Here is a 57,671-nt window from a genome sequence, read left to right on the forward strand (position 1 = left end):
CAGCTCCACGAGCTCCTGCCCCATCACTGGCAGCACACTGCCTGATTACTCGCAAGCGGTGATGCCCGTTCGCTTACTCCAGTACGCTCAGCGCACTCATTCCATATGCGCCATTCGGCATCAGCCTTACCCAATCACACGCAATAGCATGCTTGAGGTCTTCACGTGCCTGGAACACTCCGCCACGGCTGAGCTGGCACTGATGCCACTCATATATCAGGCATAAGAAAGCCGGCCCTCAAGGGGCCGGCCTCGTTCATACTACGCTCGCTAGTGGCGAGGGACAGCGTCGCTTAGAAGAAGTAGCGAGCGCCGACCAGGTAGTAGACGTCGTCGTTCAGCTCTTTGATCTTGGAATCTTTCAGATCGGCATCTGCATCGTTCAGCTCCAGGAACGTCTGGAAGCTGTCGCTGACATTGTAGTACGCGCCGGCGGCCCAAGCATCACGCTTACTGTCGCGCTTATCCTCATCAACCTTGTAGTAGTCGAGGGCAAAGGCCCACTGGTTGACGGCGTAGCTCATACCGACACCCCAAGTGTCAAAGCCGTCTTTAGCGCCATTACCGCTGTCATCTTGGGTCTCGTAGCCCAGACGACCGGAGAAGCCCGGCATAAACTCATAGGAAGCAGTAGCACCGTAGAGCATCTCGTCGTTGCCGCCACCTTCGACGACGTCATCGACGGCACCCAGCGCCAGGCGCAGGTTATCGATTTCGTACTTCAGCGCACCCTGGAAGGCCACTTCGGTGCTCTTATCGACATCTGCTTGGGTAGCACCATCTTCACCAAGTTCTGCACCGCGGTTGCTGTAATGCTTACCCTGCAGTGCGACGCTGAAGCCGGCCAGATTCGGGGTCATATAGGCGACGGAGTCCCCACGTGACTGAATCGTGTGGCCAGCGAACTCCAGGCCGCGGTCGATGTAGACATCGAACGGCAGAGAGACATACTGGTTATAGATGGAGTCGAAGTTACCCGCCTGCACGGTACCCCAACTATCGCTGCGCAGACCGATGTAGGCCTGGCGGGTCTCACTGAAGGCATCAAAGTCGTTGCCGAACTTGTTACCTGACTCGTCCGCGCGGAAACGCCACTCGACGCGACCGAAGGCGGTCAAGTCGGAGGTGACTTCATGACTCATGCGCAGGCCGAGACGCGAGTAGACATCAACGAAATCTGCATCGTTGTTGATTTCAGCGCCAGTATCTTCGTTACGGTCAACACCACCGCCGGCGACGCCCATGGCGATACGGCCATAGACGTCCAGTTTGGTGCCGTCCTGGTCATAAACGGTAGCAGCCTGAGCGCCGGTGGCGATCATGGCGCCAGCAATAGCAGTCGCTAACAGTGTCTTCTTCATCATGATGATGTTCCTTTGACTAGCAGTCTGTTTCGATCGTTTGTTGCCGACCACTCTTGGGCGGTTCGGCAGGCCTGGCCGGTCTGCGCCGGCTCGTCTCGGCTAACCTTCTCGCGAAGGGTGAGTGCCGGTGCGAGCCACACTTCGGCAAAGCCTTAGTTATATTCCAATGCTCGCAGGAGCAACCTTATACCGGGTCATGAGGGAACGCAAGAAGAAAAAACACTGTTTTCCTATGTGCCGCCCTCACCACGCGGAACTTTCCACCAAAAATGCAAACACGCGCCTCACGGCGGTTGCTGCATAATGCCCTGCCGATATGACGAACACAAGTCAACGCCTGCCAACGCGCCATATCGTTAGCACCAAAAAATTAATAATCAGTTAAATCAATCGATTAAGAGATAGTCAGCGACCATTATGCTTGGCCATCAGGGCCGAGAGTTTCTCTTCCATGGTGCTCGGTGATGACGCGACATCGGCCTGGTGGGGGGCCGAATCGGCAATAGCGCCCTGCCCTTTCGAGGCGACTTGCCTGGCATCGCCCTTCACCTTGGCATTCGGCTGACTCTTGCCCTTGGCCGACTCCTTGGTCGCCTTGCCACGGCGCTGTTGCTGTCGGGCCTGGCTGTTGCGCCCCTTCCCGGCACGCTTCTCACCCTGCAGGCGGTCGAGCTTGCGGTGAGCGTAGTCGGCGGCCTGGGCATCCACCTTGCCGGTGGGCTGGCCGTCGAGATCGATGCGCTCAGCGTTCTCGCGCATCGCCTTGAGGTAGCGCGGCAGATTGACGTAGCAGGCCAGGGCGCGCCGCACCAGCTTCTCGGGCCAGGGCTCGCGGCTGGCCAGCAGCTCGTGGATACCGACCATCAAGGGGCGGGTATGGCCCTTGAAGAAGGCATTGGGGTAGCGCGTATACCACTCGCCGAGCAGCGCCTGGGGTGAGGGTGGCCCCTCCTCTCGCCCGATAAATCGGGCTCCTACAGGGTGGGAAGCATCGGACACCTCCGCCTGGTAGGAGCCGGATTTATCCGTGGTCCGACATATCGGCGATTGCGGTGTTTCCGATACGCCCGCCTGGTAGGAGCCGGATGTATCCGGCGATTGCGGCGACTCTTCAGGCGATTGCGGGGCATCCATCGCGCGATAAATCGCGCTCCTACGAGGCGGGTGGCCTAAATCATCGCTGTGGGGAACGGATTGATCCGCCGGTGCCGATGCTGCGGTATTTGTCTGAGCCGCCGGACGGTGGCCGATCAGCGCGGAGAGCCCCTGGGAGCGTCGACCGGGGCGGAAGCCGCCCTCGGCAGGTTGGCCGCTGGTCAAACGTTCGTGAAGATGGCGGTTATGGGCCTCCAGCTCGCTGTTCTGCTCGTCGAGCTCGCGGCACTCCTCCTCCAGCTCACGACACTGCTCCTCCAGCCTGCGCCGCTCACCCTCCAGGATGCGGTATGTCTCTTCCAGCCCGCGGTGCGCTTCGGCGAGCTCCCGGTGGGCGGCTTGCGCCTCGGCCAGGCGGCGTTCCAGCTCACCGAGCCGCTGGGCGAGCTCACCCTGCACGCTCTCGGCGTGGCGGCGAGCCCCTCGCTCATTTGCCAGGCGCTCCAGCAGCGATCGGGTGCGCCCATCCAGGGCGTCCAGCAGCGAGTGTACGCGTTGCTCGGCCAAACCGTTCTCCTTCCACAGACTCTGAGATACAGGCGGTGTCATCAAGTCTGTGCCAGATGCGCGCCCATGACAAATGTCGTTAGGCGCCGACGCTCTCCCGGTGCTGATCTTCGCGACGACGGTACTCGACGAAGTCGTAGGCGGGCTGCCCTTCGGCGGGGCTACCGGCCACCCGCTGGACCTCCACCCATTCGTCAGAATCGATCTCGGGGAAGCGGGCATCGCCCTCCACCTCGATATCCACTTCGGTCAGGTAGAGGCGGCTGGCGTGGGGCAACGCCTGGGCATAGATCTCGGCGCCCCCCATCACCATGATCTCCTCCGCCCCATCGATGGTCGCCTGCTGGTCGGCCAGGGTCAGCGCCGAGGCGATATCGTGGCAGACGCGGATGCCGTCATGCTGAAAGCTCTCGTCACGAGTCACCACGATATTCAGCCGCCCGGGCAGCGGCCGGCCGATGGACTGAAAGGTCTTGCGCCCCATCACCAGCGGTTTGGCCTGGGTCATGCGCTTGAAGAACTTGAGGTCCTCGGGCAGGTACCACGGCAGCGCGTTGTCGACGCCGATCACTCGATGGCGATCCATGGCGGCGATCATGGCGATGGGCACCAGGGTGTCATCCATGAACGCCTCGTTGCTCACTGGCTCGGCCTGGCTCATACGGCAACCTCCGCCTTGATGTGTGGATGAGGGTCATAGCCCTCGATGGCGATATGCTCGATGCGAAAGTCGAACAGATCGGACACATCAGGGTCGAGCACCAGCCGGGGCGCCGGGCGCGGGGCACGTGACAGCTGCTCCTCGGCCTGCTCGAGATGATTCAGATAGAGATGGGCATCGCCCAGGGTGTGGATAAATTCGCCGGGCGCCAACCCCGCCACCTGGGCGATCATCTGGGTCAGCAGCGCATAGCTGGCGATATTGAAGGGCACGCCCAGGAAGATATCGGCGCTGCGCTGGTAGAGCTGGCAGGAGAGTCGCCCCTCGGCCACGTAGAACTGGAACAGGCAGTGACAAGGGGGCAGCTGCATCTCGTCGACCTGGGCGGGGTTCCAGGCGGAGACGATCAGGCGCCGTGAGCGCGGATTGACCCGCAGCTGCTCGAGCAGGCCCGCGATCTGGTCGACATGGCCACCGCGGGGGTCGGGCCAGCTGCGCCATTGGTAGCCATAGATCGGCCCCAGGTCGCCGTTGGTATCGGCCCACTCGTCCCAGATGCGAACGCCATGCTCCTTGAGGTAGCCAATATTGGTGTCGCCGGCCAGGAACCACAGCAGCTCGTGGAAGATCGAGCGGGTGTGGAGCTTCTTGGTGGTCAGCAGCGGAAAGCCGCGGGCCAGGTCGAAGCGCATCTGGTGGCCGAAGATCGAACGGGTCCCTACCCCGGTGCGATCGTCACGCTCCACACCATGGTCTAGCACCTGGCGCATCAGGTCGAGGTAGGGCTGCTCGAGAGCGGGCTGTTCGAGGGCGGGCTGAGTATCGTCGGTCACGGTATCGTCAGGGGCGGATGGCTGGAAGGCGGATTCTACACGTCCAACGGTGGCGATGGGAGGCCGGGCATCGCGCGATAAATCGCGCTCCTACGAGATCGGTGGCTTGCAACCATTCTGTAGGAGCCCGACTCACCGGGCGATAAATCGCGCCTCTACGCTACCTTGGCATCCACCGGTTGGCGGCGCGACCAGGCGATCAGTGCCACTCCACCGGCGATCATCGGTAGCGTCAGCAGCATGCCCATGGTGAACCAGCCGAAGGCCAGGTAACCGATATGGGCATCCGGCAGGCGGTAGAACTCCACCAGGAAGCGGAAGGCGCCATAGAGCGTGAGGAACAGCCCCGAGGTCAGGCCACGGCGGCGCGGCGTGGCGGTAACACACCACAGCACGATGAACAGTACCGCCCCTTCGAGGGCCGCTTCATAGAGCGACGAGGGGTGGCGCGGCTCGGGGCCGAGCCCGGGGAATGGCATGCCCCAGGGCATCTCGGTGATCGCCCCAGGCAGTTCGTGGTTGATGAAGTTGCCGATGCGCCCCGCCCCCAGGCCGATGGGCACCAGCGGGGCCACGAAGTCGGTCAGAGTGAAGAACGCCAGCCGCTTCTTTCTGGCAAACCACCACATGGCCACCAGCACACCGAGCAGGCCGCCATGGAAGCTCATGCCGCCATCCCACACCCGCACGATCCACAGCGGATCGGCCAGCCACTGGTCGAGACCATAGAAGAGCGCATAGCCCAGCCGACCACCCAGCACGACCCCCAGGGCGGCGTAGAAGATCAGGTCGCCAATATCGTCCTGGCTCAGGTCAATTCGCGCGGCGCGCCGGCGCCCCAGGAACCAGGCGGCGACGAAGCCCACCAAATACATCAGGCCATACCAGTGCACCTGGAAGGGGCCGAGGGAGATCGCCACGGGGTTGATATCAGGGTAGGAGAGCATGGAAATCCTTAAACACTGGAAGACGTAAGCTGTGAGTCGTGAGTCGTGAGTCGTGAGTCGTGAGTCGTGAGTCGTGAGTCGTGAGTCGTGAGCCAGTCTATGGCCATCAAGCCTACGCTAAAGGCCTTCTTGCAGCGTAAAGCGTATGGCTTATAGCTCTCGGCGAAGCCGAGTCGCTATAGCACGAAGGTAAGACCGACCGAGGCCAACAGGGCAGCGAAGGCCAGGCGCAGCACTCGGGCAGGCAGGCGATGGGCCAGCCTGACACCGAGGCGTGCGCAGGGCACGCTGGCGAGCACGATGCCCAGCAGTGCCGGCCACATCACGAAGCCGGTGGCACCGGCGGGAAGCAGGGCATTGCCCCAGCCGAGTACCGCAAAGGTGGCCGCGCCAAACAGGGCAATGGGAATTCCGCAGGCGGCCGAGGTGCCTACGGCCTGGGTCAGCGTTGCACCACAGCGCGTCAGCCAGGGCACGCAGAGGGTGCCACCACCGATGCCGAACAGCGCGGAGATACCACCGATCACCCCACCGGCGGCGGCCATGGTGGCCCGCCCCGGTGCCACACTGCCAGGGCGTGGCCCGCGCGACAGCGCCATGCGCGCCGCCATCACCAGCACGAATATCCCGAACAGGGTACCCAGGCTGCCGGCGGAGAGGCCATCGGCGACGAACACGCCGGCGATGGCGCCTAGCAGCAGCCCGGGCAGCAGGGCCACAAACCACGGCTGATGGATGCTGCCGCGCCGGTAGTGACCCCAGGCCGACGAGGCGCCGGTCACCACGATGGTGGCGAGCGATGTGCCCACCGCCAGGTGCATGGTGATCTCGGGAGACACTCCCTGAACGCCAAACGCCACGACCAGGGCGGGCACGATGATCAACCCTCCTCCGACCCCGAACAGGCCGGCCAGGGTCCCGGCAACGGCGCCCAGCGCCAGGTAGCCGACGAAGACCAGCAGTAGCGTCATGCGTCGGGCTCCACGAGGCGCTCGGGCAGCCAGCGGATGACCCGCTCGACCAGCTCCTGGGGGCGATAGGGCTTGGCGAGGAAGTCATCCAGCCCCGCTTCGCTGAAACGCCGCCGATCATCGTCGCCCACGTTGGCGGTCAGCGCGACCAGCACACTGCCATTCCCCCCGTGCCCGGCTCGCTCCTGTTCACGCCAGCGGCGGCTGGTTTCCATGCCGTCCATGCCTTCCATAAAGATATCCATCAGCACCAGATCGAAGTGTTCCTGTTTCTGAAGCGCCAGGGCCTCGCTCCCCGAGGTGACCGCGGTGACATCGAGCCCTTCACGCTCCAGTACCTGACGGGCCAGCATCAGATTGACCGGGCCGTCGTCGACGATCAGCACGCGCCCCTGGCGAGTGGATGGCCGCGTCGACGCCTCTTCACCTCCGGTCAGCCCCTTGAGCAGTTCACCCAGGTCGACGAGGCGCTCGCGCAGCTCGTTGACGAGAGTCGTCTCGGCGCGGGGGGCTGATGCCGGATCGCCGGCGAGTTCGTCGAGCCGCTGGCGCAGGCGCTGCAGCTCGCGGCCCATCAGGCTCAGATAATCGGATTTAAGCCGCGATGCCTCGCGGGCCCGCTCGCGGCCCGCCATCAATCGGGAAAGCTTCTGCTTGCCTTGGGCGAGATCATCCTGAAGGTCGCGCACCTGACGGCGCAGCCGCGCTTCGGCCAACGACGCCCCGGCATCAACCACCGGCTTGTTGCGAGGCGTAGCCGGCTCCTCGACCGGCGCTGGGTCCCGTTGACCCCGCGGCCAGCGGCAGGGCTGCAGCACCAGCAGCATCAGGTTAAGGCTCGAACCCAACAGCAGGGCCATCAGCCAGGCCGAGGCTTCGCCACCGGCATACAGCAGAAGGCCGGCACCGCCCACCAGCAGGGCCAGCTGGATCAGCAGCGCCACCATGATAAGGGGAGAAGGGCGCCGTGCGCCGCGCAACTCGTTTCGCATCCGTCATGTTAGCCGTTAACGAGGTGTGGGCCGAGTGTACGCCGCCACGCGGCGGCTGTCATCGCGGGCTTCCCCGCTTGATCTCGAGCCGCTAAGCTGGCCGTATGTGTCTGATTGCCTTCGACCATCGTCCAGGCGACACCTGGCCCTTGCGCCTGGTCGCCAATCGCGACGAATTTCACGCCCGCCCCGCCGCTGCGCTGGCCGCCTGGTGCGACGCCCCCGAGATTGTCGGCGGTCGCGACCTGGAAGCCGGCGGCACCTGGCTGGCGATCCACCGCGGTGGCCGCTTCGCGGCGGTCACCAATGTGCGCGACCCACGCCTGCGGGTACCCGATGGCGCGCCGAGCCGTGGTGGCCTGGTCCATGATGCCTTGACTCACCCCGAGCTGGAGGGCTGGCTGGCGCATCTGGAGCGGGGCGAGGCGCTGCGTTATGCCGGCTTCAATCTGCTGGCCGGTGATGGCGAACGGCTGTGGCACCTGCATCGCGGCCTCGACGGGGTCTGGCTGCGCCAAGTGCCACCCGGCCTCCACGGACTCTCCAATGCCGCCCTCAATACTCCCTGGCCGAAGCTGATCGAGGCCCGCCGGGGGCTCGGCCACGCCATTCAGCATGGCCGCTGGCCGGAGGACGCCCTGGCGGCGATGGCCGACTCACGCCCCGCCGACGATCACGCCCTGCCGGATACCGGCGTGGGTTTCGATCTGGAGCGCACCCTCTCCTCGCCCTTTATCGTCGGCGACACCTATGGCACTCGCGCGATGACCTGGTTGAACTGGCACGCCAGCGGGCGCATGGAGATCGGGGAGAAACGCTTCGGGCCGGGGGGAGTAGCGGAGGGGGAGACCTTTTTGATCGCCGAAATGTCGGACCACCGATAAATCGCGCTCCTACGTCCTACGGCTTAGCGCTCAATCCCGCGGCGGCATCAGGTGGGCGAGCTCCCATTCGCCAATGCGCTGATTGAGATGGCGGCGCACCTCGTCGGGGCTATCGAGGCGCAGGGTCTGGTCGACCAGTTCCTGGGCATCTTTCAGCGGCACCCGACGAATGGCGGCGCGTACTCGCGGCAGGCTGGGGGCGTTCATGGAGAGCGCGCCGAAGCCCATGCCCATCAGCAGCAGCGCACCTGCCGGGTCACCGGCCAGTTCGCCGCACACCGAGATGGGCATCTCGAGACGGCGCGATTCGCTGGCCAGCAGGGCCAGGGCGGAGAGCACCGCGGGGTGGCAGGCGTCGTAGAGGTCGGCGACCCGCGGATTGTTGCGATCCACTGCCAGCAGATACTGGGTCAGGTCGTTGCTGCCGACCGAGAAGAAGTCGACCCGCGCGGCCAGGGCGTCGAGCTGATAGAGGGTCGCCGGCACCTCGATCATCACTCCCACTCGGGGCTTGGGCACCACCACGCCCTCCTCGCCCAGCTCGACGATGGCACGCTCGAGCAGGCGCTGGGCGGTGTCGACCTCGTCGACATTGGTGATCATGGGCAGCAGCACCTGCAGATTGTCCAACCCCTGGGAGGCGCGCAACATCGCACGCAGCTGGACCATCAAGACCTCGGGATGGTCGAGGGTGACACGGATCCCGCGCCAGCCGAGGAAGGGGTTGGCCTCCTCGATGGGAAAGTAGGGCAGGTCCTTGTCGCCACCGATATCCAGGGTGCGCATGACCACCGGCAGGGGGGCAAAGCTCTCGAGCTGGTCGCGATAGAGGCGTGTCTGCTCCTGTTCGCCGGGGAAGCGCTCGGTGACCATGAAGGGCACCTCGGTGCGGTAGAGCCCTACTCCGCTGATGCGCGGCTTGAGCGACGCCACCGCGTCCACCGCCAGGCCGGTGTTGACCATCAGCGGCATGGTGTGGCCGTCGGGGGTGCAGCTGGGCAGGTGCTGCTCGTGCTCGAGCACCTCGGCCAGCGCCGCCTCCTCACTGATCATGCCCTCATAGTGGGTCAGAAGATCGGCACCGGGGCGCATGTAGAGTCGTCCTCGATGGCCATCGAGGATCAGCCGCTCGCCGGAAAGTCGCGGCAGTGGCAGATCGACCATGCCCAGCACCGTGGGAATCCCCATCGCGCGCGCCAGGATCGCCACATGGGAGGTGCTCGAGCCACGCACCGAGACCAGGCCGACGAGCTTGTCACGCGGCACCTCGCCGAGCAGCGCCACGCTCAGTTCATCTCCCACCAGGATGGTGCGCTCGGGATAGACACTGGGGGTCTGGGGACTCTCCTCCTGCAGATGGGCCAGCACCCGACGCCCCAGGTCACGCACATCCGCTGCGCGCTCGCGCAGATAGTCGTCATCGACCCGCTCCAGATACTGGACGTGTCGCTTGACCACATCGGCCAGGGCACCCGGGGCCCACTGCCCCTCGCGGATGCGCTTCTCTACCTCCTGGGAGAGCGCGGCCTCGCTGAGCATCTGCTGATAGACCTCGAACAGTGCCAGCTCCTGGGCCGAGATGCGGCTGGCCAGGCGCGCCCCCGCGGCGCGAATCTCCTCACGCACGCCTCCGATCGCCTCCTTGAGGCGGGTAATCTCGTACTCGACATCGGTCGGTATCAGGTCGGGCACGCTGTCGAGGTCGGCGGGTGCCGCGATCACCACCGCCTCGCCGATCGCCATGCCCGGCGAGGCGGCCACGCCCTTGAATTGCACCTGCCCCTGCCGGCCGGGCCGGGTCAGATTGCCGGTGACCAGCGCGTGGGCCAGCACGCCACCCAGCTGGGCGGCCATGGTGACCAGGAACGCCTCGTCCTCCTCACCGTAGCGCCGCTTCTCGGCCTGCTGCACCACCAGCACGCCGAGCATGCGCCGCTGGTGAATGATGGGCACACCGAGAAAGCTCGAGTAACGCTCCTCGCCGGTGGATTCGAAGTAGCGAAACTGTGGATGCGCCTGGGCATCCTCGAGGTTGAGCGGCTCTTCCCGCATGGCGACCAGGCCCACCAGGCCCTCGCCGACGGGCAGACTCACCCGCCCGACCGCCTGGCTGCGCAGCCCGATGGTCTCCATGAGCACCAGGCTATCCACCTCCTCATCGAAGAGATAGAAGGAGCAAACATCGGTCTGCATCGCCTTGCGAATGCGCCGCACCATGGTAGAGAGCGCCGCATCCAGGCTGCGGGCCCCGTTGACTTCCTGGATGATGCGGCGCAAGACCTCGAGCATGTCGAGTGGGTACCCCTGTTGTCGGTTAGCGCTGTCGTATCGCGCTGTTATCGTGTGTTGCGGTCGGGGCTCAGCCCTCCAGGTGGCTAACCATGGCCCAACGCCAGGCGCTGGGCCCGTGGCGAGAGCTCCTTCAAGGCGCGGCGGTACACCTCACGCTTGAAGGGCACCACCTGGGCCAGCGGGTGCCAGTAGCTGACCCAGCGCCAACCGTCGAACTCCGGCTTCTCGGAGAGATCCATGCAGATCTGGCTCTCCTGACAGCGAATCCGGAGCAGGAACCACTTCTGTTTCTGGCCGATACAGACCGGCCGGGAATGCGTGCGAATCATGCGTCGCGGCAGGCGATAGCGCAGCCAACCCCGGGTGCAGGCAAGGATCTCGACGTCTTCGGCCGTCAGGCCGATCTCCTCATGGAGCTCTCGAAATAGCGCCTGTTTGGGTGTCTCGTCAGCCTTGATGCCTCCCTGGGGAAACTGCCACGCATTCTGCCCTACACGACGCGCCCAAAGCAGCTGCCCCTGGTCGTTGGCGATGATGATGCCAACGTTGGGGCGAAAGCCGTCAGCGTCGATCACGGACTTCACCTTGTTGAAACCAGTATTGCAGCCATTCTTCCACAAGGCCGTGAAGCGCATCAATACGCCTTGTGCCGCAAGATGCAGCGGAACACGGCATCTGCCATAATCGCCGGCTTTGCTTCCATCCCGTCAGCAACCCTGGAGAGTCTCTGTGAGTCTGGCCATCTTCGACCTGGACAACACGCTGCTGTCGATCGACAGCGACCATGCCTGGGGCGAGTTCCTGCTCGAGCAGGGCGCCGTCGACCCTGTGGCCTACCGTGAGGCCAACGACCGCTTCCTGGCCGATTACGAGGCCGGCAATCTGGACATGCAGGCGTTTCTCGAGGTGGCGCTCAGGCCCCTGGCCGAGAACAGCCCGGAGCAGCTCGCCGCCTGGCACCAACAGTTCATGGTCAGCAAGATTGAGCCGAATATCCTGCCCAAGGGGGAGGAGTTGCTGGCCCGCCACCGCTCACGGGGCGATACCCTGCTGATCATCACCGCCACCAACCGCTTTATCACCGGCCCCATCGCCGAGCGTCTGGGGGTCGATGACCTGATCGCGGTGGAGCCCGAGATCATCGACGGCCACTACACCGGCAGGGTGAGCGGCACGCCCAGCTATCGCGAGGGCAAGGTGAAGCGCCTGGATGAGTGGCTGAGCGACAAGGACCTGACCCTCGACGAGGCCTGGTTCTACAGCGACTCTCACAATGATCTGCCGCTGCTGGAGGTGGTGGAGTACCCGGTGGCCGTCGACCCCGACGACACCCTGCGCGAGGCCGCCGAGGCCCGTGGCTGGCGGATCATGAGCCTGCGCGATTGATCCGGCTGCGCCGGATCAGACGTAGAGATCAGAAAAACACGAAGCCCCGCCAGGAAAAGAACCTGGCGGGGCTTTTCGCGCGATAAATTGCGCACCTGCGGCTTACCGCGTAAGGCGTATGGCTGGATTTAGCCCAGCAGGTGCTCCACGGCGGCACGCTCTTCACGCAGCTCCTGCTCGGTGGCGTTCATGCGCTCGCGGCTGAACTCACCGATCTCCAGGCCCTGCACGATCTCGTACTGACCGTTCTTGCACACCACCGGGTAGGAGTACATGATGCCCGGCTCGACACCGTAGCTGCCGTCGGCGGGGATACCCATGCTGACGATACCGTCGCTGCCCAGCGCCCAGTCACGCATGTGGTCGATGGCCGCCGAGGCTGCGGAGGCCGCGGAGGAGGCACCACGGGCCTTGATGATGGCGGCGCCGCGCTGCTGCACGGTGGGGATGAAGTCGTTCTCGTACCACGCCTGATCGACCAGCTCCAGGGCCGCCTTGCCGTCCACCTTGCAGTGGGCCAGGTCCGGGTACTGGGTGGCGCTGTGGTTGCCCCACACGATCATCGACTCCACGTCGGTGACATGCTTGCCGACCTTCTGGGCCAGCTGGGTCTTGGCGCGGTTGTGGTCCAGACGCATCATCGCGGTGAACTGACCCGGGTTCAGGTCCGGCGCGTTGCAGGAGGCGATCAGCGCGTTGGTGTTGGCCGGGTTGCCCACCACCAGCACCCGCACATCACGGCTGGCATTATCGTTCAGGGCCTTGCCCTGCACGGAGAAGATCGCGGCGTTGGCTTCCAGCAGGTCCTTGCGCTCCATGCCCGGACCACGCGGACGCGCTCCCACCAGCAGGGCGAAATCGGCGTCCTTGAAGGCAACATTGGGGTCGTCGGTGGCGACGATCTCCTGCACCAGCGGGAAGGCACAGTCGTTGAGCTCCATGACCACGCCGTTCAGGGCGTCCATGGCCGGGGTGATCTCGAGCAGCTGCAGGATGACCGGCTGGTCCTTGCCCAGCATGTCGCCGGAGGCGATGCGGAAGGCCAGGGAGTAGCTGATCTGGCCGGCGGCGCCGGTAATGGCAATGCGAACGGGTTCTTTCATGGTGGCTCCTTGGGTTGTCAACGCGCGGGTTGTCGCCGTGAGGACGAGCCGGGCGGGCAACGAGCCCGCTCTGGCCTGAAAACAAACCGCCAAGATGGTATGCCTGCAGTGCACAAAACTCAATGCACCAAAGGTGAGGAGTGAGCAAGCAGTGTGCGACAAACGAGTGTATGAGAATAGCTCCCGGGAATAGTATGCTGGCGGCTTCATGCTCGTTGATGGACCACCCGCATGCCCCGCGACCGCCTTCCGCCACTCCCCGCCCTGCTCGCCATCGGACTGGTCATCCTGCTGCTAGCCTGGTTGCTGCTGGGTGACATTCAGGGCTTTCGTGATGCGCCGCCGGAGCCCCCTTCGGCCGCCGAGGCAGACGCCGAGCCGCCCCGGGTGGAGGTGGCGCTCCGTGAGGCCGAGACCCATGCCCCCACCCTGGTGCTGCAGGGCGAGCTGGAGGCGCACCGCACGCTGGAGCTGCGCGCGCGCCACACCGGGCGCGTGGCCGCCTTGCCGGTGGCGGAGGTCAGTTCGGTCGAGGCAGGAGAGCTGCTGCTCGAACAGGCCCAGGAGGAACTGCCCGCGCGGCTGGCCCAGGCCGAGGATGCCCTGACGCTGGCGCGGGCCGAACTGGCCGGCGCCGACTCCCTGCGCCAGCGCGGGTTGATCTCGCGCACCGACTACCTGCGCCTGAAGGCCAATGTCAGCGCTGCCGCCGCGGAGCTGGCCGTCCTGCGACGCCAGCGCGACGACACCCGCCTCACCGCGCCCTTCTCCGGCACCCTGGACCGGCTCGATGTTGAGCCCGGCGAGTTGCTGCAAGCGGGCGAGCACTGGGGGCGACTGGTAGACGACTCGCGGCTCACCGCGGTGGCGTCGGCGCCGCAGCAGGACGCCCTGGCCCTCGAGGCGGGCCAGCCCGCCGAGCTGCGGCTGCTGGATGGCTCGCGGTTGAGTGGGGAGGTGAGCATGGTAGCCCGCCGCGCCGATGAGGCCACACGCAGCTTCCGGGTCGAGGTCAACGCCGACAATCCCGAGGGACGCCGCCTGGCCGGCGCCAGCGCCACCCTGGCGATCACCCTGCCCGAGCGTCGCGTGCATCGCCTCTCGCCGGCCCTGCTGGCGCTCAATCCCGACGGGGAGTTGGCCGTCAAGCACCTCGACGCCGATGATCGGGTGGTGCAGACCCCGGTCACGCTGGTGGACGCCGATCTCGAGAGCGCCCGGGTGGCCGGGCTGCCCGATACCGTTCGGCTGATCACCCTGGGGGCCGGCATGGTGGAGGTCGGCGAGCCCGTCACCCCGGTCACGCCCGATGCCTCTGAGGGTAACGGCGAAAAGCCCACCAGCGGCACAAGGAATCGCTAAGATGCGCCAGCTGATCGCGGCCGCTCAAGCACGTGCCCGCACGACCCTGATGCTGTTGAGCGTCCTGCTGCTGGCGGGCCTGGCCGCCTGGCAGGCGATCCCCAAGGAGGCCAACCCCGACGTCGCCATCCCGATCATCTATGTCGCCATGAGCCTGGAAGGGGTCAGCCCCGAGGATGGCGAGCGGCTGCTGGTGCGCCCCATGGAGCAGGAGCTGCGCAGCATCGAGGGACTACGCAAGATGACCTCCCAGTCCAGCGAGGGCCATGCCTCGGTGACCCTGGAGTTCGACGCCGGCTTCGATGCCGACCAGGCCCTCACCGATGTGCGCGAAAAGGTCGATATTGCCAAGGCGGAGCTGCCCTCAGAGGCGGACGAGCCCCGCGTCGTGGAGGTCAATGTCAGCCAGTTCCCGGTACTCTCCATCGGCATCTCGGGATCCGTAGCCGAGACTGAGCGCGTGGCCATCGCCCGACGCATCCAGGAGGAGATCGAGGGCATCGCCGAGGTGCTGGAGGTGGATATCGGCGGCGACCGCGAGGAGCTGCTCGAGATCGTGGTCGATCCCCTGGTGCTGGAGAGCTATGGCGTCGACTTTGCCACGCTGTTCAATCTGGTCAGCCGCAACAATCGCCTGGTGGCCGCCGGTAGCCTGGACACCGGCGCCGGCCGGCTGGGCATCAAGGTGCCCGGGGTGATCGAGACCCTGGAGGATGTGATGGCCATGCCGGTGAAGGTGGATGGCGACCGGGTGGTCACCTTCGGCGACGTGGCCATCATCCGCCCCACCTTCAAGGACCCCGAGGGCTATGCCCGCATCGATGGTCAACCGGCGCTGGTGCTCGAGATCTCCAAGCGCGCCGGCGCCAATATCATCGCCACCGTGGAGCAGGTACAGGCCCTGTTCGCCCAGGCCGAGGGGCTGATCCCCGAGGGCCTCGAGATCACCACCATCACCGACCAGTCCGAGTTCGTCGAGGACATGCTCTCGGAGCTGCTCAACAATGTGGTCACCGCCGTGGTGCTGGTGCTGATCGTGATCCTGGCCGCCATGGGGGCGCGCAGCGCCATGCTGGTGGGCCTGACGATTCCCGGCGCCTTCCTCAGCGGTATCCTGATGATCTGGGCGGTGGGCTACACCCTCAATATCGTGGTGCTGTTCGCGCTGATCCTGGTGGCCGGCATGCTGGTCGATGGTGCCATCGTCGTGAGCGAGCTGGCGGACCGGCATTTGCACCAGGGCATGGCGCCCCGCCAGGCCTGGCTGGAGGCGGCGAGTCGCATGAGCTGGCCGGTGATCGCCTCCACCGCCACCACCCTGGCGGTCTTCATGCCCCTCCTGTTCTGGCCGGGCCTCGTCGGCGAGTTCATGAAGTATCTGCCGGCCACGGTGATTCTGTGCCTGCTCGCCTCCCTGGCCATGGCCCTGGTGTTTCTGCCAACGCTGGGCGGCGTGTTCGGCGCCCGCCAGGCCTCGTCTCATGCCGCACCGCTTGGAGCCACCGCCGGCGGCCGCCTCTACCGCAGTGCCCTGTCGCGGCTGCTCGCCCACCCGGCACTGACCCTGCTGTTCACGCTGCTGTTGATGGCGCTGATCTATACCGCCTATGCACGCTTCAATCATGGCGTGGAGTTCTTTCCCAGCGTGGAACCCGACTCCGCCCAGGTGGTGGTGCGCACCCGCGGCGACTTTTCCATCGAGGAGAAGGACGCCATGGTGCGGCGGGTAGAGGCCCGGCTGGCCGGCATGAGCGAGGTCGAGGCGCTCTATGCGCGCTCCTTCGCCAACCCCGGCACGCAGCTCGGCGCCGACGTCATCGGCATGCTGCAGTTCCAGCTGATCGACTGGCACCGCCGCCGCCCGCTGACCGAGATCTTCGCCGAGATGCGTGAGCGCACCGCCGGCCTGCCCGGCCTGGCACTGGAGTTCCGCGAACAGCAGATGGGCCCCGGCGAGGGCAAGCCGATCGTGCTGGAAATCAGCGGCCAGACGCCGAAGCTGGCCGACCAGGCGGTGGAGCGGCTACGCCAGCTGATGAACGAGCTGGGGGGCTTTCGCGATATCGAGGATAATCGCAGCCTGCCCGGAGTGGAGTGGCGGGTCATGGTCGACCGCGAGGCGGCGGCACGCTTCGGTACCGACGTCAGCAGCGTGGGCAGCGCGGTGCAGCTGCTGACCACCGGCGTTCAGGTCGCCAGCTACCGCCCCGAGGGGGTCGACGACGAGGTCGATATCCGGATCCGGTTGCCGGAAGGCGACCGCACCCTCGACCAGCTGAGCCGGCTGAGCCTGAATACCTCCCGGGGCCAGGTGCCACTGTCGCACTTCGTTTCGGTGGAGCCGGCACCCAAGGTGGGCACCCTGCACCGCATCGATGGGCGTCGCGCCATTACTCTCGAGGCCGATGTGACGCCCGATGCCGGCGCCGACGAGCGCCTGGGCGCCCTGCTCGAGGCCGCGGGTGAGCCGCCCGAGGGGGTGCAGGTGAATGTTGCCGGAGAGAAGGAGGATCAGCAGGAGGCCAGCCGCTTCCTGGCGGGCGCCTTCATGGTCGCCATCGGGCTGATGGCGCTGATCCTGGTGACCCAGTTCAACAGTTTCTATCAGGCGGGACTGGTGCTTTCGGCGATCATCTTCTCCACCGCAGGCGTGCTGCTGGGGCTGCTGGCCAACGCCCAGCCCTTTGGCATCGTGATGGTGGGGATGGGCATCATTGCCCTGGCGGGGATCGTGGTGAACAACAATATCGTGCTGATCGACACCTACAACCAGCTGCGCGACGAGGGGCTGGCGCCCTTCGATGCCGCCCTGGAGGCGGGTAGCTTGCGCCTGCGACCGGTACTGCTGACCGCGGTCACCACGGTGCTGGGCCTTCTGCCCATGGTACTGGGGATCAACGTCGACCTGTTCGCCCCCAGCCTGGGGATCGGCGCCCCCTCCACCCAGTGGTGGACCCAGCTCTCCAGCGCCATCGCCGGCGGACTGACCTTCGCCACCGGGCTGACGCTGCTGCTGACGCCGTGCATGCTGGTGCTTGGCGGACGCTTCGAGCACCGAACGAAAACTATCGCGCGATAAATCGCGCTCCTAAGGGCGGGAGGCGGCCTCGGCCCGGGCCGCATCCGGCGCATGGCGGGCGTGAATCCGGCCGATCAGCTCATCCTCCAGGGCGAAGCGTTCGCTCAGGCCGTGGGCCAGGCGTTCCAGCCAGGCGGGCAGGCGCCCGAGATTCTGGCGGACACGGCCCGGGCTGGCATATTCTGCATCGAAGTCGAGCACCAGTCCGGTGGACATCTCGAGACGTTCCAGCAGGCGATCGGCCAGGTCCAGCGCCGAGTCATCCTCGAAGGCACGGGCTTCCTCGCGCAACTGAGGGTAGATCTCGAAGTGGCCGGCGCTGATATAGTCCATCAGCAGTTCGCTGAAGACATCGATGCGCTCCTTGGTGACCGCTTCCAGCTCGGCATCACTGATCTCCTTGAGCTCGACGAAGTCGACCAGCAGCTCACGACGCTGATCCAGCCAGCGATCGATCAACTTGTGTACACCACCCCAGCGCTCAAGAGCGCTCTTGCAGTCTTCCAGCATGGGGGCCTCCGTTCGTTGGGTCGAGCAAGGTACCGAGGGCGTCCAGCGCCCGGCCGGGTCAGCAACAGAGTCGCGCTACCGAGGTGGGCTGTCAATCCTGTCGGAATAAACGCGCAGGGCCCTCATCGTCAAGAGGACCATTGCGACCATATTCCATTGCCTTACGATCATGTTTCCTTGGTAGTCTATGTCGATGCCAACAACACCACGCTACTCCTGAGGTTCTTCATGAAACAGCTCGCTCGCCTGGGTCTCGGCCTGCTGCTCTCCACCGGCCTTGCCACCGCCCACGCCGAAGAGGTCAAGATCGGCATGATCACCACCCTTTCCGGGGGCGGCTCGCACCTGGGTGTCGATGTGCGCGATGCCTTCCTGCTGGCCATCGAGCAGTCGGGGCGCGACGATATCGAGGTGCTGGTAAAGGACGATGCCCGCAAGCCCGACCTGGCGCGCAACCTGGCCAACGAGTTCATGCAGCGCGACGAAGTGGACCTGATGACCGGTATCATCTGGTCCAATCTGGCCATGGCCGTGGTGCCCTCCGTGGTGCGCCAGGGAACGTTCTACCTGTCGCCCAATGCCGGCCCCTCGGCCCTCGCTGGCCGGATGTGCCACGAGAACTACTTCAACGTCGCCTATCAGAACGACAACCTGCATGGTGCCATGGGGGCCTGGATGAAGGAGCAGGGCTATGAGCGACCGCTGATCATGGCCCCCAACTATCCGGCAGGCACCGATGCCCTGGCCGGCTTCAAGCACCTCTACGAAGGGGAGGTCGCCGACGAGCTCTACACCCAGATGGGCCAGACCGACTACGCCGCCGAGATCGCCCAGATCCGCGCCAGCGATGCCGACAGCCTGTTCTTCTTCCTGCCCGGCGGCATGGGCATCTCCTTCATGAAGCAGTGGCAGAACGCCGGGGTAGACCTGCCGGTATTCGGCGCCGCCTTCTCCTTCGACGAGACCCTGATCAAGGCGGTGGGCGAGGCCGCCATCGGCGCCAGGAATACGTCGCTGTGGGCCTACGACCTGGATAACGACACCAGCCGCGCCTTCGTCGAGAGCTTCCAGCAAGCCTACGATCGCATGCCGACCCTGTATGCCGCCCAGGGCTTCGATACCGCCAACCTGATCCTCTCTGCCCTGGAGCAGGCCCACCCCGACGACCAGGACGCCTTCCGCGAGGCGCTGCGTGAGGCGGACTTCGACTCGGTGCGCGGTGAATTCCGCTTCGGCCCCAATCAGCACCCCATCCAGGATATCTATGTGCGTGAGGTGGTCGCCGGCGAGGATGGCGAGCCGACCAACCGCCTGCTCGGTATCGCCGTCGAGGATATCCAGGATATCTACCACGTCGACTGCAAGATGTGACGGGACCCTGACGTGTCGGCGACCCTGTTTCTCGAACAACTGATCAACGGCCTGCAGCTGGGCACCATGCTGTTTTTGATGGCCAGTGGCCTGACCCTGGTGTTCGGGGTCATGGGGCTGATCAACCTGGCCCACGGCTCCTTCTACATGGTGGGAGCCTACCTGACCGCCGCGGTCACCGCCGCCAGCGGCTCCTTTATGCTCGGCCTGGGGGCGGGGCTGCTCGGGGCCGCCGCGGCGGGGGCACTGGTGGAACTGATCGTGATCCGCCGCCTCTACCACCGCTCGCATCTCGATCAGGTACTCGCCACCTTCGCCCTGATCCTGATCTTCTCCGAGGGCACCCGCTGGCTGTTCGGTGCCTCGCCCCTGTGGCTGAGCACGCCGGAGTGGCTTTCGGGCTATGTCACCCTCCCCGGCGACGCCCGCTACCCGCTCTACCGGCTGGTGATCATCGGCGTGGGCATCACGGTGGCCGTGGGGCTCTATCTGCTGATCTCGCGGACCCGGCTGGGCATGCGCGTGCGCGCCGGGGAGAGCGACCGCGAGATGATCGGCGCTCTGGGCATCGATATCTCACGCCTCTACACCGCGGTCTTCGCCCTCGGGGCGGGACTCGCCGGCCTGGCCGGGGCCATGGTCGGAGCGCTGCAGTCGGTGCAGGTGGGCATGGGCGAGCCGGTGCTGATCCTCGCCTTCGTGGTGATCGTGATCGGCGGTATCGGCTCCATCAAGGGCGCGCTGCTGGGCGCCCTGTTGGTCGGGGTAGTGGATACCCTGGGCCGTGTATTCCTGCCGCTGTTCTTCCGCGGCTTCCTGCCCCCCTCCGAGGCCACCGATGTGGGTGCCGCTCTCGCCTCGATGCTGATCTATATCCTTATGGCCGTCATCCTGGCCTTCAAGCCCAAGGGACTCTTCACCGTCAATGACTGACCCGACACCTTCCGGCATCGCTCTCGAGGCCCCGTCCCCCTCCTCGCCTCGCCGCCTCGGCCGACGAGGCGTGGTGCAACTCCTTATGCTCGCCCTGCTGCTGGTACTGCCGGTGGCCGCCGACCTGCTGGGGCACCCCTATTATGTGAGCCTCGCCTCACGCCTGACGCTGATCGCCATGGCCGCGGTAGGCCTCAACCTGGCACTGGGTTATGGCGGCATGATCAGCTTCGGTCACGCCGCCTACTTCGGCCTCGGCGGCTATATCGCCGGCATCGGCGCCTACCACGCCTTCGATGCCACCGCCTTCATGGGCCTGCTGCCCGGCAGCGACAACCTGCTGGTGCTGTGGCCGCTGGCGATGCTCGCCTGTGGCCTGCTGGCGCTGCTGATCGGTGCCGTCTCGCTGCGCACTTCCGGGGTCTACTTCATCATGATCACCCTGGCCTTCGCCCAGATGGTCTACTACTTCGCCAACTCCTGGCCCACCTACGGCGGTCAGGATGGCCTGCCCATCTACCTGCGCAACCAACTGCCTGGACTCGACACCCAGGACCCGCTGACCTTCTTCCTGATCTGCTTCACCGGCCTGGTGCTGGCAATGGCGCTCACCTCGCGGCTGATGGGCTCACGCTTCGGTGCGGCCCTGACCATGGCACGGCTCAACGAGACCCGCCTGGCCACCGCCGGCATCTCCCCCTACCCCATCCGCCTGCTGGCCTTCGTGGTCTCGGCGGTGATCACCGGCCTGGCCGGTGCGCTGTATGCCGATCTCAACGGCTTCGTCAGCCCCAGCATGCTCAGCTGGCACATGTCCGGCGAGCTGATGGTGATCGTCATCCTCGGCGGGGTCGGCCGTCTCTACGGCCCCCTGGCCGGGGCCGTGCTGTTTATCAGCATGGAGACCCTGCTCGGTGGAGTGACCGAGTACTGGCAGCTGTTTCTCGGCCTGGTGCTGCTCGGCGTGGTGCTGTTCGCCCGACACGGCGTGATGGGCTGGCTGGCCGGGAGAGAGAGCCCTGGGAGAGAGCCCCATGAGTGAGGCGGTACTGGCTCTCGAGGGGCTGCACAAGCGCTTCGGCGCCCTGACGGCCACCGATGATGTCTCGCTCACCCTGCGGCGCGGCGAGATCCATGCCCTGATCGGCCCCAATGGTGCCGGCAAGTCGACGCTGATCGCACAGATCACCGGCAACCTGCGCCCCGACGCCGGGCGAGTGCTGCTCGACGGCGAGGAGATCACCGAACTGAGCGTCGCCGCCCGTGCCCGACGCGGGCTGGGCCGCAGCTTCCAGGTCTCGTCGCTGGCCGAGCCGTTGACGGTGATCCGTAACGTGATGATCGGCGTACAGGCGGTGAGTGGCCATAGTTTCCGGTTCTGGACGCCGGTTCACCGCGACCGTCGCCTGCTGGAGCCGGCCATGGCGGCCCTCGCCCGCATGGGGCTTGAGCATCGCGCCTGGACGCCGGTGGCGGCGCTGTCTCACGGGGAACGCCGCGCCCTGGAGGTCGCCTGCGCCCTGGCCCTCGAGCCCCGCGCCCTGCTGCTGGACGAGCCCATGGCCGGCCTGGGACCCGAGGGCTCGGCCCGGCTCACCGAACTACTCGAGTCGTTGAAGCAGGAGGTGCCCATCCTCTTGATCGAGCATGATATGCAGGCGGTATTTCGGCTCGCCGAACGCCTCTCGGTGCTGGTCGCGGGCCGGGTCATCGCCCATGGCGATGTCGATACCATCCGTCGCGACCCGCGCGTCCGCGACGCCTATCTGGGAGAGTGACCCTGATGCTCAAGATGGAGGCCATCGAGACCCGTTACGGCCCCGCCCAGGCCCTGTTCGGCGTGGACCTGGAGGTTCGGGCCGGCCAGATGGTAGCGCTGATGGGGCGCAACGGCATGGGCAAGACCACCACCATCCGTTCGCTCTTCGGCCTGACCCCGGCCCATGCCGGGAGCATCCTGTTCGAGGGGCATGATCTGCGCCGGCTACCGCCCCAGCGGATCGCTCGCCTGGGGCTGGGGCTGGTGCCGGAGGGGCGACGCTGCTTTCCCAACCTGACGGTGCGCGAAAATCTGCTGGTGGCCGCGCGCCCCGGTGAGTGGACGCTGGCGAGGGCCGAAGAGCTCTTCCCGCGCCTGGGCGAACGCGACCGTCAATCCGCCGCGACCCTCTCCGGTGGCGAGCAGCAGATGCTGGCCATTGGCCGAGCGTTGATGACCAACCCACGCCTGCTGGTGCTCGACGAGGCCACCGAGGGGCTCGCCCCGGTGATTCGTCAGGAGATCTGGCACGCCATCCGGCGCCTCAAGGCTCAGGGCCAGGCGATCCTGATCGTCGACAAGACACTGTCGGAGCTGCTGCCAATGGCCGATCACTGCGTGCTGCTGGAGAAGGGGCGCAGCGCCTGGAGTGGCGCGCCCGAAGCACTCACCGAGTCGCTTCGCGACCGCTATCTGGGGGTGTGATAACTCGCACACCCTTTCTCGGGTCCATCGCATCGCGCCGTGAAACCGTTCGGCAGTGAGCATTGGGAGGCACCCCTTGCACCCGCTAACGATGGAATCTCTTGATCATCTCGGCCAGGCACCCGCCATCGAGATAGTGCTCGAGGATCGAGAAGTGGTCGTTGCCGGTCAGCACGGCATGCTCCACACCGATGCCCTGTCTCTCCAGATGGGTGGCATACGCTTCCATCTGGCGGGCAAACTCGGTGGACTCCTCGCCGCCCGCGATGAGGCTGACCCGTGTGGGTACCCGGCAGAGCAGGAAGGTGGGGCTGAATTCCGCGACGTCGCGCCCATCGAGCTGTAGCTTGGGCTGCAACCACGACCAGGGAAATGGCCTCAAATCATAGAGACCACTGATGCAGAGTGCCCCGCGCAGCGGGCTTTCCGACAGGCCATACTCCCCTGCCCAGTCGGTGGCCAGCAGCATGGCACTGAGGTGGCCACCGGCGGAGTGGCCGGAGACGCTGATCTCGGCGGGGTCACAGTTCAATTCATCCGCATGGCGCCAGGCCCAGACCAGCGCGGCCCGTGCCTGGCGCACCAGCTCGCCGAAGCGCACCGTCGGGCAGAGCGCGTAGTTGACCACGCCGACCGTGATGCCGGACGCCACCAGGTCATCGACGATAAAGCCGAACTCATGGCTGTCGAGCGAGCGCCAGTAGCCACCGTGGAAGAAGAGATGCAGCGGCGCCCTCTCGCCCTGCCTGAGCCCCTCGGCATGGTAGATATCCAGCCGTTCGGCCAGGCTCGGCCCATAGGGCACATCGAGGGAGACGCGGTGGCGGACCCGTGAAGCCTCGCTGCGCGCCCGCCAGTCGGCGACCAGCGCCGCCCCGTCGCGACCACGCATGGGATCATAGGCGGCGTCGATGGCTTCCTGGGTGGCGAAGTCCCGGTAGAGCATGACGGTTCTCACTGAAGGTTATCGCTGAGGATTATCGCTCGCGGAAGGCCCTGAACAGCAGGCCGAGTGGCGCCAGCGCCAGCACGATAAAGCCCACCAGCGTCCAGCCCGGCAGCGAGACGCCCAGGAACAGGAAGTCGATATCGGCGCACTCACCGGAGCCCGAGAGCACCATGTTGACCACCTCCTGCAGCGGCAGGATATCCAGCATGTAGTCGAGGCCCGGGCCGCAGCTGGGCACCTCATCGGCAGGCAGCGACTGCAGCCAGAGATGTCGCCAGGCCACCCCGATGCCGGCGCCGACCGCCCCCAAGCCCAGCAGGCCGTAGAGTGCCGCCCCGAGGCGACCGGCGGGGTTATGGATGGCCGCCACGGCGAACACCAGCCCTGCGGCAATGACCGCCACCCGCTGGAAGATGCACAACGGGCAGGGCTCGAGACCGACAAGATGCTCGAGGCCCAGCGCCACCAACATCATCACTACACAGAAGGCCAGCCCGGCGAGGCTCCAGTGGCGTACCTCGAGCCGTGAAAGTGCGCTCATCGGCCGGCCCCATCGGTCACCCGTGATTCTCGCGCCCGCTTGAAATAGCCGCTCAGGAAGTCGGCGAAGGAGACGCGGTCCGCGGCTTCGATCTGGGCCTGCTGTTGATGGGAGGTCTCGATCAGCTCGGCAAGGAGTCTTTCACGACCGGAGGCCATGGGTTCATGGCGCAGCTGCTCGGCCTGATCCCGAGCGATCGCCAGGATGACATCGGAGAGCTCCTCGCCACTCTCCTCCAGGCGCGCCAGCAGCTGGCCGGAAGGGGTCAGCGTCGGGTCAGCCAGGCGTGGGGCCATGGCGGCTACGGCGTCGGCATGCGGCGTGCCCTCTTCCAAGCGATCGAGCAGCTCGGCGACCCCGCGCATCTCATCGAGAATCTCACCCCCCCAGTCGGCCACGCTGCGCGGCTTGCCGGCGTGACAGAGGCGTAGCGCAGGATCACGGCCGCGTTCCACCACCAGCTGTCGATTATCGTCGAGCGCCTCGCACTCGGCATCGGGGATCCATGGGCTCTCGGAGAGCAGGCACCACATCACAAAGGTATCGATGAAGTGGATCTGTGTCTCGTCCACGCCCAGGGTCAGCAGCGGGTTGAGGTCGAGGCAGCGAACCTCGATATACTCCACGCCACGGGCCTCCAGGGCCTGACTCGGGGTCTCGTCGTGACGGGCCACCCGCTTGGGGCGGATATCGCTGTAGTACTCGTTCTCGATCTGCAGGATATTGGCGTTGAGCTGGCGCCACTCGCCATTTTCATTGACGCCAAGGGCCTCGTAGGCGGGCCATGGCGTGGAGATGGCATGGCGCAGGGTGTTGACGTAGTTGGAGAGGGAGTTGAAACAGATCTTGAGCTGCTGCTGCACCTTGTTCTGGTACCCCAGATCCGACATGCGCAGGCTGGTCGCGTAGCGCGAGATCAGCGTCTCCTGGCCATGGGCCGAGAGCTTGTCGGGTACCCTGCCGTCGGGCAGGAAGCTGCGGTCGATGGCCGGCGAGGCGCCGAACAGATAGAGCAGCAGCCAGCTGTGGCGCCGAAAGTTGCGAATCAGGCCGAAGTAGCGCTGCGAGCGATAGTCGTTGAACGGGGTGTCTCCGGCACCGTCGATATCACGCAGCAGCGTCCAGAGGTCGTCGGGCAGCGAGACGTTGTAGTGCACCCCGGCGATGGCCTGCATGATGCGCCCGTAACGTACGTCGAGCCCCTGACGATAGACCCGCTTCATGGTGCCCACATTGGAGCTGCCGTAGTCGGCGATCGGGATGCTGTCGTTGCCTTCGAGACGCGCCGGCATGCTGGCCGGCCAGATCAGCTCGTCGCCCAGGTAGCGATAGCTGAAGCGGTGCAGGTCGCCGAGAAACGCCATGGCATCGGCGGGCCGGCTGGTCACCGGCGTGATGTACTCCAGCAGCGCCTCGGAGTAGTCCGTGGTGATATGCGGATGAGTCAGCTTGGAGCCCAGCGCATGGGGGTGCTGCGACTGGGCGACGTGCCCCTCGCGGTCGACGCGCAGCCCCTCCTTCTCGAGGCCACGGCGCAGTCGGCTGAACTCACCCTGGCGGGCGGGACCCTCCAGGCGGGAAACGAGACTGGTGAGTGTATCGGACAAGGTAACACCCCTTGTGTTGGAAAGGCGCGGTGGAAGGCGCCGAGGCGGCATGCCACGCGGATAGTAACGCGGATAGTGAGACGGGCGCCCGTACGGCGCCCGTCAATATGCTGATTATGGTACCTGATAGCCGCCATGCAAAGGTTAGCCGGCTTCAGAATCGGGCACGGTGGGCAGTCATTGCTTCTGCTTGGCCTTGAGCAGCGCAGCCCCCAGAGCCCCCATCTGCCCCTTGTCGTCGTCCCGGGAGTGCCGCCCCTTGCCGTGCCCGCCCTTGCGGGGCGGCTTCTGGCCTGGCGGCTGCCGCCCCTCCTGACGAGCTCGCTCACCGCCGCGGCGGCCGGCGCCCTGCTCATCCGGCTGGTCATCGAGGCGCATGGTGAGGCCGATGCGTGCGCGCTCCAGATCGACGCTCATCACCTTGACCTTGACGATATCGCCGGCCTTGACCACCGTGCGCGGGTCCTCGACAAACTTGTCGGAAAGCGCCGAGATATGCACCAGGCCATCCTGGTGGACGCCGATATCCACGAAGGCACCGAAGTGGGTCACGTTGGTGACACTGCCCTCGAGCACCATGCCGGGCTCCAGGTCCTTGAGGGTCTCCACCCCCTCGCGAAACTCGGCGGCCTTGAACTCGGGCCGCGGGTCACGGCCAGGCTTGTCGAGTTCAACGAGAATATCGGTGACCGTGGGCAGCCCGAAGCGCTCGTCGGCGAAGTCGGCAGGCCTGACGGCCTTCAGGGTAGCGCTGTCACCGATCAGGCTGCCGAGCTCGCGGCCGCTTCTTTCGGCGATGCGCTCGACCAGGGGATAGGCCTCAGGGTGCACGGCGCTGGCATCCAGCGGGTTGTCGCCGTTCATGATGCGCAGGAAGCCGGCGCACTGCTCGAAGGTCTTGGGACCCAGGCGGCTGACATCGAGCAACTGCTTGCGGCTGGCGAAGGGACCCTCGGCATTACGCCGCGCGACGATGGCCTCGGCCAATGCCGGCGAGAGACCCGCCACCCGGGAGAGCAGCGCACTGGAGGCGGTATTGAGATCGACCCCGATGGCGTTGACGCAGTCCTCGATCACCGCCTCCAGACTGCGCGACAGCTGCACCTGGGAGACATCGTGCTGGTACTGGCCCACCCCGATGGACTTGGGTTCGATCTTGACCAGCTCGGCCAGGGGGTCCTGCAGGCGCCGGGCGATGGAGACCGCACCGCGGATGGTGACATCCAGATCGGGCAGCTCCCGGGCGGCATACTCCGAGGCCGAATAGACCGAGGCACCGGCCTCACTGACCATCACCTTGGCGAGTGAGCGCCTGCCGGCCAGCTGCTTGACCAGGTCGCCCGCCAGACGGTCGGTCTCGCGGCTGGCAGTACCGTTGCCCACGGCAATCAGCGACACATCGTGACGCTCCACCAGCTGGGCCAGCTCGGCCAGCGAGGCGTCCCAGGCATTACGGGGCGCATGGGGATAGATGGTGGTGTGAGCCAGGAACTGACCGGTGGCATCCACCACCGCCACCTTGCAGCCGGTACGCAGGCCGGGGTCGATGGCAAGGGTGGCCTTCTGGCCCGCCGGAGCCGCCAGCAACAGATCCTTGAGGTTGGCCGCGAAGACCTCGATGGCCTCGAGCTCGGCCCGCTCGCGCAGTCGGCCCAGCAGCTCGGTCTCGAGATGGGTATAGAGCTTGACCCGCCAGGTCCAGCGCACCACGTCGCGCAGCCACTTGTCGGCGGCACGCCCCTCGTCATGGATGGAAAAGTGTTTGGCAATGGCCACCTGGGCGGGATGGATCGGTGCCTCCTCCTCACCCGGCAGGCGGATCGCCAGCGTCAACACGCCCTCGTTGCGGCCGCGGAACATGGCCAGGGCCCGGTGCGACGGCACCTTGGCCAACCGCTCATCATGCTCGAAGTAGTCGGAGAACTTGGCGCCCTCACGCTCCTTGCCCGGAATCACTCGGGCACTGAGCTCGCCTTCGCTCCACAGCCGCTCGCGCAGTCGGCCGACCAGTTCGGCATCCTCGGCGAAGCGCTCCATCAGGATCTGGCGGGCGCCGTCCAGGGCTGCCTTGGTGTCCTCCACTGCAGGGGTATCACCCTCCGCGGGGCGCAGATAGCCCGCCGCCTCGGCCTCGGGGTCGAGGGTCGGGTCACTCAGCAGGGTATCGGCCAGTGGCTCGAGCCCGGCCTCCCGAGCGATCTGGGCCTTGGTGCGGCGCTTCTTCTTGTAGGGCAGGTAGAGGTCTTCGAGGCGCTGCTTGGTATCGGCGGCCTCGATCAACCCGGCCAGCTCGTCGGTCAGCTTGCCCTGCTCGTCGATGGTCGCCAGCACCGTGGCTCGGCGCTCCTCCAGCTCGCGCAGATAACTCAGACGCTCATGGAGGTGGCGCAGCTGGGTATCGTCGAGACCACCGGTGACCTCCTTGCGATAGCGGGCAATGAAGGGCACGGTCGCCCCGCCGTCGAGCAGCTCCAGCGTGGCGGAGACCTGCTGTGGACGAATGGATAACTCTTCGGCGAGGCGCGCGGTAATGCGTTTGGTGGCGTCCATGTAACCCCTTCACTAATGCTCGATAATCAATCGCGACAAGGTATCACAAACGCCGAAGCGAGCCACGCACGGGTCGCCCAACGACTTTAGTCCAAGCGTTCGCTTGGTTCTTGGACAGCCGGCATCGAATCCGGCTAGATTCTTGAGACGCCTGAGGAAAGCAACGACTCACCGCGGGGGAGCCCCCTTCGACGGACCAGAAAAACGATAAACGCCAACGTCCACGCCAACACCACAACAGCTCAACCATCACTGCATCTCAACCATCACAATAAAGGAGCCGTGCCATGCCGACCGCCGACAGCGCGTCCAACCTTGCCAGCTTTCTTGCCGCCCGCGACTTCCTGATCGAGCACCGCGAGGACTACACCACCGCCTGCCGCGATTTTCGCTGGCCACGCTTCACCGAATTCAACTGGGCGCTGGACTACTTCGATGTCATGGCCCGCGACAACGATGCCCCGGCGCTGTGGATCGTCGAGGAGGATGGCCGCGAGGCACGCCTGAGCTTCGCCGAACTGGCCAGCCGCTCCAACCAGGTCGCCAACTGGCTGCGTTCGCTTGGGGTGAGGCGCGGCGAGCGGGCGTTGCTGATGCTGGGCAACGAGGTGCCGCTATGGGAGGTGATGCTGGCCGCCATCAAGCTGGGCGCCGTGATCATTCCCGCCACCCCCATGCTGACCGCCGAGGATCTCGACGACCGTATCGTCCGCGGCGAGGTCAAGCACCTGGTCATCGGCACCGAGCACCTCGCCAAGTTCGAGGGCCGGCATCGGGATCTGACGCGTATTGCGGTGGGTGGCGCCGAACCCGGCTGGCATGATTTCGCCGACTCGCACCAGAGCAGTGACGCCTTCACGCCCGACGGCCCGACGCCGGCCGACGACCCCATGCTGCTCTACTTCACCTCCGGCACCACCTCGCAGCCCAAGCTGGTCACCCATACGCACCAGTCCTATCCGGTAGGCCACCTCTCGACCCTCTACTGGATCGGCCTGCAGCCGGGGGATCGTCATCTCAATATCAGCTCGCCGGGCTGGGCCAAGCACGCCTGGAGCTGTTTCTTCGCGCCCTGGAACGCCGGCGCCTGCGTCTTCCTGTACAACTACAGCCGCTTCGATGCCCCCGCCCTGCTCGATGTGCTGGCGCGCTACGAGATCACCACCCTGTGCGCCCCGCCCACCGTCTGGCGCCTGTTGATCCAGCAGGACCTGGCGGCCCATCGGGTCGCCCTGCGCGAAGCGGTCGCCGCCGGTGAGCCGCTCAACCCCGAGGTCATCGAGCAGGTGCGTCGGGCCTGGGGGCTGACCATCCGCGACGGCTTCGGCCAGACCGAGACCACCGCCCAGATCGGCAACTCGCCCGGCCAGCCCCTCAAGTCTGGCTCCATGGGGCGCCCGCTTCCCGGTTACCGGGTGGCAATGCTCGACGCCGAGGGCAAGCCGGCCGGCGAAGGGGAAGTCGCCCTGGCGCTGGGCGAGGATCGCCCCGCCGGCCTGATGGTGGGCTATGCCAACGACCCGGAGCGCACCGCCGCCGCCATGCAGGGGGGCTACTACCGCACCGGCGATGTCGCCAGCATCGATGAGCAGGGCTATATCACCTACGTGGGCCGGGCCGATGATGTCTTCAAGGCCTCCGACTACCGTATCAGCCCCTTCGAGCTGGAGAGTGTGCTGATCGAGCATCCGGCGGTGGGGGAAGCGGCCATCGTGCCGAGTCCGGACCCGGTGCGCACCTCGATACCCAAGGCCTATATCATTCCCGCCGCCGGCCATGAGCCCAGTGCCGAGCTGGCCCGGGATATCTTCGCCTTCACCCGTGAGCGCCTGGCGCCCTACAAGCGTATCCGGCGCCTGGAGTTTGCCGATCTGCCCAAGACGATCTCGGGCAAGATCCGGCGTGTGGAGCTGCGTCAGGCCGAAGCCGACAAGGCCAGCGATCAGCGAGGTGAACTGGAATTCTTCGAGGATGATTTTCCGGACTTGAAGGGCTAGCGGAAGGTGTGAGCCCGCCGTAGGGGCCGGGTTTATGCGTGGTCCGGCATACCGGCGATGGAAGCCATCGCGCACCGTAGAACGGATGCCATCGCACACCGTAGGAGCGCGATTTATCGGGCGATTCAAAGAACCCGGCACCGCCTTGGCGGTGCCGGGTTCTTGTTGGTCATGACATTGAGCCGGAAGCAGGCCCTGCCAAGGCGATCAGGTCAGGCTGGGACCGGCCTTGACGATCTCATCGCTGACGCCATCAAACTTCTTGAAGTTGTCGACAAACTTGGCGGCCAGCTCCTGGCGCTGACGATCGTAGGCATCCTTGTCTTCCCAGGTGTCGCGCGGGTTGAGCAGGCTGGAGTCGACACCCGGCACCGCGGTGGGCACATCGAGGTTGAGACCGTCGAGATGCTGGGTCTCGACCTCGCGCAGGATACCGGACTGAATGGCGCTGATGATGGCGCGGGTCGTCGGAATCGAGAAACGCGCACCACCCTCGCCATAGGCACCCCCGGTCCAGCCGGTGTTCACCAGATAGACCTGGGCATCCTTCTCGGCCACACGCTTGATCAGCAGATCGGCATACTCGCGAGCCGGACGCGGGAAGAAGGGGGCACCGAAGCAGGTGGAGAAGGTGGCGGACAGCCCCTCGGAGGAGCCCATCTCAGTGGAGCCTACCTTGGCGGTGTATCCGGAGAGGAAGTGATAGGCCGCCGCCTCTTTGGAGAGTACCGAGACCGGGGGCAGCACGCCGGACATGTCGCAGGTCAGGAAGACGATGGCATTGGGCTCGCCGGCGCGATTCTCGGGCACGCGCTTATCGACGTGCTCCAGCGGGTAGGCGGCACGCGAGTTCTGGGTCAGGCTGTCGTCGGCGTAGTCGGGCTCGCGACGGTCGTCGAGCACCACATTTTCCAGCACGGTGCCGAACTTGATGGCGTTCCAGATCACCGGCTCGTTCTTCTCGGAGAGGTCGATGCACTTGGCGTAGCAGCCCCCCTCGATGTTGAAGACGGTGCCCGGCCCCCAGGCATGTTCGTCATCACCGATCAGGTAGCGCGCCTGGTCGGCGGAGAGCGTGGTCTTGCCGGTGCCGGAGAGACCGAAGAACAGGCAGGTCTCGCCATCCTCGCCGACGTTGGCGGAGCAGTGCATCGGCAGCACGTCGAAGCCCGGCAGCAGGAAGTTCTGTACCGAGAACATCGCCTTCTTCATCTCGCCGGCGTAACGCATGCCGGCGATCAGCACCTTCTTCTCGGCGAAGTTGATGATCACGCAGCCATCGGAGTTGGTGCCGTCACGAGCCGGGTCACACTCGAAGCCGGCGGCATTGAGGATGGTCCACTCCTCCTTAGCGGAGGGGTTATAGGCCTCGGGGCGAACGAACATGGTGCGGCCAAAGAGGTTCTGCCAGGCGGTCTCGGTCTGCACACGAACCGGCAGATAGTAGTCCGGATCGCTGCCCACATGCAGTTCGGAGACATAGTGCTCCTTGCCGGTCAGGTAGGTTTCGACGCGCTCCCAGAGCGCGGCAAACTTCTCGGCGTCGAAGGGGCGATTGACGCTACCCCAGTCGATCTTCGCGCTGGTGGTCGGCTCGTCAACGATATAGCGATCCTTGGGCGAGCGACCGGTGCGGACGCCGGTGCTCACCACCAGGGCACCGTTGGCGGCCAGCCGGCCTTCGCCGCTGGCCACCGACCGTTCGATCAGTTCGGCGCTGCTGAGGTTGACGTGGGCGTGAGAAGCTTGGGGTGTGGTCATGTCGTTTCCTGGGCCGTCGGCCGATTCTCTCGTGTGCCTGGCGTCGGCGGTGACGCGAAGAGCAAGGGGGCTGTGGCGATCATGACGTGCGGTTACCCGACTACTGGTCTTGATCGCCTCTGAAAGGCGGCGCCATTATGGCAAAAAGCACCTCGGCGGGGAACGCCCTTTTTAGGCGAAATTCATGTAGTTTTTCTACAACATGAAGAAAATTCGCTACACACCAACACTGCATCGCAACATCGCATCGCAACATCACCACACCAAGGGAAGTTCAGAATCCTCCAGGCATGAGCCGCTGCCGACGTATCCTTGTCGCGAGCAGCGGCCTCATCGAGCGGCTAGTGCACTACCGGGGGCGGCTCGTCACCCTCCGTCAGCAGCGCCTCGACCTCCGCGATGGAGAAGGCGTAGCGGGTATGACAGAAGTGGCACTGGGTCTCGATGCCGCCCTGCTCCGCCAGTACCTCGCGCAGCTCCTGGGCGCCCAGGCCCACCAGGGCGTCGGCGATACGCTCTCGGGAGCAGGTGCAGCCGAAGCGCAGCGCCTTGGGATCAAAGACCCGCACCGTCTCCTCATGATAGAGACGCTGAAGAAGCTCGTGAGGGTCAAGATGCAGCAGCTCTGCGTCCTTGACGGTCGCGGCCAGATGCACGGTGCGCTCCCAGGCGTCGACATCCTGGTTCTGCGACTCGTCGGGCATGCGCTGCAGCAAAAGGCCACCGGCGCACCGACCATCGGCGGCCAGCCACAGTCGAGTAGGCAGCTGCTCGGACTGGGCGAAGTAGTCGGCCAGGCAGTCGGCCAGGCTATCGCGATCCAGGGCGACGATGCCCTGGTAGCGGTGCCCTTCGCGAGGGTCCAGGGTGATCATGATCTGACCCTCTCCCACCAACTCGCGAAATCCGGCCTGCTCGTCGACGGCCGTCGCGCCCTCGGCCATGCGGGCAATGGCACGCAGCTCACCACCCGGATTGGACTCGGCCATCAGCAGGGCCAGGGCGCCGTTGCCGCGCACCTCGATGCTCAGGGTGCCGTCGAGCTTGACGGTATCGGTCAGCAGGGCCACCGCGGCGAGCAGCTCGCCAAGCAGGCGATTCACCGCGGCGGGGTAATCGTGGCGGTCGAGAACCTCGGCGTAGGCCTGCTCGAGGGTCACGAGCTCGCCGCGCACATTGGTGTTGTCGAACAGGAAGCGCTGGATCTGGTCGGTCATGGGTCTCGTATCGGGTCGGGAAATTGGGGGCATTCTAGCAAAAAGGCTCGCCGCTTTTCCGACGAGGAAGAGAGCTATCGAAGATAGTTTGTAGCTCGGGGCTTGTCCCCAGCGCCCCTTAACTCCGAAAACTGCGATAGTCCTGCGGCGCAGGCCTTCTCCTCAAGAGTGCTTGATCCACACACCCTGCCCCGGCAGGCGCTCACGGTCGTGAGGGCGCTCCAGGTCCAGAATGGGGCCATGGGGCACGATTCGGGTGGGGTTGATGGTCTCGTGACTGCAGTAGTAGTGACGCTTGATATGATCGAAATCCACCGTCTCCTTCACTCCCGGCCACTGGTAGATCTCGCGCAGATAGTGGGAGAGATTGGGGTAGTCCTCGATGCGCCGCAGGTTGCACTTGAAGTGGCCGTGATAGACGGCATCGAAACGCACCAGGGTGGTGAACAGCCGGATATCGGCCTCGGTCAGCCACTCACCGGCCACATAGCGGTGCTCTGCCAGGCGTGCCTCCATGCGATCCAGCGCTTCGAACAGAGCCACCACGTGCTTCTCATAGACCCGCTGATCGGTGGCGAAGCCCGACTTGTAGACGCCGTTGTTGATATGGTCATAGACATCGGCATTGATCGCATCGATGGTCTCGCGCAGCTCGGCCGGATAGAAGTCCAGACGGTTGCCGGTGAGCTCATCGAAGGCCCCGTTGAACATCCGCAGCAACTCGGCCGACTCGTTGTTGACGATTCGCCCTGCCTGCTTGTCCCACAGCGCTGGCACCGTGACTCGTCCGGTGTAGTGGGGGTCGGTCAGGGTGTAGAGCTCACGATGATAGGTCACGCCGTTGACCGGATCGCCGCTCGACCCCTCGTCCTGATGATAGCTCCAACCCTGATCGAGCATTAGCGGACTGACATGGGAGAGGCCGAGAAGATCCTCGAGGCCCTTCAGCTTGCGCATGATCATTACCCGATGAGCCCAGGGGCAAGCCAGAGAGACGTAGAGATGGTAGCGTCCGGCCTCGGCAGGCAGACCCGGCTGGCCATCGGGACCGTTCTCCCCCTCACGGGTGACCCAGTCGCGAAGCTGCGCGGACTCGCGCACGAACTCGCCGCCATGCTTGTCGGTGTCGTACCACTGGTCGTGCCATCTGCCGTCGATCAACAGCCCCATGGAAGTCCTCCTCGAAAAGGCGGGCGACACCGCCGATTGATAAATTCGCCCCCAGCGTAATATTAAGCTGTCGATTCTTCAGCGCATATTATGGGCAGTTTAATTCGATAAAATCGAAATAATCTTTAATTGGGTCACCCTGCTCCTCTGTCACCCTCCACCTCTGCCGCCAGGGCCTCTGTCGCCAGGGCCTGGGCCAGCACCCGAGTCGCCGGTCCGGCGCGGTCGCGGTCACGATGGATCAGCTGCACAGGCGTCTCACGGATGCCGCCGGCGGTGAGGGGCAGCGGCACAAGACGCTTGGCGTCGAGTGCCTGACGAATCCGTGTCTCGGGCAGCCAGGCGAAACCGAGACCACGCTCTACCATGTCGATGGAGGTCTCCAGATGGCTCAGGGTCCAACGCTGCTCGGCCTTGAGCCACCCCTCGTCCATGGTCTGTCGTAGTGCCGAGTCACGCACCACCAGTTGGCGGTGCTGCACCAGGTCGCGTAGATCCAGCGGCCGTTCCAGCCGATGCAGCGGGTGGTCAGGATGGGCCACTGCCACGAAGCGTACGCTGGCCAGTGGCTCGCCCAGGAAGCCCCGAGCGGCGACCCCCGAGATCACCAGGTCGGCGCTGCCGTCGTAAAGCATCTCAACGCCGCCATTGAGCACCGTCTCATGAAGCTGCACGCGCACATGGGGGTAGGTCTCGGAGAAGGTCGCCAGGGCACTGGCCAGGGCGTCGGGAGGAAATACCTGGTCCACCGCCAGCACCACCTCGGCCTCGAGTCCTTCAGCAAGGCTACCCGCCACCTCCTCCAGGGCTTCGGCACTCTCGATCAGCTGTCGCGCTCGCCGCAACAGCATCGCGCCGGCCTCGGTCAAGCGCACCCGGCGTCCGGCCGGCTCCAGGACCTGGACCCCCAGCTGCTCCTCAAGCTTGTGGACCGCATGATTGAGGGTTGAGGGACTCTTGTGGATAGCGTCGGCGGCACGGGCGAAACCGCCATGATCGACAACTGCCGCCAACATCTGCCATTGATTCAGGGTGACACGAGACATTTCGAAACCCTCGAACACAGAACGCTAGTAAGCGGTCTAATATCCGAAAAAATCGCACAAAATACCACCCTTCCTCCGAAGCAGGTGAGCGAGGGAAAGATGCCATAAACAGGGTCAGCAGGGCCAGGCAGGGAGCTTCTATCGCGGCAAGCTTCTCTCGCTTGGGGGAGGCGAAACAGTGAAATAGCGTCGGCGAGGACAGGGGCAATCCATGTGACCCTCAAGCCCCAGGGGTTGAAATCCCACGGCGTCTTGGTTCCAATAGACAAACTGTTACCAAACAGCGTTCACCTATCTCCCACCTACCCTGCGATACTGGTAAAAGGTCGCTCGGGGTTGCGATGCTGTGCATCCATACAGCCTAGGCAACATCCTGGTCTTGCGCTATCGTTCGTACGACTTTATTCGCCTTTCTTTTTTTCATCGGCCTTTTACCCATGCTGCGAGTCCTACATTCGCTGCCCCGCGCGCACAAGCTATTGCTGTTACCGGTCGCCACCATGGTCACCGTGCTGGGCACTCAGAAGATCGTCACCACCTATCACGATATCCAGCGCGATTCTCGATCGCTGGAAACTGTCGTCATTCCCCTCGACGCCGAGGCCACCTCCCGACTGCCTTCGTTGAATCTTCAGCGAGGGCCCGTCGGAGATGCCATCGAGATGGCTAACCAGGCGCTGGACGCCACACGACAGCGTGTACCTATCACCCAGCTGAAGGTCAGCGAAGTGGTCGACCTGGAGCTGGTCGACAAGGCCAATGCCGACAGCGCCGAGGCGGCACCGCCCCTGTTGGCTCGTCTCAACGACGGCACAACGCCACCAGGCGAGCGGCCACCGCTGATGGCCAAGAACCCGGCCAGCAGCTCCTTGAATGAACAGGCAATAACGGTGGCTACGGAGATCACGGCCCCTGACGCCAAGACGCTGAACCGTGGCGCCGTACACATCGCCACACTTATCGGCACCATCGGCAGCGGCATGCTCGATCACGACGGCAGCCTGGTAGCGGATGCCACCTCCTATGAGGATATTCCCGAAAGTGAGCTGGCTCTGCTAGACGATGGCCCGGTGCTGCTCGAGCGAGAGATCGCCGCTCGCGACCCCTATGTGCCTGAGTGGGAAACCTACACCGTGGAGCCGGGAGATGCCTTCACACGTATGGCCCAGGAGCACCTGGGACTGGGCTACAGCGAGGCCCTGGCACTGCTTGAGCAACTACCCGACCGTGACATGCTCGAGCGCTGGCAAGTTGGCAGCCGGCTAGACTACAAGCTGGATGAAGATGGCAAGCTGATCTCGCTGCGCATGATGCGCAACGCCCGTAGCGGCTTCGTGGCAGAACGCGACGGTGGCGCCTTCGAAGTCGCCAGCATCGAGTATACCGGTGAGGCCGCCCAGAGGCTGTTTGCCGGCACCGTCAGCGGCAGCTTCACCCGCTCGGCTCAGGCTACCGGCCTCTCCAGTGCCGAAGTTTCGCGACTGGTACACGTGCTCGGCAAGAAACTCGACTTTCGCCGCGACACCCGTCGCGGCGATCGCTTTCAGGTGCTGGTCGAGTCCGACGTGATCAATGGGGAAAGCTTCGACCCGCGTGTTCTTGCGGTGCAGTATGAGGGAGAGCGCGCCAGCCTGACCCTGGTCCGCAACAGTGCGGACAACAACTTCTACACCCCGGAGGGGGAAAGCCTCGACCCCGCCTTCAATCGTTATCCCTTCGAGGGGCGTTATCGACTGAGTTCCAATTTCAACCCCCGCCGCAAGCACCCGGTGACCGGGCGCATCAGTCCACACAAGGGGACCGATTTCGCAATGCCGATCGGCACGCCGATCACCGCCCCCTCCGACGGTGTGGTCGAGTCGGTGCGCAGCCACTACGCGGCTGGCCGCTACATCGTGATCCGCCACGACAACGGCTACCGCACTCGCTATCTACACCTTTCCAGACCGCTGGTCAGCCGTGGCGAGCGCGTGACCATGGGGCAACGAATCGCTCTCTCCGGCAATACCGGCCGCAGTACCGGGCCTCATCTGCATTACGAGGTGCTGGTCAACGACAACCAGGTCGACGCCATGCAGGTCAAGCTGCCCGAAAACAAGAGCCTCTCGGGCGACCGACTGGTGGCGTTTCAGCGCGAAGCCGAACCGCTCTTGGCCGCTCTGCAGTCCGGCGAGGTCGGTCCGGTCGTCGCCAGCACCGGCGAGCGTGATGCCAAGCAGGAGTCAAACGAGGGCTGACCACGCCTGGTTCTTCCATCTTGACGACACTGCGCCCCGCCATTGTGCGGGGCGTCTCGATTCTGTTCCCTGACGGAGAGCCTCGTGTCATCGCGCTCACCCCAACCCGCCCCTCCTCCTGAAAACCGCCTGACGGCCTTTCTGAACGTATTTCGCTATAGCCGTCGCGCACTTGCTCTGGTGTGGCAGACCTCGCGAGCCCTCACCGTGGGCCTGGCGATTGCCACTCTGGTCGCCGGCGTACTGCCGGCGGTGGCGGCCTGGCTCGGTCAGCTGATCGTCGATGCCGTGGTGGCCGCCATGGAGCAGCACGCCGAGACGGGCAGCGTGGCATGGTGGCCGGTGCTGCGCTACGTGATTGCCGAAGGCGGAGTGATCGCCGCCATCGCCCTGGCGCAACGCGCGCTCTCCGCTCAGCAGTCACTGCTGAGAGCCCTGCTCGGTCAGAAGGTCAACGTGATGATCCTCGAGAAGGCCGGCACCCTGAGCCTGGCCCAGTTCGAGGACTCCGAGTTCTACGACAAGCTCACCCGGGCCCGTCGCGAGGCATCGACCCGTCCCCTGGGGCTGGTCAACAAGACCTTCGCCCTGGCCCAGAATGGCATTTCGCTGATCAGCTTCGGCGTCCTGCTGGTGCAGTTTTCCCCCTGGGCATTGCTGGTGCTGGTGATCGGGGCCCTGCCGGTGTTTATCTCCGAGGCCAAGTTCTCCGGCGATGCCTTCCGGCTGTTCCGCTGGCGCTCGCCCCAGACCCGCATGCAGATGTACCTGGAGACCGTGCTGGCCCGCGAGGACAGCATCAAGGAGGTCAAGCTGTTCGGCCTGGAGCCGCTGCTGCTGGAGCGCTATCGGAGGATCTTCGACACCCTCTACGCGGAGGACCGTCGCCTTACCCTGCGCCGAGAGAGCTGGGGCTTCGCGCTCGGTCTGCTCGGTACTCTGGCCTTTTACGGCGCCTACGCCTGGGTCGTGGTGGAGACCATCACTGGCACCCTGAGCCTGGGCCAGATGACCATGTACCTGATGGTCTTCAAACAAGGACAGGCGGCGCTCTCGGCGAGTCTGACCTCGATCAGCGGCATGTACGAGGACAACCTCTACCTCTCCAACCTCTACGAGTACCTCGAGCAGCCGGTGGCACCGGAGGCGGGCAGCATGACCACAGGCTCCCGCCCTGGCGACGGCATTCGCTTCGAGGGCGTGAGCTTCACCTACCCCGGTGCGAAAACGCCCGCCCTCTCGAACATTTCGCTGCACCTATGCCCTAGCCAGAGTCTGGCGCTGGTGGGCGCCAACGGCTCGGGCAAGACCACCCTGATCAAGCTGTTGACCCGCCTCTATGAACCGAGCGCGGGGCGGATCCTGCTCGATGGCAACGACCTGCGCGACTGGGATATCCGGACGCTGCGCCGCCGCATCGGAGTGATCTTCCAGGACTTCGTGCGCTACCAGATGAAGGTCGGCGAGAACCTGGGGGCCGGTGACGTGACCGCCTTCGAGGATGAGATTCGCTGGCAGGAAGCCGCCCGCCGCGGACTGGCCGACGACTTCATCACCACCATGCCAGACGGCTATCACACCCAGCTGGGACGCTGGTTCAAGGGGGGGCAGGAGCTCTCCGGTGGCCAGTGGCAGAAGGTCGCGCTAGCGCGTGCCTATATGCGCCAGAGTGCCGACATCCTGGTACTCGACGAGCCCACCGCGGCTATGGATGCCGCTGCCGAAGCAGCCGTATACGCCGACTTTCGCGATCATAGCCAGGGCAAGATGACCATCCTCATCTCACATCGCTTCTCCACGGTGCGCGCCGCCGACCAGATTCTGGTGATTGATGGCGGCGAGATCCTCGAACAGGGCGATCATTCCAGTCTGATGGCCGCCAACGGCCGTTATGCCAGGTTGTTCAGGCTCCAGGCCAAGGGATACGAATAGTCCAGATCGCGCACCTACAAGGATGCCAGCGGACGGTCCAGTGCACGCAGCAGGGCGTCGTCACGCGCGTAGATATCGGGGCGGAAGACCAGTCGACCGCCGGCACCCGGATGCACCGTCCAGTAGTGCAGGATGACCGGCATCGGCTCGACCAGCGACACATTTCGAGTACGACCACCCGCCAGCAAAGAGCGAAGATCGCGATCGCTGCCAGTATCATCCAGGAGAAGCTGGGCGAGCTCCAGCACCCCCTGCACTCGAATACACCCCGAGCTGAAGGCGCGACGCTGACGAGCGAATAGCCCCTGAGCCGGAGTATCGTGCAGGTAGACAAGATGGTCGTTGGGAAAGCGGATCACCACCTGACCCAGGGCATTGCCCGGCCCCGCGGCCTGACGAATCATCACATTACCCGGGTTTGACCAGTTGACCTGGCCCGGGCTGAGGCGCTGACCCGACGGCGTCAGCACCTGCATATTGCGCCTATCCAGGTAGTTCGGGTCTCGACGCACACTGGGAATCACATCTTCACGCAGGATGGTCGGCGGCACCGTCCAGGTCGGGTTGACGGTCAGGTGAGTGATCTCAGAGCGCAGCGAGGGCGTCCGTCGATAGGGCTGACCCACCACGATGCGTGACCGCCAGACATCACCATTGGGACGAAAGTAACTGACACGGTAGCCGGCGATATCCACCAGCACAAATGCCTCGGGCAAGCCATGCATCAGCCAGCGAGCGCGCTCAAGATTAAGACGAATCTGGTCGATGCGCCTGTCCACCGGCACATTCAACGCTTCACGGGTACGCGGACCGACAATGCCATCCATCTCAAGCAGATGATGATCCTGGAAACGCCTTACCGCCGCCTCGAGACTGGCATCGAAATACTGCGGATCAGGCGCCTCAAGCTTGGCCTCCGGCAGGATCGTGATATCCGCCGCCATGACCTCCAGTTCGCCTATCTGGGCCAGTCGTTTACGCAGAATCGCCACATCCGGATGAGTCACACCACGTTCGAGGACGGGCCCAGTATCGGGAAGCATGGGCCACCCCCCCAGGCGCTGGATGTTCCGATAGCGGGTCAGCCCCTGGCGCAGCCGCTGATAGGGGGCATAGGCCGGACGCACCGAGTCGAACAGTGCCGCCAACTGCCCTGTTTCCACCGCCTGGATGATCCTGTCCAGAGTAGGAAGCCGCTCATTGATGGGCACCTTCCATTGCGGGTCGATGCTGTGCGGGTCCACCTTGCCATGATGGAGGTGACGCAACGCCGTATATAGGGCGCGGGTCGCCCGGATATCGAAGCGTGCCTGTGCATGCTCATCGCTGATCAGAGCCTGGCGATACCCTGCCAGCAGACGGTCGGCACCATAGTCGCCGGGATTCAGGCCATCACTGGCCACCCCCTTCAACGCCTCGACCAGCCCCTGCACCTGCTCCTCTCGCATCCAGGCCACCTGGAATGCGCGCGCCGCATAGAAAGCCTCCAAGCTTCCCCCCCGCGGCACCAGGACCTGCTCCACCGCGGTCATGCTGCGCTCCTGCGGCGCCGACGGCTGTCCGATGGCCGTGCCAGACATCGACAAGATAATCAGCATCAACCCAGCTATCGCGACAGATCGCCGCATGTTCACCTCCATTATCGCTAATTGCTAACTTGATCAAGCTGGCTCGTCCTTACATCATAGCGAGAAACCATGAGACTCGATGTGATGATGCGATCAACCCTTACCGTCTGGTTGCTCTGCGCGAGCGGCCTGTTAGCCAGCGCCTGCGCCGACACTCCCGCCACCCAGGATGCAAGCCCACGCATGGTGGATGGGGTCCCCCTGGCCCGGGTCCTGACGCGCCTGGCACCGAATGCCAATCGCGAGATGCTTACACTGGCCGCCAATGCTCTATCGTGTGCCGATCCTGATGCCGAGCGTCTGGCGGTGATCGATTATTCGCTGCCCTCAAACGAGCCACGCCTGTGGGTCTTCGATCTGCGTCGCAAGCAGTTGCTCTTCGAGGAACTGGTCTCCCATGGCCGGGGATCTGGCGATGCACTGGCCACGCATTTCTCAAATACACCGGAGAGCCACCAATCGAGCCTCGGTCTATTTCGCACCATGAACACCTATTACGGGAGCAACGGCTATTCGCTTCGACTCGAGGGCCTCGAGCCAGGCGTCAACCACCTGGCCTTTGAACGCGCCATCGTGATGCACGGCGCTGACTATGTTAGCGAGTCCTTTATCGAACAGACCGGCCGACTAGGGCGTAGCCTTGGTTGCCCGGCCGTACGCCAGGAAGTTACCTACCCACTGATCGACAGCCTCAAGGAGGAGCAGTACCTGTTCGCCTACTATCCCGATCCGGAGTGGTTAACGAGCTCCGCCTACCTCAGCTGCGACCGCGATCAAGGACGACAGCTGGCCATGCAGTCATATGACAAGCGTTAGCCGTTGCGGCTAACGAAATTGGAAGACGCAGCAGCAACGCGGATTGACTAAGCTCTATGGAGCTTGTCGGCCATGGATGATGCTCGGAACATGAGTTGAGGCTAACCCAGCCAGGGCCTGCGACGAATAGAAGGTAAGCAAGGCGTGAGATCGCCCGAACAAGGGCATCTCGCCATCGCGCTGACAAACACACAAAGCAACCTTTTGGTCCTTATCCTTTACAAAAATCAATCTACCAACAACACTTTCTCTATTCTACGATTTCAACGTCATAGGGCCTCACTCCTGTCAGACCAATGATGCCAAATGGCGACATTTTGACAGTACGGAATGCAGAGAAATGCTGAGTAATACAGAAACATGGTTCCCATGGCGGGTGATATTGATCGTCGAGGCGACCAATATCAAATAATAAGCAACATCTAAAGGGTGATGATGGATAAATCACGCCATGTTCTAATGATAGGTGACCAGCGCTTTACGGCCAGCGCAGCACTATCACTGAAGCAATATGCATGGCAGTTTCAACGGACCAGCTGCCCGGTAGAGGCTGAGCAGCTTCTTCTTACATCTCCCCCTCCACTCGGAATCATTCTTATGGAGCCGGCCTATACCAGGCCCTCCCTTGAACTGGAGAGGCTGGTCTGCCTGGTGCCTTACACCCTCTGGGTAGCACTGTTAAGCACTGACAGCCTGCAGGAATATCAAATACGTGCATTTGTCGCCAGGCACTGCCATGCCTGTCTCCTGCTGCCCCTGGATCCCGAGAAAGCCAACCATGTGCTGGAGAGCACGCTCACCATTTCGGAGGTGCTTTCAGCCCATTTTGGGGACTGTAACTCCCCTGCAGTGCCCGGTCATAGGGCGCAAATGATCGGCAGGTCCCATGCTATCCAGAAACTGCTCAAGGATATCGAGAAAATTGCCTTGGTAGATGCACCGGTACTTATTACTGGTGAATCTGGTACTGGGAAGGAGCTGACGGCTAGACTAATTCATGAGAATTCGCCCAGGCATGGAGGCCCCTTCAACGCCGTTAACTGCGGCGCCTTACCTTCCGGTCTTATCCAGTCTGAGCTCTTCGGCCATGAGAAAGGAGCTTTCACCGGCGCAGGCAAGTGCAAGGTAGGAATCATCGAGTCGACATCGGGTGGCACCCTGTTTCTCGACGAGATCGGCGACCTCCCGCTGGAACTTCAGGTCAACCTGCTACGCTTCCTGGAAGATCACCGTATCCAACGGCTCGGCAGTCTGCGCGAAATAGCGGTGGATGTCAGGATACTCACTGCGACCCATGTCGACCTGGAGCACGCCATACAGTCGGGCGACTTTCGAGAGGACCTCTATCATCGCATCAACGTTCTGCAAGCCAGAATGCCACCACTACGTGAAAGGCCAGAGGATATCGAGGCCCTGGCCTCTCACTACTTTCAGAAGTTTCGAGCCGAGTCACCCTGCCGGGTACGCGGCTTCAGCCATGACAGTCTTGTCACCATGCGTCAGCATCACTGGCCAGGCAATGTGCGAGAGCTGGTCAACCGAATCCGTCGTGCCATGGTGATGTGTGAGGAGCGACTGATCACGCCTGATGACCTTGGCCTGGAAAGACGCAAGGACCTCGTCAGAACACGCCCTTCCCTGGAGGATATTCGGAACTGCGCCGAACGTGAGGCCATTGCTGCCGCACTGGCTCGCAACAGGAACCATGCGCTGCACGCTGCACAGGATCTCGGCATCTCTCGAGCCACCCTGTACCGCCTGATAGACAAGCACTGCGTTCCTCGACCGCTCGATAGCCGAGCCTAACCACCACAGGAAATGCACCCATGACTTCATATCAGCGTGTACTTATTGGTATTACAACCCCCTTTCTGTTCATCAGCGTCTCGCCTCTCATGGCCCAGGAAGCCACTCAGCCCGTCGGCCAGCAGCCACCGGAAGCCGAGCCGCAGTTCAATGTTCAGTCAATGGCGGAGTATGGCGGTGTCCTCACCCCGCGTGGACGCCTGATACTCGAGCCCGAGTTCCAATACTCCCACGAAAGCATCAACCGAATGACCTTCGAAGGGGTCAGTGTACTCAGTACACTGCTGATCGGCGTATTCACGGCTCAGGATGTCGATCGCGACAACTACACCGCCTCACTGACCGGCCGCCTCGGCGTTACCGATCGCCTGGAGCTCGAGATGAAGGTGCCCTATGTCTATCGAGACGAGAACGAGAGGATCAACGTTCCCATCGAGGATGGCGAGGACGGTGTCTTCAGCCTCGACCGAGAGCTCTCCGGCGACAGTCTGGGGGACATCGAACTGGCCGCTCACTATCAGCTGAATCGTGGGCAGAACGGCATGCCCTTCTTTATCGGCAACCTGCGCTACAAGACCACCACCGGCAAGGGTCCCTTCGATATTGACCGCAATAGCGAAGGTAACCCACTGGAACTCTCGACGGGTACGGGCTTCCACTCGATCGAGCCCAGCATCACCATGCTGCTGCCCTCGGCGCCGGCGGTCTACTTCGCCAATCTTGGCTATGTCTTTCACCTGGAAGATAGTGTGAATCAGAGCCTATCCAACGTTGATGATGATAGAGGAAACCCACTCAATGTCGTTGTCGGCGATGTCGATCCGGGCGATGCCGTGCGTCTCAGCTTCGGCATGGCATATTCGATCAACCCGCGCACCTCCTTTACCCTGGGGTACAAGAACGACTTTATCGGCAAGACCAAGACCGACTATGTCAATGTCGATACTGGCACCACCACCTCCGTGCAGTCGCAGACATTGAACGTCGGCTCCCTGCTGCTGGGCTGGAATTACTCGCTAAACCCGGATGTCAATATCAACGTGGGGCTCGAGCTTGGTATCACCGAGGACGCCCCGGACACCACCTTGACCTTTCGCATGCCTATCGGAATGAATGTTTTCTAGGCTGACGCGTGTGGCACGACGCCAAGAGACCAGAGACACGTAACAGGTATAAAAGAGTGAGGCTGCCACTTACAGGCAGCCTCTCTCTTTATGGTTTATGATTTCCAGTTATGGAGATGATCGATGCGAGAGCGGTGGAAAAACCGGTGTCAGCGCAGAATACCGGAGAATGAATCCAGGATCGCGGCCCGTTTTCTGGCCGCATCCAGGGCACCGATATTGTTGAGTCGAACACTGATATCGATTCTCTGCTGGATGTTCCGGTTCGATGCATTACTGACCACGCCGCTGACGATGGCCCCCCTGGTAATATTATGCAGGGCGGAGGTAAAACCCTTGGCATCGTTCAAGGCAATACCCGAAAAGTCGGCGAGGCCTGCCAGGTCTACACCACCCGGTGTCACGTCGGTCACCGATAACGTACCGTTACCAACCTGAGCCGCCATCCCGCCGGGGTCGCGCAGGGTCTGCGAGACGAGATTGGGGCCTGCCGGAGTGAAGTTGACCACTGAGACCAGCTCTACCCTGTCGTCGATCTGTGTCTGCAGGCGGGCGCCGAAGTCCACATCGAGCCCACCAATATTGAAGCCGGCGCGCATCTGGCCCATTTCCCCATCCGCGATCACGTCACCGCGATAAAATCCGTCGTGAGCGGCACGGGACTGCGATACCTCGGCATAGAGCCTGTCCCCATCGAGGAGTGATGCAGATTCGAGGCGCTGATAGGCAGTCGTCTCGGAGGCCTCTGCCAGCACCTCTGTAGAAAGCGTTGCGGCCTGAGAGCCAGCCGCCAGGAATAGAGCGGCCGCACACCCCCACCCAAGCCGGCTTGCCGTACCTTGTCGAAAAGCCCGAGAGTTCATCGTATTATCTCCTCGCTACCGACCCAGCTCATTATAGGCGGGCAGGGTCAGCAGGCTGGCACCGACGCTCGAGCGGTTCACGCCTCTGGAGAGCGGAGATTCGGGGCGCACGGCCCAGTCCTGATCATGGTTGAAGTGCTGGCGGGCCACTTCGAGCTCGGCGCGGGCACCGAGGACCGTGCCGCTCCACAACTGCTCGAACTGCTCACGAGTCACCACCAGGGTACCGGCGGCAGGGTCTCCCACCAGGATATTATCGTCATCTATCCCCTTGACGACGACGAAGTGCTTGTAGCCGGCGGTGTTCACCATGGTGATGGCCGGAACACCGATGCGAATGAAGTCATCCAGCGTGATCCGAAACCCGTCGGCATTGAGTCCACGTCCATCCAGATAGTGTTTCATATCCAGCATGGAAAAGCCGTAACGCTGAATCTTCTCTGCGTCACCGGCGCGAATCATGGTCTCGAAGACTTCGGCCTCTGTCGTGTCACGCTGGTAGTGATAGGTCAGTAGCGTTGCCACGGCGGCCGATCCGCAACTGAAGTCATACTCTTGCCGGACCACCCTGTCCCAGCCTTTCTCCTGAAGACTCTTGGCCTCTACCTGGAAGTTTCCAAATCGACTGGCGATGGTCACCTGGCCGGCGATGACGTTCATGCTGCTCAGGATGAGCAACAGTGATGCCATACCACAGCAGAGGTTCCGAAACACGTTCATGGCGAATCATCCCTTGATGGGCGTGTCATATGACGGTTTATTTCATTGCGTCAATTAGCGATGAACACGCTGATCCCCACCGCGTTATTGATAGAGTTTCCGTTGCCGGACACGGCACTGAAGATGCCCGTACCGCTATAGCTGCCCAGCGCGTCCGGCGCGAAGGTAATGTTTCCCGACACCATGTTGCCTCCGATATCGAAGGAGGTGTCGTTTACCGATGCCTTCATCTTCTGAACGCTCTTGACCGTGTTGACGTTGACGGTCATCTGCCCTTCACGGGCCCTGGCCTGCTCCATTGTTGTGCGATCCAGATGTTCCATGGCGGAAAAGCCCTGTGACAGGCTCTGACTAACGTCCCCACCAGAACCAGACACAAAGATCTCTTGATAGATATTGATGCCTGTCTCCGCGTGGCTGTTCGGCGCACCCACCACCAACAGCACCGAAAGGAGTAATGGTGCTGTGACCATATGGCGATGACGCCACCTGCCGGGGTATGAACTGACAATCAAGCTTTTCATGGTGCGAACTCCCGAACTCCGTGAACTCTCGAACTCCAATCCCCAGGGCGCTTCATCAAGGAGCCAGTGGAGGTTCCTCCACCGGCTCCCGACTCTTGCGTCGTTGCAGCGCGTCACGCGCTCCGGATCAGTTGCCGATGCTCACGTTGCTGTGAGCCGCCACGCTGGTACCGGACAGCTGCGAGTTATAGAGGCCGGTGGACACGTTCATGTTGTTGATGCCACCGAACACCCCGCCTCCCACGGCGACGTTGGCCGCGCCTGTGGTCAGGAATGCCGCACCGCCGTTACCGCCGTTGCCGCCGGCACCGCCACCACCTGCATAAGCGTAGGCGTCACCTGTGGCAGCACTGCCGCCACCGCCGCCGCCGCCGTAGCCGTCGCCGCCGGCGCCGGCCACTGCGCTGGCCCAGCCGGTACCGGTGCCGTCGCCGCCAGCACCGGAACCAGTGCCGCTGCCGCTACCGCTACCGTTGCCGGTGCCGCTGCCTGCACCTCCAGTGCCGGCCGTCGCCCCGGAAGAGGCACCCGCCGAGGAGTTGGCATTCTGGGAACCACCCGCACCACCGGGAGCGAGGAAGCCGCCTGAGCCGCCATCACCGTTCTGGTCGTTGTCGGCATTGGAGGCAGCGAGAGCGCCACTGCCAGCATCGGCACTACCGCCTACGCCGAAGCCAGTGCCGGTTCCTGTTCCGGTACCTGTACCGGTACCGGTACCGGCACCACCGGTACCGCCGCCAAGACCTAGCGCACCGGCATTGCCACCGCTAGCGCCATTTCCATTACCGCCATTACCGCCGACACCCAGCCCGACGTTGAGGGAGAATGCCGCTCCGCCAGCGCCCCCGGCAGCACCGGCAGCACCGGCACCACCATTGATATTGATGCGAGCTCCGGTAACGGTTGACGTCATATCCTGGCGAGAGATCACACTGGTGGAGGTGTTGTAGGACTCGCTCATGGCCCAGGCGTCGCCGCCGCGGCCGGTAGAGCCGCCCATGCCGCCCATGCCGGTACCACTACCATAGCCGCCTGAGCCTGCACCGCCGGTGCCACCGGCCCCACCGGACCCGCCACCGCCCAGCAGGCCGCTGTCGTTGTCGTCTCCGCCATCGGCACTACCGCCGGTACCAGCACCACCAGCACCAAAGCCGAGTCCTGATCCTCCTGTAGAACTACCGCTAGAGCCTCCCACGGCAGTGGCGGTAGAGTTCACGTCCTGATCAGCTCCATCAGAGAAGGTGGCGGTCGGGTTGGCATGTGCCGTTGAAATGGCCATTACCAGGGCCAGCAGAGGCGTACCCGCGAGTACAAGATGCTTTTTCATGATCATGTCTCCATTGGTTGTTGCTGCTGCAGCCTACGAACCCGCGCCACCGCTCTGACCCACATACATTCCGGTCCCCTGAATGACGCTCGCGTTCGCAGTCACCAATCATTAAGCAACCACCATGCCATCTAATCGGCCATGACCTGTAACACATGACAACACAAAGAAACTTTTCTCTTTTCGTCCTGGCCAATAGCGGCATTGCTCCTGGCCAAGACGAACAGAAACTGTCCAACTGATGAGACAGTCGGAGGCTACATTGGCCTATATCTGGATACTTCCCGCACCACTTAGGGTTCAGGGAGACTCTGAAAAGTGCCGCATTTATAAGACAATTAGGCAGTATCACTAACTTTTCAGTCGATCTCATTTACCACTACACATGACAACGTTCCGGCTTCCGAAGACTGGTCACCAGATCGGGATTCAACTTCGTACACAGACCATGTCGTAGCCGCCTGTTCCTCGCCGATCGCTACCGCTATGCTGCGGCGATACATCGCCGCATTATCGACACCCGACGAGGAGAAGCATGAAAGAGACCAAACGCATCGATCTGGCACTACAGGGTGGCGGCGCCCATGGCGCCTTTACCTGGGGCGTCATGGACCGCCTGCTGGAGGATCCCCGCATCGAGATTGAGGGGATCAGTGGTACCAGCGCCGGTGCCATGAACGGTGTGGTCATGGCCGACGCCCTGACCCGCGGCGACCGTGACACCGCCCGCCAGGCACTGCATGACTTCTGGCAGGCGGTCAGCCGAGCCGGCATGGCCAGCCCTATCCGCCGCGGCCCACTGAACATATTGACCGACAACTGGAGCCTGGACCACTCGCCGGGCTATGTGGCCATGGATCTGATGAGCCGGCTGCTCTCGCCCTATCAGCTCAATCCCTTCGACCTCAACCCTCTGCGTGACATCGTCGCCGAGCGCGTCGACTTCGAGCGAGTACGCCGCTGCCAGGATCTCTATCTCTTCGTCACCGCCACCAATGTGCGTAGCGGCAAGCAGCGCATCTTCAAGCGCGAGGAGATGAGTCTCGATGCGGTGATGGCCTCGGCCTGCCTGCCCACGGTCTTCAAGGCCGTGGAGATCGACGGTGAGGCCTACTGGGATGGTGGCTACATGGGCAATCCCTCGCTGATGCCACTGATGGAGAACTGCAAATCCCGGGATATCGTCATCGTGCAGATCAACCCGATCTATCGCGAGGCACTTCCCACCAGCGCCGCGGCAATAATGAACCGTCTCAACGAGATCACCTTCAACGCCTCGCTGATCAAGGAGGTGCGAATGATCGCCATGCTCCAACGCCTGCTGGGCGACCAGGGGGTGGATATCGGCTGCTATGCCGGCACCCTCTTTCACCGCATCATCGGCGATGAGGTGCTGGACGAGCTCTCCGTCTCGAGCAAGATGAATGCGGAGTGGCCCTTTCTCTGTCATCTGCGTGACGCGGGACGCAAGACCGCCGAGGCGTGGCTTGCAGAGCACTTTTCAGCCCTCGGGCACCACTCCACCCTGGACGTGGAGCAGGTCTATCAGACTGAGGAGCCGTGACCTGCGTTGACACTCCGCAAGCCCCCCACCTTGCCAGCACCGGAACGGCCCACCATGCTCAGCAATGCGGGGGCACCACTCGCCCCGCCACAGTCCAGGCCAGAGGAGGGGTATCTCAGCGCTACTGACACCGTCAGTCCGCTGTCACCTTCCTGACATCGCGAGCTGACAGTGTCGACATCGGGGTGTCACATGACGCCCGTCTAGCGACATTCAGGAGAGCTGCGCCGATGGTACGCATCGACAAGAAGGCCACCCGGCTGTACGTGCTGGACACCAACGTGCTGCTGCACGACCCCGCCTCCATCTACCAATTCGATGAGCATGAAGTCGTCATCCCCATGACCGTGCTCGAAGAGCTCGACAAGCACAAGAACGGCATCCGCGAGATCGCCCGCTCGGCCCGTCAGGTCAGTCGCACCCTGTCAGAGCTCACCGCCAATGTCGGTCTCGACCAGATCCGCGATGGCATCCCCATACCGCGCCTCAATGGCCCCGAAGGCCGCCTGCGCCTGCTCTGCTATACCGACCTGACCACCCTCGAAACACTGGACGACAGCCCCGACAACCGCATCCTCGCCGAAACCTGCCGACTACATGGCGAACGCAGTGACGCCTCGGTGATCCTGATCACCAAGGACATCAACCTGCGGGTCAAGGCCGCTGCCCTCGGCGTACCAGTGGAGGATTACCTCACCGATCGCGTCTTCACCGATAGCGACGCTATGCTGGAAGGGGTCAAGATCTACTCCAATACCGGAAGTGAACTATGGAACGACCTCGCCCTTGATGTCACGGTGGAGCGCGACCACCAACACCTCACCTACCACCTGAACGGCCAGATCCCCGTCGTCTGGCATCCGGGGATGCTGGTCGCCGACGACGAGGCCGGCTTCGAGGCCGTGGTGCGCGAGGTAGGCGACAAACACGCTCGCCTGGAGCTGTTGACCAACTATCGACACGGCGCCAGCGTCTGGGGAGTGCATGCCAGTGATTGCCGCCAGAACTTCGCCTTCAACCTGCTGATGGACGATGACATCGACCTCGTCACCATCGCCGGAAGCGCCGGCACCGGCAAGACCTTCATGACCCTGGCCGCGGCCTTTCAACAGACCCTGGACAGCAAGCGGTTCGAGCGCATGGTCTTTACCCGCGCCCCCATCTCGATGAGCGAAGATATCGGTTTCCTGCCGGGCACAGAGGAGGAGAAGATGTCGCCCTGGATGGGGGCCTTCCATGACAACATGGATAACCTGCTGCGCAATGAAGACGGCGAGTCCAGCTGGGACAACGGCGCCACTCGCCAGCTGCTTGGCGCCCGTGTCCAGATACGGGCTCCCGGCTTCATGCGCGGTCGCACCCTCAACGACACCTTCCTGATCATCGACGAGGCACAGAACTTTACGCCCAAGCAGCTCAAGTCACTGGTTACTCGAGCCGGGCGCAACACCAAGATTGTCTGCCTGGGCAACGTGGGACAGATCGATACGCCTTATCTCACCGCCAATACCTGTGGCATGGCGGCGCTGGTGCAGCGCTTCCGCGACTGGCCCCATGCGGGCCACGTAACCCTCAAGAGCGTGGAGCGCTCTCGCCTGGCACTGGCCGGGGAGGAGCTGCTTTAACCCGGCTATGCCGGAAACTGTAAGCCGTGATCTGTAAATAAGTGCCTGCTCTCTCCGCGAATTCAAGTTCGCGGAGGGAGGGGCAATAAGGGCGGGAGATCTAACCTTCGTGCAGCAAGCCACGCTTCCACTTCATAGTGGAGTGACCATGGAAGCTGTGCTTTTATCAAGAGCAGTGTTCAGCGGTTGCGATTGACGGCTGATTCGATCAGCGCCTCGCTCTGGCTGCCGGGTCCTTGCCGGAGTACCGTCTGGGCCTCATGCCATAGACAGATCATCTTGCCGCAGGAAGCACAATGCACCTTGTCATCGGGATTCTTTACCCGAGAGACACGCATCAGATGGCTGCCGCAGCTCGGACAGGGCACCGGCAGGCGCAGATCTTCGGATAGTCCGGTCATGCTAATGCTCTCCCTCTATCTGGGACTGGTGTAATGCCACCGTGTCCAGGTGGCATTCGCATTGCCAACTCTCCTTCGTTTTCTTACTGAGCTTCGGGAGCCTGTACGAGCGTCTCTGGTCCGCAGATTCGATTTCGACCGGCACGCTTGGCGCGGTAAAGCGCGCGATCCGCCTGGGCGAGTCCCGACTCCAGCGAGGTATCGCCACCGAACACCGCAAGCCCCACGCTGACGGTAAAGCGTACCGTCTCGCTCTCCGTCTCCAGCGCAATGGCGGCCACCGCTTGCCGCACGCGCTCCAGCATGTTCCAGGCCTCTTTCGGCTGACTATCCACCAGAACCACGGCAAACTCCTCTCCACCGATACGGGCAAAAAGGTCATAGGGGCGCAGCGATTCACGACAGGTCGTGGCGAAGGCCTGCAGCGCCAGGTCCCCCAGACCATGACCGTAGGTGTCGTTCAGGTTCTTGAAATGATCGATATCAAGCATGGCCAGCGAGAGCGTCTCACCGTGGCGGGCGACACGGGCCAGCGCCGCCTCGCCCTGCTCGAAAAAGGCACGCCGGTTGAGGGCTCCGGTCAACATATCGGTAGCCACCAGCCGCTGCACACGATGCTCGACCTGCTTGCGCTCATCGATATCGATCAGCAGACCATCCCACATCACGTCGCCATCGCCACGTACCTGGGGCGTAGCACGAGCCTCAACCCAACGCTCCCCATGGGGTAACGTAATGCGAAATTCAAGTTGCCAGGGCTTAAGTGATACCGTGGACTGGGCCAGACTGGTCTCCAGGCGCTGTCGATCATCCACAGGCAAACGGCCGAGCAGGGATTCGGGGTCGTCCAGGCACTGTTCCGGTATCAAGCCGAACTGTACACGAAGTGCCGCACTGAAGTAGAGGAACTCGAGCCGACCATCGCTATCCTGTCGAAGACGAAACAGCACGCCCGGCACCCTGGAGGCAGTACCTTCAAGGCGCTCCAGCAGCTGACGATCATAAAAAGCCCGCTGGCGCATGCCGGTGACATCATACTGAATGACCAGCAGACGCAGGGGGGCATGATCGCGCACCAGTGGTTGGATCAGCGTAGTCTGATGACGCAGTGAACCATCGGCACGCCGACACAGCAGCAGGCCTCGCCAAGGCTTCAGAGTCGTCATGCTCTGCTCGATGGCCTGTGCAAAATCACCATGCAATGGATCGAGGTCGAGCGTCACGGCGCGCCTGCCGAGAAGCTGCCTGGGAGGGAAGCCGGCATGGCGCTCGAAGTCAGGGTTGACCTGGCGCACCACTCCCTGCTCGTCGAGTAGCATGACGCTTCCCGGATAGTACTCCAGTAGTAGAGCATCAATCGCAGGCTCCCTGCCGCGTCTGTCACGCCACCACTTCCGCCATCTCGACCCAGTTGCTGCCATCTCATCACCCCACGATGTTCCTTGTACGCTAAACGGGCTTTTCCATGCCCTTTACCAGCCTAGCCCAGTTTCCCCTGGGCAGGCACGCCCCTTGCCATATCGGCAAGCATGGCGCCCCCTCTCGGCGATGCTTAATGTGGCTAGAGCCCTAGCCGCCCGGCCACATAGTCGGCATCCTTGTCTCCCCGACCGGAGAGATTCACCAGGATATGTTGATCGGCCGGCAGGCTCGGTGCCACACGCATGGCCCAGGCTACCGCATGAGCACTCTCCAGTGCGGGAATGATGCCCTCCACTCGAGAAAGCGTCAGGAAGGCCTCCAGGCACTCGTCGTCGCTGACGCTCTGGTAGTCGACGCGCCCCAGCTCCTTGAGGTAGCTGTGCTGGGGCCCTACCCCGGGGTAGTCGAGGCCCGAGGCGATGGAGTGGACCGGCATCGGGTTGCCCGTCTCGTCCTCCAGCACATAGCAGGCCATGCCATGCAGCTCACCCGGCTTGCCCAGGGTCAGGGTGGCCGAGTGGCGCTGGGTGTCGAGTCCTTCACCGGCGGGCTCCACGCCTACCAGATGCACCCCTTCATCCTCGAGAAAGGCGGTGAACATGCCGATGGCATTGGAGCCACCGCCCACGCAGGCCACTACATGCTCGGGCAGGTGACCATGCCGCTGGAGGAACTGGTCACGCGCCTCGCGGCCGATGATCGACTGGAAATCACGTACCATCTTCGGGAAGGGGTGCGGCCCCACCACCGAACCGATGGCGTAGATGAAATTCTGAGGATCCTTGAGGTACTCCTCGAAGGCGCTGTCCACGGCATCCTTGAGAGTCGCCGTACCGCGCGTCACCGGAACCAGGGTGGCCCCAAGAATCTTCATCTTGGTGACGTTGGGGTGCTCCTTCTCGATATCCACCTGTCCCATGTGGATCTCGCAGGGAATCCCCACCAGGGCACAGGCGGTGGCCAGGGCCACGCCATGCTGACCGGCACCGGTCTCGGCAATCACCTTGGTCTTGCCCATGAACCTGGCAAGCAGCGCCTCACCCAGGCAGTGATTGATCTTGTGGGCGCCGGTGTGATTTAGATCCTCACGCTTGAGGTGTACCTGGGCACCGCCCAGCGTGGCGGAGAGTCGTCGGGCATGGAAGATCGGGCTAGGTCGCCCCACATAATCGGCGAAGAGCTCGGCCAGCTCCTGGCGAAAATCATCGCGCAGGCGGATCTCCTCGTAGGCCGCATCGATCTCGTCCATCACGACCTTGAGATCCGGCGGAATCAGCTGACCGCCGAAGCGACCGAAATAACCCTGTGCATCGGGAAGGTTGGCATAGGGGGAAGCATTCATGGTGTGGGTCCTGCGGGCATGGGAATCGTTACCGATATCCTGCCCGCAGGGGATCAGGCTGTCGAGGCGACCTTTGGCGACGCCCGATGTGAGAGAGTGGCTCTCAGTTCACCAGCCGCTTGCTTAGCCAGTGGCCAATATCCGTCACCTGCTGAGGGCAGACGGCATGCGCCATGGGGTACTGACGGTAATGGGCGGGATAGCCCAGTGACTTGACCTTCTCGAAGCCTGCGCGCCCCAGCGCCTCGGGCACCACCGGGTCGAAACTGCCGTGATGCACCTCAATGGCCAGCTCGCGGTTGGCCTCGGCCAGGGAGATGCTCTCGGCGGTCGCGAAGTAGGTGGAGAGCGCCAGTAGCCCCCCTAGAGGCCGCTCGAAGGAGAGCGCCGCCTGATAGGCGACCGCGCCCCCCTGGGAGAAGCCGGCCAGGATGATGCGCCGACTCTCGATACCGAGATCGATCTGCTCACGCACCAGCCCCTGAATGCGCTCGGCCGAATGTATCAACTGCGCCTCGTCGACACGACGGTCGAGGCTCATCTCCTTGATGTCATACCAGGCCGGCATCACCATGCCACCATTGATGGTCACCGGGAGGCGTGGTGCGTGGGGCAGAATAAAACGCACACTGGCATCGGCCGGCAACGACAGCGCCGGCACCAGCGGCTCGAAGTCGCGCCCATCGGCGCCCAGGCCGTGCAGGATAAAGACGCAGGCGTCGGCGGGCTTGCCGCCCTTGGGGTCGATGATCAGCTCACCGGGCTCGCTCATGGTCAGGGGTCTCCAGCGGAAAAAGGCTCACCCTAGCGCAATGTGCACGGGCTGGCCATGGTGGGGCCGGTGCCCCAGACAGCAGAAAGGCCCGCCGAGGCGAGCCTTTCATCGTACTGCAGGCATCTCTGCCCGGGCAGTTACATCAGATCAGTCGATGACCTTGATGTTGGAGGCCTGGAGGCCCTTCTTGCCCTGAGTGACCTCGAAGGAGACCTTCTGGCCGTCCTGCAGGGTCTTGAAGCCGTCGGCCTGGATCTCGGAGAAGTGTGCGAACAGGTCGTCGCCGCTGTCGTCCGGAGAGATGAAGCCGTAGCCCTTGGTGTCATTGAACCACTTGACAGTACCGGTAGCCATTATCGAATTCCTCTAATAGCACTTTGATTTTGCCGGGTAATACCCGAGTTGCAGTGGGTAAAACAAGAAACGTTCCCGGGAAAATCGAGTCGCGCTAGAGCGTTCGATGCCTACCTGGGGTGTTACGACTTGCTAACCAACTGCCCCCAGCATGCGCTCTTGGCGAGAGAAGGTCAAACACTATTTGCCTTGGCTCACCAGAGAGCGGCCCGTTTATTCGCCTCTCAGAACCCAGCGGGCGGCCTTCTCGGCAATCATCAGGGTCGGCGAATTGGTGTTACCGCTGGTAATGGTAGGCATCACGCTGGCATCCACCACCCGTAGCCCGGCCACGCCGCGCACCCGCAGGTGGGCATCCACGACCGCCATGGGGTCGTCGTCACGCCCCATCTTCGCGGTGCCCACCGGGTGAAAGATGGTTGTGCCGATATCGCCGGCCAGGCGCACCAGATCATCGTCACTCTGATACTCCACCCCTGGCTTGACCTCCTCCGGTGAATACCTGGCAAAGGCTGGCTGAGCGGCGATTCGTCGCGTGACACGCAGCGAGTCCGCCGCCACCTTGCGATCCTCGGGTGTGCTCAGGTAGTTGGGGGCGATGGCCGGTGCCTGACGCGGATCGGCACTCCTGATGCGCACCGTGCCACGGCTGGTGGGATTGAGGTTGCACACACTGGCGGTGATCGCGGGGAAGTCATCCAGGGGCTGACCGAACGCCGGCAGGCTCAACGGCTGCACATGGTACTCGAGATTGGGGTGCGCGTACTCGTCGCTGCTACGCGTGAAGGCGCCCAGCTGCGAGGGTGCCATGCTCATGGGGCCAGAGCGCTTGAGCATGTACTCCAACCCGATCTTTGCCTTGCCCATCAGCGAGGTGGCCATGGTGTTGAGGGTCCTGGCGCCGCTGACGCGATAGACCGAACGGATCTGCAGATGATCCTGCAGGTTCTCGCCCACCCCGGGCAGATCGGCCACTACGGGGATATCGTGCTCGGCGAGAAGGCTCGCCGGCCCGATACCGGAGAGTTGCAGCAGCTGGGGTGAGCCGATCGCACCGGCACACAGGATCACCTCGCGTGCGGCGCGGGCCAGCTGCTCCTTGCCGCCCCGCTGCACGCGCACTCCACTGGCCCGCGGCTGCCCCGCGTCGCGGGCAATCTCCAGCTCCAACACCTGACTGGAGTGCCAGACGCTCAGATTGCTGCGCTTCTCGACCCCGTGCAGGAAGGCCTTGGCGGTGTTCCAGCGCCAGCCTCGGCGCTGATTGACGTCGAAGTAGGCGACACCCTCATTGTCACCCCGGTTGAAGTCCCGGGTGCGGGGGATGCCGGCCTCCACCGCCGCGGTCGCGAAGTCGTCCAGTACCTGCCAGCTCAAGCGCTGCTTCTCCACACGCCACTCACCACCATGGCCATGATAATCGGCATGTTCGGCATCGGCGTCGCCGCCACTGTCCAGGCGGTAGTGGTGTTCGTGGCGCTTGAAGTCCTCCAGGCAGCTCTCCCAGCTCCACTCTGGCTCGCCGGTCAGCTCGGCCCAGCCATCATAGTCTCGGGCCT

47 protein-coding genes (1 of these 47 running past the window's edge) are annotated in these 57,671 nt (G+C 63.7%); 17 read left to right on the top strand and 30 right to left on the bottom strand.

The features are described 5' to 3' along the window. Window positions 1-293: 293 nt before the first annotated feature. The 7 genes from GRB80_RS08350 to GRB80_RS08380 all read right to left on the bottom strand — a co-directional run bounded on the left by GRB80_RS08350 (window position 294) and on the right by GRB80_RS08380 (window position 7,430). Window positions 294-1,364 carry a porin gene (locus GRB80_RS08350; RefSeq protein WP_309663592.1) on the bottom strand — a complete coding sequence of 357 codons (1,071 nt, stop codon included), beginning with the start codon at window positions 1,362-1,364 and terminating at the stop codon, window positions 294-296. A 405-nt stretch (window positions 1,365-1,769) separates the two neighbouring features. Then, window positions 1,770-3,026, bottom strand: a complete 1,257-nt coding sequence (locus tag GRB80_RS16350) for a ProQ/FINO family protein (RefSeq protein WP_237561943.1) — start codon at window positions 3,024-3,026, stop codon at window positions 1,770-1,772. A gap of 79 nt (window positions 3,027-3,105) precedes the next feature. Then, on the bottom strand, window positions 3,106-3,687 hold the full coding sequence (locus GRB80_RS08360) for a dihydrofolate reductase (protein ID WP_161423238.1): 582 nt from the start codon (window positions 3,685-3,687) through the stop codon (window positions 3,106-3,108). Further along, window positions 3,684-4,457, bottom strand: coding sequence for a thymidylate synthase (locus tag GRB80_RS08365; protein WP_161424281.1), 774 nt, complete (start codon window positions 4,455-4,457; stop codon window positions 3,684-3,686). Before GRB80_RS08365 ends, GRB80_RS08360 begins: the two co-directional genes overlap by 4 nt. A 218-nt stretch (window positions 4,458-4,675) precedes the next feature. After that, the gene (gene lgt / locus GRB80_RS08370; protein ID WP_161423239.1) at window positions 4,676-5,467 is read right to left on the bottom strand and encodes a prolipoprotein diacylglyceryl transferase; all 792 of its coding nucleotides are present in this window, start codon (window positions 5,465-5,467) and stop codon (window positions 4,676-4,678) included. A 176-nt stretch (window positions 5,468-5,643) separates the two neighbouring features. Next, on the bottom strand, window positions 5,644-6,438 hold the full coding sequence (locus tag GRB80_RS08375) for a sulfite exporter TauE/SafE family protein (protein ID WP_161423240.1): 795 nt from the start codon (window positions 6,436-6,438) through the stop codon (window positions 5,644-5,646). Continuing rightward, complete coding sequence (locus GRB80_RS08380; RefSeq protein ID WP_161423241.1) at window positions 6,435-7,430, bottom strand: response regulator; 996 nt, start codon at window positions 7,428-7,430, stop codon at window positions 6,435-6,437. Before GRB80_RS08380 ends, GRB80_RS08375 begins: the two co-directional genes overlap by 4 nt. Before the next feature lie 104 nt (window positions 7,431-7,534). Between GRB80_RS08380 and GRB80_RS08385 the strand changes: the two genes are divergently transcribed. Next, window positions 7,535-8,314 carry an NRDE family protein gene (locus tag GRB80_RS08385; RefSeq protein ID WP_161423242.1) on the top strand — a complete coding sequence of 260 codons (780 nt, stop codon included), beginning with the start codon at window positions 7,535-7,537 and terminating at the stop codon, window positions 8,312-8,314. 30 nt (window positions 8,315-8,344) lie between these two features. On the opposite strand, the gene ptsP is transcribed toward GRB80_RS08385, so the two are convergent. Both ptsP and GRB80_RS08395 read right to left on the bottom strand, forming a co-directional pair. After that, on the bottom strand, window positions 8,345-10,603 hold the full coding sequence (ptsP, locus tag GRB80_RS08390) for a phosphoenolpyruvate--protein phosphotransferase (protein ID WP_161423243.1): 2,259 nt from the start codon (window positions 10,601-10,603) through the stop codon (window positions 8,345-8,347). 86 nt (window positions 10,604-10,689) lie between these two features. After that, window positions 10,690-11,181 (bottom strand): RNA pyrophosphohydrolase, encoded by a 492-nt coding sequence (locus GRB80_RS08395; protein ID WP_205741939.1) that lies wholly within the window; start codon window positions 11,179-11,181, stop codon window positions 10,690-10,692. A 154-nt stretch (window positions 11,182-11,335) separates the two neighbouring features. On the opposite strand from GRB80_RS08395, the gene GRB80_RS08400 reads away from it, so the two are divergent. After that, complete coding sequence (locus GRB80_RS08400) at window positions 11,336-11,992, top strand: histidinol-phosphatase (protein ID WP_132041810.1); 657 nt, start codon at window positions 11,336-11,338, stop codon at window positions 11,990-11,992. Between the two features lie 128 nt (window positions 11,993-12,120). Here the strand turns inward: GRB80_RS08400 and GRB80_RS08405 are convergent, their stop codons facing one another. Next, the gene (locus GRB80_RS08405; protein WP_132041811.1) at window positions 12,121-13,095 is read right to left on the bottom strand and encodes a malate dehydrogenase; all 975 of its coding nucleotides are present in this window, start codon (window positions 13,093-13,095) and stop codon (window positions 12,121-12,123) included. A 231-nt stretch (window positions 13,096-13,326) separates the two neighbouring features. Between GRB80_RS08405 and GRB80_RS08410 the strand changes: the two genes are divergently transcribed. Both GRB80_RS08410 and GRB80_RS08415 read left to right on the top strand, forming a co-directional pair. After that, window positions 13,327-14,457: an efflux RND transporter periplasmic adaptor subunit gene (locus GRB80_RS08410; RefSeq protein ID WP_161423244.1), complete on the top strand. Its 1,131-nt coding sequence runs from the start codon at window positions 13,327-13,329 to the stop codon at window positions 14,455-14,457. Between the two features lies 1 nt (window position 14,458). After that, window positions 14,459-17,536, top strand: a complete 3,078-nt coding sequence (locus tag GRB80_RS08415; protein ID WP_161423245.1) for an efflux RND transporter permease subunit — start codon at window positions 14,459-14,461, stop codon at window positions 17,534-17,536. 9 nt (window positions 17,537-17,545) lie between these two features. Here GRB80_RS08415 and rsd read toward each other — a convergent pair whose 3' ends face one another. Next, window positions 17,546-18,046: a sigma D regulator gene (gene rsd / locus GRB80_RS08420; protein WP_132041814.1), complete on the bottom strand. Its 501-nt coding sequence runs from the start codon at window positions 18,044-18,046 to the stop codon at window positions 17,546-17,548. A 228-nt stretch (window positions 18,047-18,274) separates the two neighbouring features. Here rsd and GRB80_RS08425 point away from each other — a divergent pair, with 228 nt between their 5' ends. The 5 genes from GRB80_RS08425 (at window position 18,275) to GRB80_RS08445 (ending at window position 22,814) form a co-directional block, all read left to right on the top strand. Next, complete coding sequence (locus GRB80_RS08425; RefSeq protein WP_161423246.1) at window positions 18,275-19,417, top strand: ABC transporter substrate-binding protein; 1,143 nt, start codon at window positions 18,275-18,277, stop codon at window positions 19,415-19,417. Window positions 19,418-19,429: 12 nt separating this feature from the next. Next, window positions 19,430-20,350 carry a branched-chain amino acid ABC transporter permease gene (locus GRB80_RS08430; protein ID WP_161423247.1) on the top strand — a complete coding sequence of 307 codons (921 nt, stop codon included), beginning with the start codon at window positions 19,430-19,432 and terminating at the stop codon, window positions 20,348-20,350. Window positions 20,351-20,423: 73 nt separating this feature from the next. Continuing rightward, window positions 20,424-21,392: a branched-chain amino acid ABC transporter permease gene (locus GRB80_RS08435; RefSeq protein ID WP_309663590.1), complete on the top strand. Its 969-nt coding sequence runs from the start codon at window positions 20,424-20,426 to the stop codon at window positions 21,390-21,392. Continuing rightward, window positions 21,385-22,128 carry an ABC transporter ATP-binding protein gene (locus tag GRB80_RS08440; protein ID WP_161423249.1) on the top strand — a complete coding sequence of 248 codons (744 nt, stop codon included), beginning with the start codon at window positions 21,385-21,387 and terminating at the stop codon, window positions 22,126-22,128. The genes GRB80_RS08435 and GRB80_RS08440 overlap by 8 nt, the downstream gene beginning before the upstream one ends. Window positions 22,129-22,133: 5 nt before the next feature. Then, entirely contained in the window at window positions 22,134-22,814 is a 681-nt protein-coding gene (locus GRB80_RS08445) for an ABC transporter ATP-binding protein (protein ID WP_161423250.1), read from the top strand. An 85-nt stretch (window positions 22,815-22,899) separates the two neighbouring features. On the opposite strand, the gene GRB80_RS08450 is transcribed toward GRB80_RS08445, so the two are convergent. The 4 genes from GRB80_RS08450 to GRB80_RS08465 form a co-directional block, all read right to left on the bottom strand. Continuing rightward, a complete protein-coding gene (locus GRB80_RS08450) occupies window positions 22,900-23,760 on the bottom strand; it encodes an alpha/beta hydrolase (protein ID WP_161423251.1) in 861 nt (286 codons plus the stop codon). 31 nt (window positions 23,761-23,791) lie between these two features. Beyond that, window positions 23,792-24,304, bottom strand: a complete 513-nt coding sequence (locus GRB80_RS08455; RefSeq protein ID WP_161423252.1) for a disulfide bond formation protein B — start codon at window positions 24,302-24,304, stop codon at window positions 23,792-23,794. Next, the gene (gene gshA, locus GRB80_RS08460; protein ID WP_161423253.1) at window positions 24,301-25,962 is read right to left on the bottom strand and encodes a glutamate--cysteine ligase; all 1,662 of its coding nucleotides are present in this window, start codon (window positions 25,960-25,962) and stop codon (window positions 24,301-24,303) included. Before gshA ends, GRB80_RS08455 begins: the two co-directional genes overlap by 4 nt. Before the next feature lie 126 nt (window positions 25,963-26,088). Next, on the bottom strand, window positions 26,089-28,461 hold the full coding sequence (locus tag GRB80_RS08465) for a Tex family protein (RefSeq protein WP_161423254.1): 2,373 nt from the start codon (window positions 28,459-28,461) through the stop codon (window positions 26,089-26,091). A gap of 287 nt (window positions 28,462-28,748) precedes the next feature. On the opposite strand from GRB80_RS08465, the gene GRB80_RS08470 reads away from it, so the two are divergent. After that, window positions 28,749-30,458 (top strand): AMP-binding protein, encoded by a 1,710-nt coding sequence (locus GRB80_RS08470; RefSeq protein WP_161423255.1) that lies wholly within the window; start codon window positions 28,749-28,751, stop codon window positions 30,456-30,458. Between the two features lie 207 nt (window positions 30,459-30,665). Here the strand turns inward: GRB80_RS08470 and GRB80_RS08475 are convergent, their stop codons facing one another. From GRB80_RS08475 to GRB80_RS08490, 4 genes are all read right to left on the bottom strand, one after another. Continuing rightward, window positions 30,666-32,219: a phosphoenolpyruvate carboxykinase gene (locus GRB80_RS08475; RefSeq protein WP_161423256.1), complete on the bottom strand. Its 1,554-nt coding sequence runs from the start codon at window positions 32,217-32,219 to the stop codon at window positions 30,666-30,668. Between the two features lie 341 nt (window positions 32,220-32,560). Continuing rightward, window positions 32,561-33,436, bottom strand: coding sequence for an Hsp33 family molecular chaperone HslO (gene hslO, locus GRB80_RS08480; RefSeq protein WP_161423257.1), 876 nt, complete (start codon window positions 33,434-33,436; stop codon window positions 32,561-32,563). A 162-nt stretch (window positions 33,437-33,598) separates the two neighbouring features. Continuing rightward, a complete protein-coding gene (locus tag GRB80_RS08485) occupies window positions 33,599-34,606 on the bottom strand; it encodes a glutathione S-transferase family protein (RefSeq protein WP_161423258.1) in 1,008 nt (335 codons plus the stop codon). Between the two features lie 134 nt (window positions 34,607-34,740). Beyond that, a complete protein-coding gene (locus GRB80_RS08490; RefSeq protein ID WP_161423259.1) occupies window positions 34,741-35,652 on the bottom strand; it encodes a LysR family transcriptional regulator in 912 nt (303 codons plus the stop codon). Window positions 35,653-36,089: 437 nt separating this feature from the next. Here GRB80_RS08490 and GRB80_RS08495 point away from each other — a divergent pair, with 437 nt between their 5' ends. Next, window positions 36,090-37,889, top strand: coding sequence for a peptidoglycan DD-metalloendopeptidase family protein (locus GRB80_RS08495; RefSeq protein WP_161423260.1), 1,800 nt, complete (start codon window positions 36,090-36,092; stop codon window positions 37,887-37,889). Between the two features lie 84 nt (window positions 37,890-37,973). After that, window positions 37,974-39,821: an ABC transporter ATP-binding protein gene (locus GRB80_RS08500; RefSeq protein ID WP_161423261.1), complete on the top strand. Its 1,848-nt coding sequence runs from the start codon at window positions 37,974-37,976 to the stop codon at window positions 39,819-39,821. 14 nt (window positions 39,822-39,835) lie between these two features. On the opposite strand, the gene GRB80_RS08505 is transcribed toward GRB80_RS08500, so the two are convergent. Beyond that, the gene (locus GRB80_RS08505) at window positions 39,836-41,353 is read right to left on the bottom strand and encodes a L,D-transpeptidase family protein (protein WP_237561944.1); all 1,518 of its coding nucleotides are present in this window, start codon (window positions 41,351-41,353) and stop codon (window positions 39,836-39,838) included. 180 nt (window positions 41,354-41,533) lie between these two features. Here GRB80_RS08505 and GRB80_RS08510 point away from each other — a divergent pair, with 180 nt between their 5' ends. From GRB80_RS08510 to GRB80_RS08520, 3 genes are all read left to right on the top strand, one after another. Beyond that, on the top strand, window positions 41,534-42,265 hold the full coding sequence (locus tag GRB80_RS08510; RefSeq protein WP_202597190.1) for a murein L,D-transpeptidase catalytic domain family protein: 732 nt from the start codon (window positions 41,534-41,536) through the stop codon (window positions 42,263-42,265). A gap of 435 nt (window positions 42,266-42,700) precedes the next feature. After that, entirely contained in the window at window positions 42,701-44,071 is a 1,371-nt protein-coding gene (locus GRB80_RS08515) for a sigma-54 interaction domain-containing protein (RefSeq protein WP_237561945.1), read from the top strand. A 20-nt stretch (window positions 44,072-44,091) separates the two neighbouring features. Next, on the top strand, window positions 44,092-45,195 hold the full coding sequence (locus tag GRB80_RS08520; protein WP_161423262.1) for a transporter: 1,104 nt from the start codon (window positions 44,092-44,094) through the stop codon (window positions 45,193-45,195). A gap of 149 nt (window positions 45,196-45,344) precedes the next feature. Here GRB80_RS08520 and GRB80_RS08525 read toward each other — a convergent pair whose 3' ends face one another. The 4 genes from GRB80_RS08525 to GRB80_RS08540 all read right to left on the bottom strand — a co-directional run bounded on the left by GRB80_RS08525 (window position 45,345) and on the right by GRB80_RS08540 (window position 48,629). Further along, on the bottom strand, window positions 45,345-46,058 hold the full coding sequence (locus GRB80_RS08525; RefSeq protein WP_161423263.1) for a hypothetical protein: 714 nt from the start codon (window positions 46,056-46,058) through the stop codon (window positions 45,345-45,347). A gap of 15 nt (window positions 46,059-46,073) precedes the next feature. Beyond that, window positions 46,074-46,778 carry a C39 family peptidase gene (locus tag GRB80_RS08530; RefSeq protein WP_132041834.1) on the bottom strand — a complete coding sequence of 235 codons (705 nt, stop codon included), beginning with the start codon at window positions 46,776-46,778 and terminating at the stop codon, window positions 46,074-46,076. Between the two features lie 50 nt (window positions 46,779-46,828). Then, the gene (locus GRB80_RS08535) at window positions 46,829-47,302 is read right to left on the bottom strand and encodes a hypothetical protein (RefSeq protein ID WP_161423264.1); all 474 of its coding nucleotides are present in this window, start codon (window positions 47,300-47,302) and stop codon (window positions 46,829-46,831) included. Between the two features lie 127 nt (window positions 47,303-47,429). Then, window positions 47,430-48,629 (bottom strand): hypothetical protein, encoded by a 1,200-nt coding sequence (locus GRB80_RS08540; protein WP_161423265.1) that lies wholly within the window; start codon window positions 48,627-48,629, stop codon window positions 47,430-47,432. Window positions 48,630-49,164: 535 nt separating this feature from the next. Here GRB80_RS08540 and GRB80_RS08545 point away from each other — a divergent pair. Then, entirely contained in the window at window positions 49,165-50,193 is a 1,029-nt protein-coding gene (locus tag GRB80_RS08545; protein WP_161423266.1) for a patatin-like phospholipase family protein, read from the top strand. A 230-nt stretch (window positions 50,194-50,423) separates the two neighbouring features. Continuing rightward, on the top strand, window positions 50,424-51,818 hold the full coding sequence (locus tag GRB80_RS08550; RefSeq protein ID WP_161423267.1) for a PhoH family protein: 1,395 nt from the start codon (window positions 50,424-50,426) through the stop codon (window positions 51,816-51,818). Window positions 51,819-51,997: 179 nt separating this feature from the next. Here GRB80_RS08550 and GRB80_RS08555 read toward each other — a convergent pair whose 3' ends face one another. The 6 genes from GRB80_RS08555 to GRB80_RS08580 all read right to left on the bottom strand — a co-directional run. Further along, complete coding sequence (locus GRB80_RS08555; protein WP_132041838.1) at window positions 51,998-52,219, bottom strand: hypothetical protein; 222 nt, start codon at window positions 52,217-52,219, stop codon at window positions 51,998-52,000. Window positions 52,220-52,302: 83 nt separating this feature from the next. Then, window positions 52,303-53,640: a sensor domain-containing diguanylate cyclase gene (locus GRB80_RS08560; protein WP_272922881.1), complete on the bottom strand. Its 1,338-nt coding sequence runs from the start codon at window positions 53,638-53,640 to the stop codon at window positions 52,303-52,305. 140 nt (window positions 53,641-53,780) lie between these two features. Continuing rightward, a complete protein-coding gene (trpB, locus tag GRB80_RS08565) occupies window positions 53,781-54,983 on the bottom strand; it encodes a tryptophan synthase subunit beta (protein WP_132041840.1) in 1,203 nt (400 codons plus the stop codon). A 103-nt stretch (window positions 54,984-55,086) separates the two neighbouring features. Beyond that, entirely contained in the window at window positions 55,087-55,755 is a 669-nt protein-coding gene (locus GRB80_RS08570) for an alpha/beta hydrolase (protein ID WP_132041841.1), read from the bottom strand. Between the two features lie 150 nt (window positions 55,756-55,905). Beyond that, a complete protein-coding gene (locus tag GRB80_RS08575; protein ID WP_023005734.1) occupies window positions 55,906-56,112 on the bottom strand; it encodes a cold-shock protein in 207 nt (68 codons plus the stop codon). A 213-nt stretch (window positions 56,113-56,325) separates the two neighbouring features. After that, window positions 56,326-57,671: the 3' portion of a GMC family oxidoreductase gene (locus GRB80_RS08580; RefSeq protein ID WP_161423269.1), read on the bottom strand. It continues 301 nt past the right edge of the window; 1,346 of the gene's 1,647 nt are visible here — the last part of the coding sequence; the start codon falls outside the window, past its right edge; it ends in the stop codon at window positions 56,326-56,328.

It is taken from the genome of Halomonas icarae, assembly GCF_009901955.1.
GTDB classification, from domain to species: Bacteria; Pseudomonadota; Gammaproteobacteria; order Pseudomonadales; family Halomonadaceae; genus Halomonas; species Halomonas icarae.

Bases quoted from the DNA above. Each gene is read 5' to 3' on its own strand.
- GRB80_RS08520 (WP_161423262.1), top strand. From the start codon at position 44,092: ATGACTTCATATCAGCGTGTACTTATTGGTATTACAACCCCCTTTCTG.
- GRB80_RS08425 (WP_161423246.1), top strand. From the start codon at position 18,275: ATGAAACAGCTCGCTCGCCTGGGTCTCGGCCTGCTGCTCTCCACCGGC.
- GRB80_RS08470 (WP_161423255.1), top strand. From the start codon at position 28,749: ATGCCGACCGCCGACAGCGCGTCCAACCTTGCCAGCTTTCTTGCCGCC.
- GRB80_RS08495 (WP_161423260.1), top strand. From the start codon at position 36,090: ATGCTGCGAGTCCTACATTCGCTGCCCCGCGCGCACAAGCTATTGCTG.
- GRB80_RS08505 (WP_237561944.1), bottom strand. From the start codon at position 41,353: ATGACCGCGGTGGAGCAGGTCCTGGTGCCGCGGGGGGGAAGCTTGGAG.
- GRB80_RS08490 (WP_161423259.1), bottom strand. From the start codon at position 35,652: ATGTCTCGTGTCACCCTGAATCAATGGCAGATGTTGGCGGCAGTTGTC.
- GRB80_RS08525 (WP_161423263.1), bottom strand. From the start codon at position 46,058: ATGAACTCTCGGGCTTTTCGACAAGGTACGGCAAGCCGGCTTGGGTGG.
- GRB80_RS08455 (WP_161423252.1), bottom strand. From the start codon at position 24,304: ATGAGCGCACTTTCACGGCTCGAGGTACGCCACTGGAGCCTCGCCGGG.
- GRB80_RS08415 (WP_161423245.1), top strand. From the start codon at position 14,459: ATGCGCCAGCTGATCGCGGCCGCTCAAGCACGTGCCCGCACGACCCTG.
- GRB80_RS08560 (WP_272922881.1), bottom strand. From the start codon at position 53,640: ATGGCAGCAACTGGGTCGAGATGGCGGAAGTGGTGGCGTGACAGACGC.
- GRB80_RS08510 (WP_202597190.1), top strand. From the start codon at position 41,534: ATGATGCGATCAACCCTTACCGTCTGGTTGCTCTGCGCGAGCGGCCTG.
- GRB80_RS08365 (WP_161424281.1), bottom strand. From the start codon at position 4,457: ATGCGCCAGGTGCTAGACCATGGTGTGGAGCGTGACGATCGCACCGGG.
- lgt (WP_161423239.1), bottom strand. From the start codon at position 5,467: ATGCTCTCCTACCCTGATATCAACCCCGTGGCGATCTCCCTCGGCCCC.
- GRB80_RS08535 (WP_161423264.1), bottom strand. From the start codon at position 47,302: ATGAAAAGCTTGATTGTCAGTTCATACCCCGGCAGGTGGCGTCATCGC.
- ptsP (WP_161423243.1), bottom strand. From the start codon at position 10,603: ATGCTCGAGGTCTTGCGCCGCATCATCCAGGAAGTCAACGGGGCCCGC.
- GRB80_RS08410 (WP_161423244.1), top strand. From the start codon at position 13,327: ATGCCCCGCGACCGCCTTCCGCCACTCCCCGCCCTGCTCGCCATCGGA.
- trpB (WP_132041840.1), bottom strand. From the start codon at position 54,983: ATGAATGCTTCCCCCTATGCCAACCTTCCCGATGCACAGGGTTATTTC.
- GRB80_RS08380 (WP_161423241.1), bottom strand. From the start codon at position 7,430: ATGCGAAACGAGTTGCGCGGCGCACGGCGCCCTTCTCCCCTTATCATG.
- GRB80_RS08515 (WP_237561945.1), top strand. From the start codon at position 42,701: ATGGATAAATCACGCCATGTTCTAATGATAGGTGACCAGCGCTTTACG.
- GRB80_RS08575 (WP_023005734.1), bottom strand. From the start codon at position 56,112: ATGGCTACCGGTACTGTCAAGTGGTTCAATGACACCAAGGGCTACGGC.
- GRB80_RS08475 (WP_161423256.1), bottom strand. From the start codon at position 32,219: ATGACCACACCCCAAGCTTCTCACGCCCACGTCAACCTCAGCAGCGCC.
- GRB80_RS08570 (WP_132041841.1), bottom strand. From the start codon at position 55,755: ATGAGCGAGCCCGGTGAGCTGATCATCGACCCCAAGGGCGGCAAGCCC.
- GRB80_RS08540 (WP_161423265.1), bottom strand. From the start codon at position 48,629: ATGAAAAAGCATCTTGTACTCGCGGGTACGCCTCTGCTGGCCCTGGTA.
- GRB80_RS08385 (WP_161423242.1), top strand. From the start codon at position 7,535: ATGTGTCTGATTGCCTTCGACCATCGTCCAGGCGACACCTGGCCCTTG.
- GRB80_RS08485 (WP_161423258.1), bottom strand. From the start codon at position 34,606: ATGGGGCTGTTGATCGACGGCAGATGGCACGACCAGTGGTACGACACC.
- GRB80_RS08405 (WP_132041811.1), bottom strand. From the start codon at position 13,095: ATGAAAGAACCCGTTCGCATTGCCATTACCGGCGCCGCCGGCCAGATC.
- GRB80_RS08360 (WP_161423238.1), bottom strand. From the start codon at position 3,687: ATGAGCCAGGCCGAGCCAGTGAGCAACGAGGCGTTCATGGATGACACC.
- gshA (WP_161423253.1), bottom strand. From the start codon at position 25,962: ATGCCGCCTCGGCGCCTTCCACCGCGCCTTTCCAACACAAGGGGTGTT.
- rsd (WP_132041814.1), bottom strand. From the start codon at position 18,046: ATGCTGGAAGACTGCAAGAGCGCTCTTGAGCGCTGGGGTGGTGTACAC.
- hslO (WP_161423257.1), bottom strand. From the start codon at position 33,436: ATGACCGACCAGATCCAGCGCTTCCTGTTCGACAACACCAATGTGCGC.
- GRB80_RS08545 (WP_161423266.1), top strand. From the start codon at position 49,165: ATGAAAGAGACCAAACGCATCGATCTGGCACTACAGGGTGGCGGCGCC.
- GRB80_RS08440 (WP_161423249.1), top strand. From the start codon at position 21,385: ATGAGTGAGGCGGTACTGGCTCTCGAGGGGCTGCACAAGCGCTTCGGC.
- GRB80_RS08375 (WP_161423240.1), bottom strand. From the start codon at position 6,438: ATGACGCTACTGCTGGTCTTCGTCGGCTACCTGGCGCTGGGCGCCGTT.
- GRB80_RS08530 (WP_132041834.1), bottom strand. From the start codon at position 46,778: ATGAACGTGTTTCGGAACCTCTGCTGTGGTATGGCATCACTGTTGCTC.
- GRB80_RS08555 (WP_132041838.1), bottom strand. From the start codon at position 52,219: ATGACCGGACTATCCGAAGATCTGCGCCTGCCGGTGCCCTGTCCGAGC.
- GRB80_RS08550 (WP_161423267.1), top strand. From the start codon at position 50,424: ATGGTACGCATCGACAAGAAGGCCACCCGGCTGTACGTGCTGGACACC.
- GRB80_RS08465 (WP_161423254.1), bottom strand. From the start codon at position 28,461: ATGGACGCCACCAAACGCATTACCGCGCGCCTCGCCGAAGAGTTATCC.
- GRB80_RS08350 (WP_309663592.1), bottom strand. From the start codon at position 1,364: ATGATGAAGAAGACACTGTTAGCGACTGCTATTGCTGGCGCCATGATC.
- GRB80_RS08445 (WP_161423250.1), top strand. From the start codon at position 22,134: ATGCTCAAGATGGAGGCCATCGAGACCCGTTACGGCCCCGCCCAGGCC.
- GRB80_RS08450 (WP_161423251.1), bottom strand. From the start codon at position 23,760: ATGCTCTACCGGGACTTCGCCACCCAGGAAGCCATCGACGCCGCCTAT.